Annotated in this window: 52 protein-coding genes (2 of these 52 running past the window's edge); 21 read left to right on the forward strand and 31 right to left on the reverse strand. The window is 70.3% G+C overall.

Annotated features, from left to right (window positions below; all coding sequences use genetic code 11):
• A protein-coding gene (locus BT98_RS0114705) for an acetolactate synthase large subunit (protein ID WP_019460897.1) crosses the window boundary here: on the reverse strand, positions 1–505 show its 5' end (the start). 1037 nt of this gene lie to the left of the window's left edge; only the first 505 of its 1542 coding nucleotides appear in the window; it begins with the start codon at positions 503–505; the stop codon falls past the left edge of the window.
• 214 nt (positions 506–719) lie between these two features.
• Between BT98_RS0114705 and BT98_RS0114710 the strand changes: the two genes are divergently transcribed.
• On the forward strand, positions 720–2330 hold the full coding sequence (locus tag BT98_RS0114710; RefSeq protein ID WP_026033457.1) for an alpha/beta fold hydrolase: 1611 nt from the start codon (positions 720–722) through the stop codon (positions 2328–2330).
• 3 nt (positions 2331–2333) lie between these two features.
• Here BT98_RS0114710 and BT98_RS0114715 read toward each other — a convergent pair whose 3' ends face one another.
• From BT98_RS0114715 to BT98_RS0114735, 5 genes are read right to left on the reverse strand one after another with little or no spacing between them, the layout of a single operon-like run.
• On the reverse strand, positions 2334–2726 hold the full coding sequence (locus tag BT98_RS0114715; RefSeq protein ID WP_019462568.1) for a PPC domain-containing DNA-binding protein: 393 nt from the start codon (positions 2724–2726) through the stop codon (positions 2334–2336).
• The gene (locus tag BT98_RS0114720; protein WP_019462567.1) at positions 2719–3273 is read right to left on the reverse strand and encodes a PPC domain-containing DNA-binding protein; all 555 of its coding nucleotides are present in this window, start codon (positions 3271–3273) and stop codon (positions 2719–2721) included. Before BT98_RS0114720 ends, BT98_RS0114715 begins: the two co-directional genes overlap by 8 nt.
• Positions 3274–3321: 48 nt before the next feature.
• On the reverse strand, positions 3322–4950 hold the full coding sequence (locus BT98_RS0114725; RefSeq protein WP_019462566.1) for an acyl-CoA synthetase: 1629 nt from the start codon (positions 4948–4950) through the stop codon (positions 3322–3324).
• Positions 4947–6116, reverse strand: coding sequence for an acetyl-CoA acetyltransferase (locus BT98_RS0114730; protein WP_019462565.1), 1170 nt, complete (start codon positions 6114–6116; stop codon positions 4947–4949). The genes BT98_RS0114725 and BT98_RS0114730 overlap by 4 nt, the downstream gene beginning before the upstream one ends.
• Positions 6109–6963 (reverse strand): IclR family transcriptional regulator, encoded by an 855-nt coding sequence (locus BT98_RS0114735; protein ID WP_019462564.1) that lies wholly within the window; start codon positions 6961–6963, stop codon positions 6109–6111. The genes BT98_RS0114730 and BT98_RS0114735 overlap by 8 nt, the downstream gene beginning before the upstream one ends.
• A gap of 247 nt (positions 6964–7210) precedes the next feature.
• On the opposite strand from BT98_RS0114735, the gene BT98_RS0114740 reads away from it, so the two are divergent.
• Genes BT98_RS0114740 through BT98_RS0114750 form a run of 3 tightly spaced genes read left to right on the forward strand, consistent with a single transcriptional unit; the run spans position 7211 to position 10859 of the window.
• Positions 7211–8221: a TRAP transporter substrate-binding protein gene (locus BT98_RS0114740; protein ID WP_019462563.1), complete on the forward strand. Its 1011-nt coding sequence runs from the start codon at positions 7211–7213 to the stop codon at positions 8219–8221.
• Positions 8218–10110, forward strand: a complete 1893-nt coding sequence (locus BT98_RS0114745; RefSeq protein WP_019462562.1) for a TRAP transporter large permease — start codon at positions 8218–8220, stop codon at positions 10108–10110. The genes BT98_RS0114740 and BT98_RS0114745 overlap by 4 nt, the downstream gene beginning before the upstream one ends.
• Positions 10111–10112: 2 nt before the next feature.
• Positions 10113–10859, forward strand: coding sequence for an SDR family NAD(P)-dependent oxidoreductase (locus tag BT98_RS0114750; RefSeq protein WP_202801227.1), 747 nt, complete (start codon positions 10113–10115; stop codon positions 10857–10859).
• A gap of 50 nt (positions 10860–10909) precedes the next feature.
• On the opposite strand, the gene BT98_RS0114755 is transcribed toward BT98_RS0114750, so the two are convergent.
• Positions 10910–11803 carry a LysR family transcriptional regulator gene (locus BT98_RS0114755; RefSeq protein WP_019462560.1) on the reverse strand — a complete coding sequence of 298 codons (894 nt, stop codon included), beginning with the start codon at positions 11801–11803 and terminating at the stop codon, positions 10910–10912.
• Positions 11804–11993: 190 nt separating this feature from the next.
• Here BT98_RS0114755 and BT98_RS0114760 point away from each other — a divergent pair, with 190 nt between their 5' ends.
• Together BT98_RS0114760 and BT98_RS0114765 are read left to right on the forward strand one after the other, a co-directional pair.
• Entirely contained in the window at positions 11994–13256 is a 1263-nt protein-coding gene (locus BT98_RS0114760; RefSeq protein ID WP_026033456.1) for an allantoate amidohydrolase, read from the forward strand.
• Complete coding sequence (locus BT98_RS0114765; protein ID WP_019462558.1) at positions 13253–14488, forward strand: ArgE/DapE family deacylase; 1236 nt, start codon at positions 13253–13255, stop codon at positions 14486–14488. Before BT98_RS0114760 ends, BT98_RS0114765 begins: the two co-directional genes overlap by 4 nt.
• A 58-nt stretch (positions 14489–14546) precedes the next feature.
• Here BT98_RS0114765 and ung read toward each other — a convergent pair whose 3' ends face one another.
• Both ung and BT98_RS0114775 read right to left on the reverse strand, forming a co-directional pair.
• A complete protein-coding gene (gene ung / locus BT98_RS0114770) occupies positions 14547–15314 on the reverse strand; it encodes a uracil-DNA glycosylase (RefSeq protein ID WP_019462557.1) in 768 nt (255 codons plus the stop codon).
• A gap of 89 nt (positions 15315–15403) precedes the next feature.
• Positions 15404–16654, reverse strand: coding sequence for an MFS transporter (locus tag BT98_RS0114775; RefSeq protein WP_019462556.1), 1251 nt, complete (start codon positions 16652–16654; stop codon positions 15404–15406).
• A gap of 387 nt (positions 16655–17041) precedes the next feature.
• On the opposite strand from BT98_RS0114775, the gene BT98_RS24540 reads away from it, so the two are divergent.
• Complete coding sequence (locus BT98_RS24540) at positions 17042–17995, forward strand: L,D-transpeptidase (protein ID WP_139341661.1); 954 nt, start codon at positions 17042–17044, stop codon at positions 17993–17995.
• 241 nt (positions 17996–18236) lie between these two features.
• Here BT98_RS24540 and BT98_RS0114785 read toward each other — a convergent pair whose 3' ends face one another.
• Genes BT98_RS0114785 through BT98_RS0114795 form a run of 3 tightly spaced genes read right to left on the reverse strand, consistent with a single transcriptional unit; the run spans position 18237 to position 22089 of the window.
• A complete protein-coding gene (locus BT98_RS0114785) occupies positions 18237–19733 on the reverse strand; it encodes an AMP-binding protein (protein WP_019462554.1) in 1497 nt (498 codons plus the stop codon).
• Positions 19734–19768: 35 nt separating this feature from the next.
• Positions 19769–20602 carry a p-hydroxycinnamoyl CoA hydratase/lyase gene (locus BT98_RS0114790; protein ID WP_019462553.1) on the reverse strand — a complete coding sequence of 278 codons (834 nt, stop codon included), beginning with the start codon at positions 20600–20602 and terminating at the stop codon, positions 19769–19771.
• 26 nt (positions 20603–20628) lie between these two features.
• On the reverse strand, positions 20629–22089 hold the full coding sequence (locus tag BT98_RS0114795; RefSeq protein WP_019462552.1) for an aldehyde dehydrogenase: 1461 nt from the start codon (positions 22087–22089) through the stop codon (positions 20629–20631).
• 91 nt (positions 22090–22180) lie between these two features.
• Between BT98_RS0114795 and BT98_RS0114800 the strand changes: the two genes are divergently transcribed.
• From BT98_RS0114800 to BT98_RS0114815, 4 genes are all read left to right on the forward strand, one after another.
• Positions 22181–22666 carry a MarR family winged helix-turn-helix transcriptional regulator gene (locus BT98_RS0114800; RefSeq protein ID WP_019462551.1) on the forward strand — a complete coding sequence of 162 codons (486 nt, stop codon included), beginning with the start codon at positions 22181–22183 and terminating at the stop codon, positions 22664–22666.
• Positions 22667–22736: 70 nt separating this feature from the next.
• Positions 22737–23963, forward strand: coding sequence for a 3-(3-hydroxy-phenyl)propionate transporter MhpT (gene mhpT / locus BT98_RS0114805; protein ID WP_027297261.1), 1227 nt, complete (start codon positions 22737–22739; stop codon positions 23961–23963).
• Between the two features lie 15 nt (positions 23964–23978).
• Positions 23979–24578 carry a DUF3237 domain-containing protein gene (locus tag BT98_RS24545; protein ID WP_202801226.1) on the forward strand — a complete coding sequence of 200 codons (600 nt, stop codon included), beginning with the start codon at positions 23979–23981 and terminating at the stop codon, positions 24576–24578.
• Positions 24579–24594: 16 nt separating this feature from the next.
• Positions 24595–26250: a tannase/feruloyl esterase family alpha/beta hydrolase gene (locus BT98_RS0114815; RefSeq protein ID WP_019462548.1), complete on the forward strand. Its 1656-nt coding sequence runs from the start codon at positions 24595–24597 to the stop codon at positions 26248–26250.
• 69 nt (positions 26251–26319) lie between these two features.
• Here the strand turns inward: BT98_RS0114815 and BT98_RS0114820 are convergent, their stop codons facing one another.
• The gene (locus tag BT98_RS0114820; protein ID WP_237719401.1) at positions 26320–27537 is read right to left on the reverse strand and encodes a citrate/2-methylcitrate synthase; all 1218 of its coding nucleotides are present in this window, start codon (positions 27535–27537) and stop codon (positions 26320–26322) included.
• Between the two features lie 45 nt (positions 27538–27582).
• Here BT98_RS0114820 and BT98_RS24550 point away from each other — a divergent pair, with 45 nt between their 5' ends.
• From BT98_RS24550 to BT98_RS0114845, 5 genes are all read left to right on the forward strand, one after another.
• Complete coding sequence (locus BT98_RS24550; RefSeq protein ID WP_019462546.1) at positions 27583–28650, forward strand: DUF2332 domain-containing protein; 1068 nt, start codon at positions 27583–27585, stop codon at positions 28648–28650.
• Positions 28651–28772: 122 nt separating this feature from the next.
• Complete coding sequence (locus BT98_RS0114830) at positions 28773–29147, forward strand: DUF2946 family protein (protein WP_019462545.1); 375 nt, start codon at positions 28773–28775, stop codon at positions 29145–29147.
• Between the two features lie 166 nt (positions 29148–29313).
• The gene (locus BT98_RS0114835; protein WP_019462544.1) at positions 29314–29784 is read left to right on the forward strand and encodes a copper chaperone PCu(A)C; all 471 of its coding nucleotides are present in this window, start codon (positions 29314–29316) and stop codon (positions 29782–29784) included.
• A 34-nt stretch (positions 29785–29818) separates the two neighbouring features.
• Entirely contained in the window at positions 29819–30319 is a 501-nt protein-coding gene (locus tag BT98_RS0114840; RefSeq protein ID WP_019462543.1) for a YcnI family copper-binding membrane protein, read from the forward strand.
• Between the two features lie 10 nt (positions 30320–30329).
• Positions 30330–31925 carry a copper resistance CopC/CopD family protein gene (locus BT98_RS0114845; RefSeq protein ID WP_019462542.1) on the forward strand — a complete coding sequence of 532 codons (1596 nt, stop codon included), beginning with the start codon at positions 30330–30332 and terminating at the stop codon, positions 31923–31925.
• Between the two features lie 27 nt (positions 31926–31952).
• Here the strand turns inward: BT98_RS0114845 and BT98_RS0114850 are convergent, their stop codons facing one another.
• Both BT98_RS0114850 and BT98_RS0114855 read right to left on the reverse strand, forming a co-directional pair.
• Positions 31953–32624, reverse strand: coding sequence for a potassium channel family protein (locus BT98_RS0114850; RefSeq protein ID WP_026033451.1), 672 nt, complete (start codon positions 32622–32624; stop codon positions 31953–31955).
• Positions 32617–34035 carry a TrkH family potassium uptake protein gene (locus BT98_RS0114855; RefSeq protein WP_019462540.1) on the reverse strand — a complete coding sequence of 473 codons (1419 nt, stop codon included), beginning with the start codon at positions 34033–34035 and terminating at the stop codon, positions 32617–32619. Before BT98_RS0114855 ends, BT98_RS0114850 begins: the two co-directional genes overlap by 8 nt.
• Before the next feature lie 154 nt (positions 34036–34189).
• Between BT98_RS0114855 and BT98_RS0114860 the strand changes: the two genes are divergently transcribed.
• Together BT98_RS0114860 and BT98_RS0114865 are read left to right on the forward strand one after the other, a co-directional pair.
• The gene (locus BT98_RS0114860) at positions 34190–34429 is read left to right on the forward strand and encodes a hypothetical protein (protein ID WP_019462539.1); all 240 of its coding nucleotides are present in this window, start codon (positions 34190–34192) and stop codon (positions 34427–34429) included.
• Between the two features lie 307 nt (positions 34430–34736).
• A complete protein-coding gene (locus BT98_RS0114865) occupies positions 34737–35249 on the forward strand; it encodes a GrpB family protein (RefSeq protein WP_027297262.1) in 513 nt (170 codons plus the stop codon).
• Positions 35250–35786: 537 nt separating this feature from the next.
• Here the strand turns inward: BT98_RS0114865 and BT98_RS0114870 are convergent.
• The 3 genes from BT98_RS0114870 to coxB are packed head-to-tail and all read right to left on the reverse strand — an operon-like array spanning position 35787 to position 39480.
• Entirely contained in the window at positions 35787–36149 is a 363-nt protein-coding gene (locus tag BT98_RS0114870) for a hypothetical protein (protein WP_019462537.1), read from the reverse strand.
• The gene (gene ctaD / locus BT98_RS0114875) at positions 36146–38707 is read right to left on the reverse strand and encodes a cytochrome c oxidase subunit I (protein WP_019462536.1); all 2562 of its coding nucleotides are present in this window, start codon (positions 38705–38707) and stop codon (positions 36146–36148) included. The genes BT98_RS0114870 and ctaD overlap by 4 nt, the downstream gene beginning before the upstream one ends.
• Entirely contained in the window at positions 38704–39480 is a 777-nt protein-coding gene (gene coxB / locus BT98_RS24555) for a cytochrome c oxidase subunit II (RefSeq protein ID WP_075822169.1), read from the reverse strand. The genes ctaD and coxB overlap by 4 nt, the downstream gene beginning before the upstream one ends.
• Positions 39481–39561: 81 nt before the next feature.
• Between coxB and BT98_RS0114885 the strand changes: the two genes are divergently transcribed.
• A complete protein-coding gene (locus BT98_RS0114885; RefSeq protein WP_019462534.1) occupies positions 39562–40059 on the forward strand; it encodes a DUF2231 domain-containing protein in 498 nt (165 codons plus the stop codon).
• Here BT98_RS0114885 and BT98_RS24560 read toward each other — a convergent pair.
• The 9 genes from BT98_RS24560 to BT98_RS0114930 all read right to left on the reverse strand — a co-directional run bounded on the left by BT98_RS24560 (position 40023) and on the right by BT98_RS0114930 (position 50125).
• A complete protein-coding gene (locus BT98_RS24560) occupies positions 40023–40565 on the reverse strand; it encodes a CopD family protein (protein ID WP_019462533.1) in 543 nt (180 codons plus the stop codon). The genes BT98_RS0114885 and BT98_RS24560 overlap by 37 nt on opposite strands.
• Positions 40562–41308, reverse strand: coding sequence for a cytochrome c oxidase assembly protein (locus BT98_RS0114895; protein WP_019462532.1), 747 nt, complete (start codon positions 41306–41308; stop codon positions 40562–40564). Before BT98_RS0114895 ends, BT98_RS24560 begins: the two co-directional genes overlap by 4 nt.
• 175 nt (positions 41309–41483) lie before the next feature.
• Positions 41484–42623, reverse strand: a complete 1140-nt coding sequence (gene solA, locus BT98_RS0114900) for an N-methyl-L-tryptophan oxidase (RefSeq protein ID WP_019462531.1) — start codon at positions 42621–42623, stop codon at positions 41484–41486.
• A gap of 123 nt (positions 42624–42746) precedes the next feature.
• Positions 42747–43205 (reverse strand): hypothetical protein, encoded by a 459-nt coding sequence (locus BT98_RS28550; RefSeq protein WP_019462530.1) that lies wholly within the window; start codon positions 43203–43205, stop codon positions 42747–42749.
• 21 nt (positions 43206–43226) lie between these two features.
• Entirely contained in the window at positions 43227–45587 is a 2361-nt protein-coding gene (locus BT98_RS0114910; RefSeq protein ID WP_037250994.1) for a glycoside hydrolase family 31 protein, read from the reverse strand.
• Positions 45584–46681, reverse strand: coding sequence for an ABC transporter ATP-binding protein (locus tag BT98_RS0114915; protein ID WP_019462528.1), 1098 nt, complete (start codon positions 46679–46681; stop codon positions 45584–45586). Before BT98_RS0114915 ends, BT98_RS0114910 begins: the two co-directional genes overlap by 4 nt.
• Positions 46682–46699: 18 nt before the next feature.
• Positions 46700–47761 (reverse strand): carbohydrate ABC transporter permease, encoded by a 1062-nt coding sequence (locus tag BT98_RS0114920; RefSeq protein WP_019462527.1) that lies wholly within the window; start codon positions 47759–47761, stop codon positions 46700–46702.
• A 2-nt stretch (positions 47762–47763) separates the two neighbouring features.
• Positions 47764–48819, reverse strand: coding sequence for a carbohydrate ABC transporter permease (locus BT98_RS0114925; protein WP_019462526.1), 1056 nt, complete (start codon positions 48817–48819; stop codon positions 47764–47766).
• Between the two features lie 25 nt (positions 48820–48844).
• Positions 48845–50125: an ABC transporter substrate-binding protein gene (locus tag BT98_RS0114930; protein ID WP_019462525.1), complete on the reverse strand. Its 1281-nt coding sequence runs from the start codon at positions 50123–50125 to the stop codon at positions 48845–48847.
• A 155-nt stretch (positions 50126–50280) separates the two neighbouring features.
• Here BT98_RS0114930 and BT98_RS0114935 point away from each other — a divergent pair, with 155 nt between their 5' ends.
• Positions 50281–51297: a LacI family DNA-binding transcriptional regulator gene (locus tag BT98_RS0114935; protein WP_226945884.1), complete on the forward strand. Its 1017-nt coding sequence runs from the start codon at positions 50281–50283 to the stop codon at positions 51295–51297.
• Between the two features lie 58 nt (positions 51298–51355).
• Here the strand turns inward: BT98_RS0114935 and BT98_RS0114940 are convergent, their stop codons facing one another.
• The 4 genes from BT98_RS0114940 to BT98_RS0114955 are packed head-to-tail and all read right to left on the reverse strand — an operon-like array spanning position 51356 to position 55080.
• Positions 51356–52522: an acyl-CoA dehydrogenase family protein gene (locus BT98_RS0114940; RefSeq protein ID WP_019462523.1), complete on the reverse strand. Its 1167-nt coding sequence runs from the start codon at positions 52520–52522 to the stop codon at positions 51356–51358.
• Entirely contained in the window at positions 52519–53703 is a 1185-nt protein-coding gene (locus tag BT98_RS0114945) for a CaiB/BaiF CoA transferase family protein (protein WP_019462522.1), read from the reverse strand. Before BT98_RS0114945 ends, BT98_RS0114940 begins: the two co-directional genes overlap by 4 nt.
• A 7-nt stretch (positions 53704–53710) precedes the next feature.
• Positions 53711–54676 carry a Bug family tripartite tricarboxylate transporter substrate binding protein gene (locus BT98_RS0114950; RefSeq protein WP_019462521.1) on the reverse strand — a complete coding sequence of 322 codons (966 nt, stop codon included), beginning with the start codon at positions 54674–54676 and terminating at the stop codon, positions 53711–53713.
• Positions 54673–55080 (reverse strand): cupin domain-containing protein, encoded by a 408-nt coding sequence (locus BT98_RS0114955; protein WP_019462520.1) that lies wholly within the window; start codon positions 55078–55080, stop codon positions 54673–54675. Before BT98_RS0114955 ends, BT98_RS0114950 begins: the two co-directional genes overlap by 4 nt.
• 110 nt (positions 55081–55190) lie before the next feature.
• Here BT98_RS0114955 and BT98_RS0114960 point away from each other — a divergent pair, with 110 nt between their 5' ends.
• Positions 55191–55665: the 5' portion of a LysR family transcriptional regulator gene (locus BT98_RS0114960; RefSeq protein WP_019462519.1), read on the forward strand. Its footprint extends 461 nt past the window's final position; only the first 475 of its 936 coding nucleotides appear in the window; its start codon is at positions 55191–55193; its stop codon lies off the right edge, out of view.

A 55665-nucleotide genomic window follows, 5' to 3' on the forward strand; every position in this document is an offset into this window, starting at 1 on the left:
CGCCGCCCTCGTTCCAGGAGGCATCGGAAGGCAGGATCAGCGTGGCGATCTGCCCCGGCGCGGTGCGGGCGGCCTGCACGGCCACCGCGGCGTCCCGCCCGACATCGGCGGCGGCCGTGCTGGTGCGGACCCAGGCGGAAACGGGCCGGGCCCAGCCTTCCGTATCGGCCGTGAGCTGCGCGTCATAGGGGCGGTGATAGGTCGCCTGGTCGCCCACGACATTGACGATGCCGCTGCGGGCGCGGCGGGCGTTGTGCAGGTTGCCGAGTCCGTTCGCGAGGCCGGGACCGCAATGCAGCAGGGTGCAGGCGGGCTTCCGCGCCATGCGCCAGTAGCCGTCGGCCATGCCGGTCACGACATTCTCCTGCAATCCCAGAACGCAGCGCATGCCGGGGATCTGGTCCAGTGCCGCCACGAAATGCATCTCGCTGGTGCCCGGATTGGCGAAGCATGTGTCCACGCCCGACTGGAGCAGCGTATGGACAAGGCTATGGGCACCATTCATGGCGGTTCGTCTCTCCCGTGACGGTTCTGGGCGCGCAGACTGCGCGCGCCCGGCATGGGCCGCAAGGGCCCGGCCCCGGGGCGAGGCCGCGCCGTTCGCCTCCCGGCCGGCTCATCCGATGCGGGCGTGGCGGGCGGGACTTCCCCAGCCCCGCCTCCAGCCGCTAGCTTGCCAAGCCTGGGCCGCGCGTCAGAAAGCGGCTGTCGGGGAGGATATGGTGCGACCGAATCTCGGCATGGCGGGCTTTGCCCTGGCATTAGGTCTCGTCCAGCCCGTCCTGGCGCAGGCGCCACGGCCGGCGAACCCACCGCCGGTCAACCAAGGCACCACGCCGCCCGATTGCAGCATGCACGTGAATTTCGACCGCAATGCCGATCTGCCCGGCTACCGGATCGCCTCGGGCGGGCGCGACCAGTGCCTGCCCTTCATGCCCACGAACCAGCTCGTGCCGCTCGGCTACGGCCCGAACGATTTCTACGCCCGGGAATTCACCGATGCGCGCATCCGGCAGCGTTGGGCGCAATGCCGCGAGAACGCCGCCTGCGCCGGACCGGCGCGCAAGGGCGCCGAGGGCTTCACCAGCTTCGAGCCGCGGCGCACCGGCAGCGTCGATCCCGTGGGCCGCATCGACCAGGATGGCGAGGTGGACCTGCGCGCCATCCGCCGCCCGGTCTTCTTCGCGCGGGAGCCTTTCGCCGAGCCGATCGCCGGTGCCGAGCCGCGCACCCACACGGTCGAGTTCACCGTGCCGCGCGACAGCTACGAAAGGCTGCATCTCGGGCTGCGCGATCCCATCCGGCTGCGCGGCTGGTATCTGGACGGGCAGGGGATCGAGGACGGGACGGGCGCGCGGCGCCGCGCCCTGGTCATCATGAACAACGGCGGCGGCAGCGAACTGACCGCCACCGACGATCCCCGCGCGACCGGCGTGGCCCGGGATGCGGAGGGCCGCTATGTCGTCGATGCCGCGGCGAAGGGGGAGGGCGAGCAACCAGGCATGCGCTACTGGCGCGGCTTCGTCTGGGCACTGAACGAGGCGGGCTTCGACGTGCTGATCACGGACCGTCGCGGCAACGGCATCTCGGGCGGCGTCAACGGCTTCAACACCGCCGAACAGGGCCGCGACATGATGCGTGAGCTGGAACAGATGGAAAGCGGCGAGGGCCTGCGCATCCTGACGCCGCAGGGCGAGGTCCTGTCCGGCCCCGCCGCCGGCGGCAGGCTCATGGCCGGGATGAAGGCGCGGGAGATCCCGGTGGTGCTCGGCGGCTATTCGCGCGGCTCCTATGCCACGGCCTGGGCCATGCACCGCAACTTCGTGGCCGATTGCGACCGCGACCAGCCGGACCAGCCCTGCAAGCCGCCCCTGGGCTGGAGCAATATCCGTGGCGCCATCCTCTACGGCCCCAATTCGGGCGGGCTCGGCTATCGCCTGGCGGGGCACGACATGATCGAGGCAGCGCTGCGGATCGAACGCAACACCACCTACTACCCGGACTCCGAGGTCTTCGCCGGCATCGCCCAATGGCCGGGCCTGCTGATCGCGAAAGGGATCTGGGACTATGTGGAGGGGCTGGAAGGCTCACTCGACGCCTATCGGCGCGCGCGGGAGCCGAAGGAGATCTTCGTCTTCCGCGGCCCGCATCCGTTGAACACCCAGGCTCCGGAGAACATGCGCCTGGTCGGCGAGCGCATGGTCGCCTTCGCGACGGCGGCCGTGCTGGGTCGCCCGGCAGTGCAGGGCGCCACGCCTCCGGCCGATCTCAAGACCCTCGTCGCCTCCAGCCCGCCCTACTGGGAAAGCACCACGCGCCCGGTGGAGTGACAGTCACGGCGCCGGCAGCCATTCCTCCAGCGTCACCTCGAAGGTCATGCAGACCGGGTTCGCCCCCGGCACGAAGGGGCCGCCGAAGACATTCCCTTCCGTGTCGGCCACCACGCCGGTCAGGGCAGCCCGCATGGCGCCGTCCTGGCCGGACCTCACCTCCCCCGCGATGCTGACGACCTCCACGGCCGGTCCCTGGACATGGACGTAGCGCCCGTCGAGCGTGCCGAGGCAGGCATCGTTGAGGCTGCCCAGCGCCCCGCGCACGAAGGCGTTGCGGAAGCCTTCCGCCAGGCACAGCTTCTCGACGCCGAGGACAAGGTCCTCGTTCGGCGCGATCCGCGCATAGGCGACGCGGCCCATCTGGCCGTTCTCGACGGCGATGGCATCAGACATTCCGGGAAATCCTGTGCGGTTGCAGAAGCGGGATGTTGGTTTCCGGGTCATGGGCCTGCCGCAGCTCGAACTCGTCGAGGGAGGTCACCAGGACCGGGATCGGGATGCGGCCGACGATGCAGGCTTCCGTGACCACATGCCCGCCCTTCACCGCGCCCGATGCGGTGCGGATCGCGGCATGACAGTGCACGAGCGGCCTGTCCTGGAGACTGCGGCCCAGCGTGGCGTTGCCGAAGATCATGCAGGCCGCCCCCGCATCGATGGGCGCGCTATAGGCGATCAACGCCTGCCCGGACGGATCGGGCGGCGCCACGCAGTATTGCAGGCTGTCGAAATAGCCTCCCAGGATGGTCGTGGAGGCGCTGCTGATGCCAGCCCCCGCCAGCGGGCGGACCAGTGCCTCGAAAAGGCTCAGCCCCGGCTGCAACACGAGCCGGATATGACGCGCGGCGCGGCCATGCAGGCTCTGGATGCGCACCGGGTTGAAACTGCCCCGGTGGTGCAGGAGCCTGGGCCTGGGGACACTGGCCGTGACGGAATATCCCATGATCGGGTTCCTTCCTGAGTCAGCCTTGCCTTCGGACGAGGTGCGGCATCAGGCCGATACCGGCTGAGCGGGCTGCGCCAGGCAGCCCCGGGCCTGCAGTTCCTCCCGCACGAGCTTCTTGGTGATCTTGCCGTAGGCGGATTTCGGCAGCTCATCCCAGAAGAAGACCCGCTTCGGCAGCTTGTAGCGGGCGATCCTGCCTTCCATCCAGGCGAGCAGTTCCTCCTCGCCCAGCGACATGCCGGGGTTGGTCACCGCCACGGCGACGCCGACCTCGCCCCAGACGCGGTCCGGCATGCCCAGCACCGCGACTTCCGCCAGAGCGGGGTGAGCCAGGAGCTTCTCCTCCACCTCCCGCGGATAGACGTTGGAACCGCCGGAGATGTACATGTCGGATGCCCGGCCGGTGATGTAGAGGAAGCCCTCGCTGTCCTGGTGGCCGAGATCGCCGGTGCGGAACCAGCCGTTGCGGAAGGCCTTCGCATTGGCCGCCGGGTTGTCGTAGTAGCCTGCGAAAACCGCCGGGCCGCAGACACAGACCTCGCCCGTCTCGCCGGGCGGCAGCTCGCGGCCGGTGTCGTCCTGGATGGAAACCTGCATGGCGGTGCGCTCGTAACCGCAGGTGCCGATCCGGACCCCGGGGGCGTCCTCCGCCTCGTGCAGGGCAGGTGGCAGGACGGTGATGTTGCCCGTGACCTCGCCCAGCCCGAAATACTGGACCAGGACTTTGCCGAGCTTGCGCAGGGCGTGCTTCTGGTCCTCCCGGTACATCGGCGCGCCCGCATAGATGACATATCGCAGCGTGGAACGATCGTGGGCATCCACGGCCGGATGCTCGGTCAGCAGCTTCACGATGGTCGGCACGGTGAACATGTTGCTGACATGCCAGCGTTCCACCAGTGACCAGACTTCCTCCGGATCGAGGCGGTCGCCCGCCGGCAGCACGGTCTTCACCGCCCGCGCGACCTGGGCGAGCTGATGGATGCCCGCGCCATGCGACAGGGGCGCGACCACCAGGGAAGCATCGTCCGGGCCCAGCCCCGGCATCAGGTCGCAGAGGTGGTTCGTGGCGACGAAGCCCATCTGGCCATGGGTGAGCACGGCCGCCTTGGGCCGCCCCGTGGTGCCGGAGGTGTAGAAGAACCAGCAGGGGTCGTCATGCTCGACATCGGCGGGCGGGAAGGGCGTGCCGAGATGCCTCTCCGCCAGCGTGTCGTAATCCTCGCCCGCTCCGTCCCCGCCGATGGAGACCACGAAGCGCAGATCCGGCGCCGCCTCACGCACCGCGGCGGCATGGTCCGGGAACTCCGCGCCGCAGAGCAGGGCCGAGGCGCCGCTGGACTCCGCCAGGTAGGCGACCTCGGCGGGGATCTGGCGGAAGTTCGTCGGCACCCAGACGGCGCCGAGGCGGAAGCAGGCGAACATGCTTTCGAAAAGCTGGTTGCAGTTGCGGGACTGCACCAGCACGCGGTCGCCCTTGCGGATTCCGCGTGCCGCCAGTGCATGGGCCACGGCGTCCACGCGCCGGTCCATCTCCGCCCAGCTCCATCGCCGCTCGCCCCAGACGAAGCCGATTTCCCCCGCATGGCGCCGGGCGGCCTGCCGCAGGAAGTGCGACAGGTTCATCACCCGCTTCGTGGCCGGCACGACGCCGCCGACGGGGGCGATGCCGCTCACGACAGGCGCTCCAGGATGGAGACGTAGTTGGCGACGGCGGCGCCCCCCATGTTGAAGACGGCGCCCCGGTCGGCGCGGGGAAGCTGCATGTCGCCCGCCCGCCCGGTCAACTGCATCGCCGCCATCACATGCATCGAGACACCGGTGGCGCCCACCGGGTGCCCCTTGGACTTCAGCCCGCCGGAACGGTTCACCGGCAGCCGTCCGTCCGGCGCGGTGATGCCGTCCAGCGCCACGCGCGCGCCCTGGCCATGCGGCGCCAGCCCCATGGCCTCGTATTCGATCAGCTCGGCGATGGTGAAGCAGTCATGCGTCTCGACGAAGGAGAGGTCGTCCAGCCCCAGCCCCGCATCGGCGAAGGCGCGCTGCCAGGCCTGGGCACCGGCCTCGAAGCGTGTCGGATCGCGGCGCGACAGCGGCAGGTAATCGTTCACCTGCACTGCCGCGCGGAAGCGCACCGCATTCTCCATGGCACAGGCGGTTTCCTCGTCGGCCAGGATCAGCGCCGCCGCGCCGTCGCTGACCAGGGAACAGTCCGTACGCTTCAGCGGCCCGGCGACATAGGGGTTCTTCTCCGAGACCGCGCGGCAGAACTCGAAGCCCAGGTCGCGCCGCATCTGCGCATAGGGATTGTCCACGCCGTTGCGATGGTTCTTGGCGGCGATCGCGGCCAGCGCATCAGTCTGGTCGCCGAAGCGCTGGAAGTAGTTCTCGGCGATGCGGCCGAAGACTCCGGCAAAGCCGCCCGGGATGTCGCCTTCCTCGCGGCGATAGGAGGCACCGAGCAGGTTGTCGCCCACCTGCGGACCCGGCGTGGCGGTCATCTTCTCCACCCCAATCACCAGGGCCAGCCGGCCGCGCCCGGCGGCGATGAAGTCGCGCGCCGCGTAGATCGCCGCGGAACCGGAAGCGCAGGCGTTCTCGCAGCGCGTCGCCGGCTTGAAGCGCAGTTCCGGCACGCTCTGCATCGGCAGCGAGGCCGGGAAATCCTGCCGGCTGAAGCCGTTGTTGAACTGGCCGACAAAGACGGCATCCACCTCGGACGGGGCGATGCCCGCATCCGCGATGGCCGCGCCCGCCACGCGCGCGATCAGGCCTTCGGCATCCGGGTCCTCCAGCTTGCCGAAGGGGGAGTGCGCCCAGCCGACGATGCAGGCTTCAGTCATGGTTCTGTTTCCTCGCGGGATGGGCCGCCGGGCGACGCAGCGTGGCGGCAATGTTGGTGGCGCCGCTGGGGCGGGCGAGCAACTCGCTGACCCGCTTCGCCTCGGCGGCGAGAAGGGCCGCGATCTGCGGCCGCCGGGCATCGCCCAGGCGGCCATCGATGGCGGCGATGGATAGCGCCCCTTCGCAGCGCCCCTGCCGGTCCAGGATCGCCACGCCGGCGCCCCAGCTTCCGGCGGTGAGATGGCCCGGGTTGAAGGCGAAGCCCTCGGCACGCGTGCGGGCCACGGAGGCGCGCAGGATCTCCGGCGTGAAGCTGCGGTAGCGCTCCTCGGCGAATTCCGGGGCGCAGGCGGCGATCATCTCCTCGATCTCGTCGTCGGGCAGGGTGGCGAGGATCGCCAGGCTGCCGGCACCCACACCCAGCGGATGCCGGTCGCCCGCCTGCAGCACATGCGAGCGGATGGGGAAGGGGCCTTCCTCCCGGTGCAGGCAGGCCACGTGCCAGCCGCGCCGCACGGACAGGAAGGCGGTGTCCTCGCTCGCCTGCGCCAGCCGGAAGAGCGAGGGCAGGGCGGCGCGGTGGACGCCGTAGCGGTCCGCTGCCAGGGAGCCGATGACAAAGGCCTCGGGCCCGAGGTGGTAGCGCTCGCTGAGTCGGTCCTGCTCCACCAGCCCCTGGCGCTCCAGCCCGCGCAACAGGCGGTGGACCGTGGGCTTGCTGAGGCGGGAATGCTGGGTGAGATCGATCAGCCGCGCGCCCCGGCCGCCATGCCCGGCCACGAGGCGCAAGAGGCCGATGGCCCGCTCCAGGCTCTGCGTGCCGGACAGTTGCGCACGCTCAGGCATGGTGCAACGCAAAATATTCCAACATGTGGACCTTGGTTTCTCTTGGAAAAACACCGCTTCCCGGCTGAAAAACTATGTCTTATAGAAAAGTTCGTCAAAGCAAATTCGCGCTGTTCCTTTTGAGGTCCACTATACGGAACCAGGGTAACTTTCTTCCGGGACCTCCCGAGGCATGGACACGAAGTTGCCGGACCATGGGGCAGTAAGACCCCCGTCATGACCACGCTGTTATGGGGAAACCTTTCCAATGACATCCATCCCGCGCCGCTCCCTGCTCGCCGGCGCCTCCGCCCTGCCGCTCGTGGCCCTGTGGACACGCCCCTCACGGGCGGCGGAGTTCAGCTACAAGCTCGCGACGAACCTGCCGGCGACGCATCCGCTGAACACGCGCAACGCCGAGGCGGCGGAGAGGATCAAGGCTGCCACCGGCGGGCGGCTGGAGATCCAGCTCTTCCCCAACAGCCAGCTCGGCAACGACACGGACATGCTGAGCCAGGTGCGTTCCGGCGCGCTGGAATTCTTCACGCTATCCGGGCTGATCCTGTCCACGCTGGTGCCGCTCGCCGCCATCAACGGCGTCGGCTTCGCCTTCAAGGACAGCCAGCAGGTCTTCGCCGCCATGGATGGCGACCTGGGCAAGCTCATCCGGGCCGAGATCGCGAAGCGCAACATCATGGCCTTCGAGCATATCTTCGACAACGGCTACCGGCAGATCACCACCAGCACCCGGCCGATCCGCACGCCCGAGGACCTGCGCGGCATGAAGATCCGCGTGCCGGTCAGCCCGCTCTGGACCTCGATGTTCCGCGCCTTCGATTCCGCACCGGCCTCGATCAACTTCAACGAGGTCTATTCGGCCTTGCAGACGAAGATCGTGGAAGGGCAGGAGAACCCGCTCGCCATCGTAGAGGCCGCGAAGCTCTACGAGGTGCAGAAATACTGCTCCCTCACCAACCACATGTGGGACGGCTTCTGGCTCCTCGCCAACCAGCGCGCCTTCTCCCGCCTGCCGAAGGACGTGCAGGAGATCGCGTCGCGCGAATTCGCGCGCGCCGCGAAGGAGCAGCGCGAGGATGTGGCGAAGTTGAATGCCGAGCTGCGCGAGAAGCTCTCCACCGCCGGGCTGCAGTTCAACGACACCGATCCGGCGGCCTTCCGCGACGCGCTGCGCAAGGCCGGCTTCTATGCCGAGTGGAAGGGCAAGTTCGGCGACGCCGCCTGGAAGACCCTGGAGGATGCGGTGGGGGGGCTGGCATGAGTTCCATCGCGGATGCACCCCCGGTCGGCGCTGCTGCACCGCCACTGACCGGGATGGCGGCCGGCCTGTTGCCGCGCGCGGACCGCCTGCTGTGCCATCTGGTGGCCGTGCCCGCTGCGCTGATCGTGCTGGCGGAGATCGGCATCCTCCTGGCCGGGGTGGTGGCCCGCTTCGTCTTCCACCAGCCCATCATCTGGTCGGACGAACTGGCCTCCATCCTGTTCCTCTGGCTGGCCATGCTGGGGGCGGTGATCGCGTTGCAGCGCGGGCAGCACATGCGGCTGACGGCACTGATCTCGAAGCGCTCGCCCTCCACCCAGGCGGCGATGCAGACGCTGGCGATCGGTGCCGGCGCGCTCTTCCTGCTGCTGCTCCTGCCGCATGCCATGGAGTATGCGGAGGAGGAGTGGTTCATCGAGACCCCCGCTTTGGGATGGTCGAACATGGTGCGTGCCGCCGCCCTGCCGGTGGGCGTGGCGCTGATGCTCGTCACCTCGCTGCTGCGCCTGGCGCAGCACCGGCTGCGGGACCTGCTGCTGGTCTGCGCCGTCCTGGCCGTGCTGGCGGCGGCGCTCTGGCTCGCCGCGCCGGTCCTGAAGGCCATGGGCCACGGCAATCTCGTGGTGTTCTTCGTCGTCCTGCTGATGGCCGGCGTGCTGTCCGGCGTGCCGATCGCCTTCTCCTTCGGTCTGGCGACGCTGGCCTATCTCGCCACCACCACCAGCGTGCCGCTGCTGGTGCTGGTCGGGCGGATGGATGAGGGGATGAGCACCCTGATCCTGCTCGCCGTGCCGCTCTTCGTCTTCCTCGGCGCGCTGATCGAGATGACGGGCATGGCGGCGGCCATGGTGAACTTCCTCGCCTCGCTGCTCGGCCATGTCCGGGGTGGGCTGAACTACGTGCTGCTCGCCGCGATGTATCTCGTCTCCGGGATCTCGGGCGCCAAGGCGGCGGACATGGCGGCGGTGGCACCCGTGCTGTTCCCCGAAATGAAGCGGCGCGGCTGCGACGAGGGCGAGATGATCTCCCTGCTCTCGGCCTCCGGGGCGATGAGCGAGACCATCCCGCCCTCGATCGTGCTGATCACCATCGGCTCCGTGACCGGCGTTTCCATCGCGGCGCTGTTCACCGGCGGCCTGCTGCCGGCCTTCGTGCTGGCGCTGGTCCTCGGGCTGATCGCGTGGAAGCGTTCGCGCCACGAGGATATGAGCGGCGTGCGCAAGGCCAGCGCCCGCATGGTCGGCCGTGCGCTGCTGGTGGCCCTGCCGGCCCTGGCGCTGCCCTTCCTGATCCGTGCCGCGGTGGTGGAAGGCGTCGCCACGGCGACCGAAGTCTCCACCATCGGCATCGCTTATGGCGTGCTTGCCGGGCTGCTGCTCTATCGCCGCTTCGACTGGCGGCGCCTCTACCCGATGCTGGTGGATACGGCGGCGCTGTCGGGCTCGATCCTGCTGATCATCGGCACGGCGAGCTGCATGGCCTGGGCGCTGACCCAGTCCGGCTTCTCGCGCGATCTGGCGCATATGATGGGATCGCTGCCCGGTGGCGCCATCGGCTTCATGGCGGTGTCGATCCTGGCCTTCATGATCCTGGGCAGCGTGCTGGAGGGCATTCCCGCCATCGTGCTGTTCGGCCCGCTGCTGTTCCCCATCGCGCGGAGCATGGGCATCCACGACGTGCACTACTCGATGGTGGTGATCCTGGCGATGGGCCTCGGCCTTTTCGCGCCGCCCTTCGGCGTTGGCTACTACGCCGCCTGCGCCATCGGCAAGGTCAGCCCGGATGCGGGCATGCGGAAGATCTGGCCCTACATGGGCGCGCTGCTGCTGGGCACCATCCTCGTCGCCGCCGTGCCCTGGATCTCGATCGGCTTCCTGGGAGGAAAATGAGCATGCGGAACCGTCTCGAAGGCAAGGTCGCCATCGTCACCGGCGGGCTCTCCGGCATCGGCGATGCCATCGCGCGTCGCCTCCTGGAGGAAGGCGCCCGGGTCATCGCCGCGGACCTGTCGGCCAATACGGAACGCCTCTCCGGCCAGGACATCGACCCCGTCCGGACGGATGTCTCCGATCCGGAGCAGGTGCGGGACCTGGTGGCCCAGGTCATGGACCGGCATGGACGCCTGGACTGCCTGGTCAACTCGGCCGGGACCGGCACGGAGCGGGACTTCCTCGACACGCCCGTCGAGCTCTTCGACCGCATCGTCGCGGTCAATCTGCGCGGCACCTTCGTGGTCGGGCAGGCCTGCGCCCGCGCGATGCGCGAGGGGGGCGGCGGGTCCATCGTGAACATCGCCAGCGTCTCGGGCATGACCGGCAACTTCCACCGCTCCGCCTATGGCGCCTCCAAGGGCGGCGTGGTCACGCTGAGCAAGGTGATGGCGGTCGATCTCGCCGCCAGCGGCATCCGCGTCAATGTCCTGGCGCCCGGGCCGGTGGACACGCCGCTGGTGCGGCGGATGCACTCCCCGGAAAGCCGGGCCGGCTGGGCGCAGCGCACGCCGCTGGGCCGCTATGCGCAGCCGGAGGAGATGGCGGGGGCTGCGGCCTTCCTCTGCTCGGAGGATGCCAGCTACATCACGGGGCATGTCCTCGCGGTGGATGGCGGCTTCCTGGGCGCGGGCCTGACCGCCGCCTGAGCACGGGCCAAGGGAAGGGCCCGGTGGGCCTTCCCCCCCCCCGGGCACGGCTATCGGCCCTGCTTCTGCCGGGCCAGGAAATCCCGCGCGAAATCCAGGAAGCGCCCCGTCACGGCGCTGTGGTCGGGCAGGCGGATCATCTGGACATCCGCCACCAGGGGCGCATCGGCCAGCGGGCGATAGAGGACGCCCTGGCGCGACAGCAGGGCCACGCTTTCCGGCACCAGCGCGATGCCGAAGCCCGCGGCCACGAGGCTGGGCAGGGAATGCGCCTCCACCACCTGCTGCGAGATGCGCGGCGTGAAGCCCGCCGCGATGCAGGCATCCCGAAGATAGGCGGCGAAGCGCGAATCCCGCAGCCGCAGGAAGACCAGCCTTTCCTCCCGCAGCTCCGCGAGGCGCAGGCCATCGCGCGCCGCCAGCGGATGATCGTCGCGCAATGCCACGCAGACCCCCTCCGCCCAGGCGCGCTCCGCGACCAACGCATCATCCTCGCGTGGCCAGCGCTGGAAGCTGAGATCGACGCGGCGGGCATGCAGGGCTTCCTGCTGCTCCTGGGGCGGCATCTCGTGCAGGCGCACCTCCACTTCGGGAAAGCGGGCCTCGAATCCCGCCACCAGCGGTGCCAGGGGTCCGAGCAGGACCGAACCCGTCAGCGCGATGTCGAGGCGACCCCGCCGGCCCTGGCCGATGGCGCGGGCCTGCCCGGCCGCTTCCTCTGCCTGGGCGAGGATGGCGCGGGCCTGGAGCAGGAAGGCTTCCCCGGCATCGGTCAGTTCGACCTTGCGGCTGTTCCGGCGCAGCAACCGGGTCTGCAACTCCTGCTCCAGGTCCTGGATCTGCTGGCTGAGCGGGGGCTGCGACAGGCCCAGCCGGGCGGCGGCGGCGGTGAAGCTCAGGGCTTCGGCCACCGCCACGAAGTAGCGCAGGTGTCGCAATTCCATACGGTGGCATCCCAGCCAGCGAGGGCCGTTTCATCGATAGGCAGGACGACTGGATCAAGTCCGATAATATATTGGCCCTATCGTGCCTTTTCGTCCAACCTGCCGCGCCATGAAGGATCGGGCGAGCTTCGCCCGCAGCGACGCGGCCAGGGGGGCCGGGACCGGCATGAGTCAGGACATCGCGCTCAGGATGGCGACCGCGCCGGGCGATAGCCCTGCGCCGGGTTCCAGGCTCATGCGGCGCCTGGACGCGCTGTGCCGCTTCTCGGCCGATGAGGGCAGCCTCACCCGCCTCTACCTCACGCCGGAGCATCGCGCCGCCGCCGAACAGGTGACGGCCTGGATGCGAGAAGCCGGGATGACGGTCTCGCTCGATGCGGCCGCCACCGTGATCGGCCGCTACGAGGGCCAGGAGCCCGGCCTGCCCGCCCTGTTGCTCGGTTCGCACATCGACACGGTGCGCCATGCCGGCCGCTATGACGGCATGCTCGGGGTGCTGGTGGCCATCGAGGCCGTGGCGGCCCTGCACGCCGCCGGACTGCGCCTGCCCTTCGCCGTGGAGGTCCTGGCCTTTGGCGACGAGGAAGGCGTGCGCTTTCCCGTGACGCTGACCGGTTCGCGCGCCGTCGCGGGCGGCTTCGACCCCTCGGCGCTGGAAAGCCGCGATGCGGAAGGGGTGAGCCTGCGCGAGGCGCTGCACCGCTTCGGCGTCGATCCCGCCGCCATCCCCACCCTGGCGCGCCGCCCGGACCAGGTCCTGGCCTATCTGGAGGTCCATATCGAGCAGGGGCCGGTGCTGGAGGCCGAGGGCCTGCCCACCGGCATCGTCACCGCGATCAACGGCGCCACGCGCTTCGTGGCCGAGATCGGCGGCACCGCCGGCCATGCCGGCACCGTGCCGATGCATCTGCGCCGCGACGCGGTGGCGGCCATGGCGGAGATGGTGCTGGCGGTGGAGCGGCTGGCGCTGGAGGAGCCGGATCTCGTCGCGACAGTCGGGCAGGTCTCGGCCAGCCCCGGCGCCGTGAACGTCATCGCCGCCGGCGCCCGCTTCACCATCGACATCCGCAGCCCCCGCGACGCCCTGCGGCATGCGGCATGCGGGCGGTTGCGCGACGAACTGTCCACGATCGCGGCGCGCCGTGGCGTGAGCCTGTCGCTGCGGCCGACCTATGACGAAGCCGCCGCCCCCTGCGACCCGGCACTGATCGAGGCGCTGGAAGGCGCCAGCCTCCGCTGCGGCCTCCGCCCCTTCCGCCTGCCGAGCGGCGCGGGCCATGACGGGCTGGCCATGGCCCGCCTGTGCCCCATCGGCATGATCTTCGTTCGCTGCGAGGGCGGCATCAGCCATCATCCGGCCGAGGCCATCACGGAAGCCGATGCCCTGGCCGCGCTGCGCCTGCTCCTCGAAACCTTGCAGCACCTTCAACCCCGGACTTTCCAGAGAACATGATGTCCCACCAGGATTCGATCCGCGCCTTCCTCGATGGGGAACAGGGCGCCCAGGCGGATTTCCTCGCTGAACTGGTCAGGATGCCCTCCGACAACCCGCCGGGCGACTGCCGACCGCATGCCGAGCGCACCGCGGAACTGCTGCGCGCCCTCGGCTACGAGGTGGAGCTGCACGCCGTGCCGGAGGCGCTGGTGCGGGCCCATGGCATGATCAGCGTCACCAACCTCGTGGTGCGCCGCCGCCTCGGTTCGGGGGAGGGGCCGGTGATCGCCCTCAACGCCCATGGCGACGTCGTGCCGCCCGGCGAAGGCTGGACTCGCGACCCCTATGGCGCCGAGGTGGTGGACGGCTGGATGTATGGCCGCGGCGTCGCCGTGTCGAAATCCGACTTCGCCACCTATGTCTGGGCGCTCCGGGCGCTGGAGGCCTCGGGCGCACCGCTGTCCGGCACGGTGGAACTGCACCTGACCTATGACGAGGAGTCGGGCGGCGAGGTCGGGCCGGGCTTCCTGCTGAGCGAAGGCATCTCGAAGCCCGACCTCGTGCTGAGCGCCGGCTTCTCCTACAACGTGGTCACCGCCCATAACGGCTGCCTGCACCTGGAGGTGGAGGTGAACGGCCGTTCCGCCCATGCCGCCATGCCCTTCACCGGCGTGGATGCGCTGGAGGCCGCCACGGCGATCCTGTCCACCCTTTACGACTGGCGGAAGGGGCTCGCGGCGAAGACCTCCGCCATCACGGGCATCGGCTCGCCGCAGCTCACGGTCGGGCTGATCAAGGGCGGCATTAACACCAATGTCGTGCCCGACCGGGTCACCCTCCGGCTCGACCGCCGCATGATCCCCGAGGAGAACCCGGCCGAGGCGGAGGCGGAACTGCGCCAGGTCATCGCCGATGCCGCGGCGGCCTTCCCGAAGGCCAGGGTCGAGGTGCGCCGCATCCTGCTGGCCGAGCCGCTGAAGCCGCTGCCCGGCGGCGAGCGGCTGGTCGAGGCCCTGTGCCGCCATGCCAGCCAGGTCATGGGCGAGCCGATCACCGCCAAGGGTGTCCCGCTCTACACCGATGCGCGCCTCTATTCAGCCCATGGCATCCCGTCCGCGCTCTATGGCGCCGGGCCGAGGACCATCGAGGACGCCAATGCCCACCGTGCCGACGAGCGGCTGCCGCTCAGCGACCTGCGCAAGGCAACCGAGGTGGTGGCGCTGACCCTGGCGGAACTGCTGGCCGCCTGACGGTGCGGGCGCGGGGCGCCGCCGCACGCCCCGCCGGTCCTGAGCGCGCCCCCCGGCTTCAGGCCGCGCCGTGACTCGCGGGCCCTGGTGCCTGGGCATCACACGGCTCCAGGCGCCAGTCCACGGGCTCCAGCCCCTTCGACGCCAGGAAGTCGTTGACCCTGGAAAAGGGTCGGGAGCCGAAGAAGCCGCGATAGGCGGAAAGCGGCGAGGGGTGTTCCGACTGGTGGAGCAGGTGCCGGGTGCCATCCAGCAAGGGCGCCCGCCGCCGTGCATCGTTGCCCCAGAGGATGAAGGCCGTGGGAATGGGCCGTGCGTTCACGGCGGCCAGGACATGGTCCGTGAAGCGGTGCCAGCCGGAACGGGCATGGCTGCCGGGACGCCCTTCCTCCACAGTCAGGGCGGTGTTGAGCAGCAGCACGCCGGCATCGGCCCAGGCGGTCAGGCAGCCATGCGGCGGGGGCCGTAGGCCGAGATCGCCCTCCAGCTCCTTGTGGATGTTCCGCAGGGACGGGGGCACCCGCACGCCCGGCGGCACGGAGAAGGAGAGGCCCATGGCCTGTCCCGGCCTGTGATAGGGGTCCTGGCCGAGGATGACGGCCTTCACCGCGTCCAGGGGAGTCCGCTTCAGCGCCGCGAAGATGCGCTCTGGCTCCGGAAAGACGGTTTTGCCCGCAGCCGCCTCGGCCTGGAGGAAACCCGCGAGCGCCCGCATGTAGGGCGTGTCGAACTCGGCCCCTATGGTGGCCCGCCAGGATTCCGGCAGCGCCGCGCGGGCCTCCGCCCAGGGGGAATCTTCCCCCGTATCCATCCGGCCTGCGGCCATGCCGTGACCTCTCCCGATTGCGCCTTGGCCCATATCGGCCAAAGTGGCCGGCGAGGCCATCCGCCGCGTCGCATGACCGCCTTCCCGGCTCAGCGCGCCGCCTCCTGCGATACGCTGATGAGTTCCGTGCCCACCGGTGTCGGCGGCTGTACGCGGAATTCCTCCTTCCGCGCCGGGGCGGCCTGCCGCCTCATCCGCCAGACGCCGCAGAAGGCGATCAGCAGCTGTGCCAGCACCGTCATCCACAACAGGCTGCGCGGCCCGAAGGCCGACATCGCCGCCCCGATCGCCAGCGGCCCTATGGCCGCGCCGGCCCCCTGGACGAGCAGCATCCCGCCCGAGGCAGCCACGAATTCCTCCGGCCGGACGGAATCGTTCACATGGGCCAGCACCACGCTGTAGGTCGGCACCACCAGCCCGCCGAAAACGAAGACCAGACCGAAATACACCCAGGCCGAGGCACCGGAGGGCGTGAACAGCGCCATGGTGCCCAGCACGGCGACGGCGACGAGCGCGATGACCACCACCAGCAACCGGCGGTCGATCCGGTCCGACAGCAGGCCAAGCGGCCAGGTCATGGCCGCTGCGCCCAGCGCGCCCGCGGCCATGAAGATCGCGATGCCCTGCTGTCCCATCCCGATGGACTGCGCCAACAGGGGGCCGAGCGAGAAGAAGGAGCCGGCGCTGATACCGCAAAGGAAGGCCGCGACCAGCCCGAAGGGTGCCTGGGCATGAAGCCGGAACAGATCGATCCGCACCGGCTGGGCCGGCAGCGGCGGCGCCTTGGCCTGGGACAGCGTGACGGGCAGGACCGCGACGGTCAGGACGACCGACACCACGGCGAAGAGTGCGTAGCCGCCCGGATCGGCGACCGGCAGCAAGAGCTGGCCGACGACGCCCGCGACCAGCCCGGTCATGCCGTAGATGGAGAGGATCTGGCCGCGCACCTCATTGACGGCGGCGCCGTTCAGCCAGCTTTCCACCACCATGAACAGCCCGGCGAAACAGAAGCCGGTCAGCATGCGGGCGATGACCCAGGCCGTGGGATCGATCCAGAGCAGATGGATCAGCGGCACCATCGAGGCCGTCGAGGCGAGCGCGGCAAAGCTGCGGATCTTTCCGACGCGCAGGATCAGCCGGCTGGCGACGAGCGAGCCGATCATGAGGCCGGCGGAGAAGGCGCCACCGACCAGGCCGATCACTGTGGGCGGGAAGCCTTCCATGCCGCCGCGCACGGCCAGAAGCGTGCCTTGCAGCGTGTTCCCCATTTGCAGCAGGCCAAAGCCCGCGAGCAGGGCAACGACCACCGACAGGGTTGAGGCGAAGGGGACTTTCTGCATGGCGGCATGCTTAACACGAGGCGGCCGGATGACGGCCACCGGCCGCTCCGGTTCCCGGTTTATTTGACATAAGAAATATTATCGAAACTCCGTGTGCAGCCGCCAGGCTCGTCCCGCGCTTCGGCTGGCGACGCCCCCCTCTACCCCGCCCAGCACCGGGTTGTGGCTCCTGCATCACAGCGTGTTCAACTTCCACGCGTCGTGCAATGCGGCACGGGAATCCGCGACTCCGATGCTAGGGTGGAAGCCATTGCAACAGGCCCACCCGGCACCCGGGCGGCCAAGCGAGTGTCGATGGCCACCTCGTCGCGTCACTTCTCCTCTCTCCAACCCGGTTTGGCTTCTCCAACTGCCTCCCTGGGCCTCCCCAGGCCGGGATGGGCGCTGGTGCTCGTTCTGGCGGGCTGCACGCCATCCGTGGCGCAGCCGTCAGGAGGCTTCGCCGCGGCCGCGCCACCGGGCTTTCCGACGGTGGCCCCGCCCGCCGCCTCCCCGCAGTTGCCGCCCGGGACAGGTCCGGCCGTCTTTCCGCTCCCGCTGCCCGACGTGCCGGCACCCTCCGTTCCACCGGAGCCGCCACCCCTTTCCGCCGCGGCTACGGAAGCCGAGATCACCCGGCTCAGGGCGGATTTCGCCCGCGAGGTGCCATCACGGCTGACCACGCCAGCACCGGGCGAAGCCCTGATGCCGCAACGCGCCGCCGCAGTGGTGGCGGCCCGCGGAAAGCTCGTCATCGACCGCCCGCAACTGGCCGTGGTCGTGGACCGGAACCCACGCGTGCAGGTCCTGTGGCTGGTGGTGGCCCGGCCCGATGCCGCCTGGGCCGTGATCGGCCGTTCCCGGATCTCTACCGGGGAGACGAACCACTTCGACCACTACATCACGCCGGTCGGCGTCTTCCTCAACACGGACGCGATCCTGGGCTTCCGCGCGCAGGGCACCTTCAATGAGAACCACATCCGCGGCTATGGCGTGAAGGGTATGCGGGTCTGGGATTTCGGCTGGCAGTCGGCCGAGAAAGGTTGGCGCGCCGATCGGGAGCGGGGCGATATCCGGCTGGAGATGCACGCCACCGATCCGGACCGGCTGGAGCGGAGGCTGGGGCGGCCGGACAGCCAGGGCTGCGTGCGCATCCCGGCGGCGCTGAACCGCTTCTTCGACCGGCGCGGCGTGATCGACCGCGACTATGAGCGGGCGGCGGTGGAGGACATCCGCTTCCGGGCGCTTCTACTGCCCGATCGCAACCCGTCGCCCCTGGCCGGGCGTGCGATGATCGTGATCGACTCCGCACTACCTCTCACCACTTCCCCGGCGAGCGGAAAAGTGGCCGGTCTTCCGTAATGCCAGTACGTAAGCGGCCTGACATGTCTCAGCATTGTCAGGCCGTTTGCGTGCTGGCTGAACAGATGGCCCTGCCACTTCATAGCAGGCTTCGTCCAGCAGCAACCGGATGCTGCCGCTGCAGAAGCGCCCCAGAACCTACTTCTCCATCTGAGGAATTACTGATAAAAGGCTGATACTAAAATAAAAACTTCTCGTATTCCAGGAGCGGCGTTGGTCACATCGGCTTCTGCAGGAAGGTTCAGCCGCCCTCCTGGCGCAGCACATGCTTCTGCAGCTTCCCCGACGCCGTACGCGGCAAGCTCTCCACCACGATGAACTCCTTGGGGATCTTGTAGCGGGCGAGGCGTGACTCACAGTGTGCGATCAGGCTCCGCACCGGGATCTCCCGCCCGGACCGGGGCACGATGAAGGCGCGGCCCACCTCCCCCCAGGTGGCATCCGCCACGCCGATCACCGCGACATCCTGCACGTCCGGATGCTCGCCGAGCGCATTCTCGACCTCGGCCGGATAGACGTTCTCGCCGCCGGAGATGAACATGTCCTTGCGGCGGTCCACCAGGGTGACATAGCCGTCCTCGTCGCGGCGGCCGATATCGCCCGTGCGGAACCAGCCGTCCTCGGTGAAGGCGCGGCGCGTCTCCTCCGGCCGGTTCCAGTAGCCGGGCGTGATGCTCGGGCCGGACAGGAGCAGCTCGCCCGCCTCCCCGGCCGGCACGTCCCGCCCCGCCTCGTCCACAAGGCGGCACCCGATCATCGGGGCGGGCAGGCCGGCCGCGCCGGCCTTCGCGGCGATCAGCTTGGGCTCGATCGGCATGCCCAGCACCGTGCCGGCCTCGGTCATGCCGAAGCCATCGACCATGGGCACACCCTGTTCGAGCCACCAGCGGATATCCGCCGCCGGGTTCGGGGCGCCACCGGTGAAGAGCGCGGTGAGCGAGCGCCAGCGGCCCGGGTCGAAATTCGCCTGCTCGCGCAGGCGCTTCGCCATCTGCGGGACGCAGAAATAGTGCGTGGCCCCCAGGTCCGGGTCGCCCAGACGGTCATTGGTGGCAATGGGGTCGAAGCCGGGCGAGACCAGCATCGACCCGCCCGCCAGCAGCGGCGCGCGGAAGCTGGTGATCAGCCCGATGATGTGGAACATCGGGGAATCGCAGAGAAAGACGCTGCGGTGGCTGACACGCCCCAGCACGCCGAAATTCACCGCCGTGGCCAGGGCATTGGCCTCGGTGATGATGACGCCCTTCGGACGGCCGGAGGTGCCGGAGGTGTAGAGGATGATCGACGGCGCCCCGGCATCCGGCAGGGGCGCCATTGGCGCCGGCGGGCTGTCCTCCGCCCGCGCCACCAGTTCCGCCAGCGGGATGGGGCGGCCATCCGGCAGGGGGATGGCACCCTCGTCGCTGTCATGCACCAGCAGCGACGGCTGGCAGTCGTCGAGGATCGCCTCCACCTCCACCCGCGACAGGCGCCAGTTCAGCGGCACGAAGATCAATCCGCGGCGCATGCAGGCCTGTTGCAGGATCACCAGATCGGCGCTGTTGCGCGCCAGCACCGCCACGCGCTGCCCGGCCTGGAGGCCGAGCTGCGCGGCAAGCACCGTGGCCATGCGCTGGATCGCCACGTGCAGCGCCGCATAGGTCCAGTGCCGGCCCGTGGCGAGGTCGGTGCAGGCGGGGCGCTCCGGCTGCAGGCGCGCGTGCAGCGCCACCGGATCCGGCGAGGTCCGGAGAGGCATGGATCTTTCTCCCTGATTCCTGGACGGCCTGTTGCTCAGGCTTCGCCGCGGTTCTTGTCGTAGGCGCCGAGGCCGGGCTTGTAGCTCTTCTCGTCGATGAACTGCCGGATGCCTTCCTTGCGGCCGGTGTTGTCGTGGGAGTTGGCCGCCTCCTGGGCGCGGACGAGATAGTCCTCCGCGTTCTCGTAGGTCATCTCGGACACACGGCGGACCGCGTCCTTGGTCGCCTTCAGCGCCACCGGGTTCTTCTGCAGCAGCGTCCGCGCCACTTCCGTGACACGCTCGCGAAGCTGCGCCAGCGGCACGCTCTCGTTCACCAGCTTCCATTCGGCGGCCTTGCGCCCGTCGATCAGCTCGCCGGTCAGGGCATGGTACATGGCATCGCGGAAGGACAGCAGGTCCACCACCACCTTGGTGGCGCCGCCGCCCGGCAGGATACCCCAGTTGATCTCCGAAAGCGCGAACTTCGCCTCATCCGCGGCGAAGGCGAGGTCGCAGGCGAAGAGCGGGCCATAGCCGCCGCCGAAGCACCAGCCGTTGACCATGGCGATGGTCGGCTTCTGGTACCAGCGCAGCCGGCGCCACCAGCCATAGGACTCACGCTGCGAGCGCCGGACGGCGCCGAGCCCCTGCGCCTCGGTCTCGCGGAAATACTCCTTCAGGTCCATGCCCGCCGACCAGGCCGTGCCCTCGCCCGTCAGGACCAGAACGCCGACATCGGCGCGGAACTCCAGCTCGTCGAGCACCTCCATCATACGGCGGTTCAGCGCCGGGCTCATGCAGTTGCGCTTCTCCGGACGGTTGAAGCGCACCCAGGCAATGCCGCCTTCGACATCGAAGGCGACCGTGCTGTCGTGACCCTGTTCCATGGCAATCTTCCTCCTTCTCGTGGATGTCAGATCGGGAAATGGCCGGGCTGGGTCTCGACGGTGATCCAGCGCAGCTCCGTGAACTCGGCGATGCCCGCCTTGCCGCCGAAGCGGCCATAGCCGGACGCCCCCGTGCCACCGAACGGCATCTGCGCCTCGTCATGCACGGTGGCGCCGTTGACATGGCAGATGCCGCTGCGGATGCGGCGCGCTACGCGAAGGCCACGCGCCGCATCGCGCGTGAAGACCGCCGCGGAAAGGCCGTACTCGCTGTCATTGGCGAGGCGGATCGCATCCTCCTCGTCCTTCGCGCGCAGGATGGCGACGACCGGTCCGAAGCTCTCCTCGGCATAGAGCTTCATGCCGCTGGTCACGCCGTCCACCACGGTGGCAGGCATCAGCACGCCCTCGGCCTCGCCACCGGTGAGCCGGCGCGCGCCCTGCGCGACCGCATCCTGCACCAGGGCCTGCACATGCTCGACCGTCCGCCGGTCCACCACCGCGCCCAGCGGCGCCCGCCCCTCGCGCGGATCGCCGGCCACCAGCGTCGCCGCCTTGGCGCGGAAACGCTCCAGGAAGGCCTCGGCCACGGTTTCCACGACGATGATCCGCTCGGTGGACATGCAGATCTGGCCCTGGTTGAAGAAGGCGCCGAAGGCCGCGGCCTTCACCGCCTCGTCCAGGTCGGCATCCTCCAGCACCAGCAGCGGCGCCTTGCCGCCCAGTTCGAGCAGCACGGGCTTCAGGTTGCGCGCGGCGCGCTCCGCGATGATCCGCCCGACCTTGGTGGAGCCGGTGAAGTTGATGCGCCGCACGGCGGGATGGTCGATCAGCGCGCCGACCACCTCCCCCGCATCCTCCGGCGCGTTGGTGACGAGGTTGACGGTGCCCGCGGGCAGCCCCGCCTCCTCCAGTGCCCGGATGATCAGCGCATGGGTGCGTGGGCAGGTCTCGGAGGCCTTCAGCACCACCGTGTTGCCACAGGCCAGCGGCGTGGCGACGGCGCGCGTGGCCAGAATGACCGGCGCATTCCAGGGCGCGATGCCCAGCACCACGCCCGCCGGCTCGCGGATGGCCATGGACAGGCAGCCGGGCTTGTCGGAAGGGATCACCTCGCCCGCCACCTGCGTCGTCAGCGCCGCCGCCTCGCGCAGCATCCCGGCGGCGAGCATGACATTGAAGCGCGCCCAGCTTTCCGTCGCGCCGGTCTCCTCCATCATCGCCGCGACGAATTCCCCGGCCTTCGCGGCCACGGCGTCCGCGGCCTTCAGCAGCAGCAGGCGGCGGGCGCCCGGCCCGGTCTCGGCCCAGCCGGGCAGGGCCCGCGCGGCGGCCTCGGCGGCTTCCCGGGCATCCGCCGCCTTCGCGGCGACGGCGCGTGTCGCGACCTCGCCCGTCACCGGGTTGCGCCGCTCGAACCATTGCCCTTCCGCAGCCGGCCGTTCCTCGCCCGCGATCCGCAGGAACACGGCGTCATTGCGCTGCATGTCGACCTCCCCATAGCCAGCAAGTTTCAATAGTTATGTCTCATAACATTTTCGCCTTGACAAGCGCCGATCGGGAACCGCCTCATGGGTCATGGGCGGAATCAGGGTTCGCAGGCGTGGCAAGGCTGCGGCGCGGGAAGGCGCACGGGAGGATGAGAAGCTCGGGGAGCTGGTCGGCTACAATCTGCGCCGCGCCTGGTCGTATGCGCTCAGCGACTTCGTCGTGGAATTCGCGGATAACGGGCTGCGCCCGGTTCCCTATGGCATGCTCGCCACCATCGCGGAGCGGCCGGGCATCACCGCGACGGAGCTCTGCCGTCTCCTCGGCATGAAGCGCGCCAACACGGCGCCGCTGATCAACGAGATGGAGGAACAGGGGCTGGTCGAGCGCGTGGCGTACAAGGAAGACCGGCGCATCCAGCACCTCTTCCTGAGCGCCTCCGCGAAAGCCGCCATGCCCCGGATCCAGGCGCGGATCAGGCAGCACGAGGACCGTTTCCTGCACCGCCTGACGGAAGCGGAACGGGTCACGCTGCTCGACCTGCTGCAACGCATCTGGAAGGACGAGGAAGGCTAAGGCGGTCCCGCTCCGGGACCGCGCAGGACGGGCAGCCGCGCGGCGGCCTGCCCGGATAAGGGAAGGAAACATGAACAAGACGCTATCCGGGTGCTCGGACCGACGGGTTCTCTGGCTGTGCTTTCTCGCCGCGATGATCGAGGGATTCGACATCCAGGCGGCGGGTGTGGCGGCGCCGAAGCTGGCGCCGGCCCTGGGGCTGACACCGGCCCAGATGGGCATGTTCTTCTCGGCCGCCACCTTCGGGCTGATCTTCGGCGCCATCGCCGGCGGCCGCATCGCCGACCGCTTCGGGCGCCGCATGGGGCTGGTGCTCGCCCTACTGGCCTTCGGCGTCTTCTCCATCGCCACCGCCTTCGTGAGCGGCTTCACGGAGCTCGCGGTGCTGCGCTTCCTGACCGGCGTGGGACTCGGCGGCGCCCTGCCCAACCTCGTCGCCATTGCCGCCGAGGCCGCGCCACCGGAGCGGCGAGGCTCCGCTGTGGCGATCATGTATGCGGGAATCCCGCTGGGCGGCGCCGTCGCCAGCCTAGTGCCCCTCTTCGGCCTGCATGGTGGCTGGCAGGAGGTCTTCCTGATCGGCGGCATCCTGCCGCTCGCCATCATTCCCGTCCTGCTCCTCCAGTTGCCCGACCTGCGCGTTCCCGCGGTCATGGAGGCCGATACGGCGCGCACGGCCGGCGCGGTGCGGAAGATCGTCGGCCCGGGCATGCTGGTGTCCACGCTTTCGCTGTGGATCGGTTTCTTCTTCTCGCTGCTGGTGCTCTACCTGCTGCTGAACTGGCTGCCGGCGCTGCTGGTCTCGCGCGGCTTCAGCCCGGCGGAAGCCGGGATCGTGCAGATCGTCTTCAACGTGGCCGGTGCCGGCGGCAGCCTGCTGACCGGCCGTGCGCTGGACAGTCCGCACCGCCGCATGACCGTGGCCACGACCTTTGGCGCGCTGGTCCTCGCGTTGGCGGTGCTGGCGATGCTGCCGGCGAACCTGCCGCTGACGGTGCTGGCCGCCGCCTTCACGGGGGCCGCCGTGATCGCTGTGCAGGCGATCCTCTATGGCTTGGCGCCGCAATGCTATGCCGCGGCGGTGCGGGGCACCGGCGTCGGGCTGGCCGTGGCCGCAGGGCGGCTGGGCTCGGTCGCCGGGCCGCTGCTTGCGGGCGGCCTCGTGGCCTCCGGCCGTTCGCCGGGCGAGGTGCTTATGGGTATCGTACCGATCGCCATCCTGGGCGGCCTGTCCGCCTATGTCCTGGTGGGGCGGCGACCCTCCGCTTCCCCGTTGCAGCCGGCCCGGGCGGCCTGAGTCATGGAGCAGGACATGCAAGACCCCATCCCGGGCCACGAGAATCCCGCCCACGAGACGAAGCGCGCCACAGTCCTCCGTCGGAACCTGTTGCTCACCGCGCTGGCGGGGGGCGGCATGGCTGCCGCTCTGCCCGGCGCGGAGGCCAGAGCGGAGGACTACGTCTCCCTGGCGCCGCAGATCCCCATGGCGCCGCCGCGCACCGAATTCATCTACGAGGCGATCTGCGACCTCTCGCCTACCCTGGCGCTGGGCAACAGCCCGCTGGGCGAGCGGCGGATGGTCCCCATCACCGGCGGCGAGTTCCGGGGGCCCCGGCTGCGCGGCAAGGTCCTGCCCGGCGGGGCGGACCGGCAGCTCGTTCGGCGGGACGGGGTGCGGCAGCTCAACGCCCTGTACGAGTTGCAGACGGAGGACGGCGCCGTCATCACCGTGAACAACCATGTCACGGTGGACAATCCTCCGGGCGGCCCGCGCTACGCCTTCTCCGTGCTGGACATCACCGCGCCGGAAGGCCCCCATGGCTGGCTGAACAAGGGTGTCTATGTCGGCACGCTGGACAGCCTGCGGCCGGCGCGCACTGCCGTGCTGATCCGCGTCTTCAGGCTGGCCTGACGCCGTGCGGAGCGATATGACGCGCGGCCCGCTCACGGCGGGCCTGGCGATCTTCGGCCTGGCGCTGCTGGCGGCGCCCGCAGCCCTGGCCACCGGGCCCAGAGACTGCGCCGGCCTCGCGGCCCTGGCCGGCCCCGGCCTGCGGATCACCCGGGCGGAGGCCCTGCCGGCCGGGCAGCTTCCCGCCGAGAACCCGGGCCGGGCCGCCCTCACCGGGGCCGCGCGGGCCCAGGCGGCCATGCCGGCCCATTGCCTGGTGGAGGGGCTGATCGCGCCGCGCCAGGGCGTGAGCCAGCGGCGCTATGGCATCGGCTTCCAGCTCCGCATGCCGGAAGGCTGGAACGGCCGCTTCCTCTTCCAAGGCGGCGGCGGCATGGACGGGGTCGTCAGCGATGCCATCGGGGCCATTCCGGTCGCGGGCGCGACGGCGACGCCGGCACTGAACCGGGGCTATGCGGTCGTCTCGACGGATTCCGGCCACCAGGGCATGGACAGCAGCGATGCGTCCTTCGGCGTGGACCAGCAGGCACGGATCGACCACGCCTATGCCGCGATCGGCCGTGTGGCGGAGACGGCGCTGGGCCTGATCGACAACTATGAGGGGCGACCGCCCGAGCGCCGCTACTACATGGGCTGCTCGAATGGCGGCCGGACCGCGCTGATGGCGGCACAGCGCTTTCCGACCCTCTTCGACGGGGTGGTGGCGGGCAATCCGGGCTTCCGGCTGAGCCGTGCCGTCATTGCCCAGGCCTGGGACGTGTGGGCCCTGAACCGCGCCGCGCCGCGCGACGAACAGGGACGCCCGGTCCTCGCCTCGGCGCTGACGCCGGAGGAACTGCAACTCGTCTCCCAGGGCGTGCTGAAGCAATGCGATGCGCTGGACGGGTTGGCGGATGGCAGCATCGATGCGATGTCCGCCTGCCGCTTCGATCCTGCCCCCCTGGCCTGCGGCGCGGGGCAGACGCAGTCCTGCCTCTCCCCGGCGAAGCTGGAGGCCCTGCGAAGCATCTTCGGCGGCGCCCGGGACGGTCAGGGCCATCCGCTCTACAGCACGTGGCCCTGGGACACCGGGATCGCCGCACCGGGCTGGAGGGCCTGGAAGCTCGGCACGTCGCAGACCGGTACCCCGAATGCTCGCAACGCCACCCTGGCCGCCGCTTCGCTGGGCCTGTACTTCATGACCCCACCGAAGCCGGACCTGCGGCTGGAAGAGGTGGATTTCGACCGCATCGCGGCGCAGACGGCACAGACCGGCGCGATCAACGACGCCACCAACACGCTACTGTCGAGCTTCGTGGCACGCGGCGGCAAGCTGCTGGTCTTCCACGGCAACAGCGACCCGGTCTTCTCGGCGGATGACCTGCGCGCCTACTGGCGGGTGCTCGGCCAGGACAATGGCGGCGAGGCGGCCCTGGCCCGCTGGGCGCGCCTGTTCATGGTGCCGGGCATGAACCACTGCGGCGGCGGCCCGGCCCTGGACGACTTCGATCCGCTCGCGGCAATCGAGGCCTGGGTCGAGAAGGACAAGGCGCCGGAGGCCCTGCCGGCCAGGGGCCGGGCCTTTCCGGGACGCAGCCGGCCCCTCTGCGCCTATCCCCTGGAGGCGCATTACAAGGGCCAGGGCGATCCGCAAGAGATCGGCAGCTTCGAGTGCCGCCCGCCCTCGCCCTGAGGCGCCGTCATCGGAAAATGCCCGGCGCCGCAAACCGCGGTGCCGGGCCCAGGGATCGCTCCGGACCCGTCAGCCGCCGGCCCGTGGCCCGGCATAGAGGGCGCGCGGGCGGATCAACCGGCCGTCGGCGCGCTGTTCCAACGCATGTGCGATCCAGCCGACCGTCCTGCCGGTGGCGAAGATGCCGAGCCCGCCTCCCGCTGGCAGGGGAAGAGCTTCCTCCATCAGCGCCAGGGCGACGTCGACGGTCGGCCGGAGCCCGGTCAGGGCCTCGGCCGCCCGGATCATCGCCCGCCAGGACTCGGGGACCGGAAAGCCGTCCAGCAGCGCCATGGCCCGTGGGTCCCCCCGCGGGTAGAGGCGGTGGCCGAAGCCCGGGATCTCCTCCCCCCGGGCGAGCCGTGCGCCGAGGGCCCTGACCGGATCGCGCCGCACCTCCGGGTCCGCCGCCAGGGCGCGGACGCGGTCGGTCATGCCGCCATGCCGGGGCCCGGACAGGGCAGCGAGGCCGGCCAGCACGCAGGCGGCCAGGGAAGCGCCGGTGGAGGCGACAACCCGCGCGGCATAGGCGGAGGCGTTCAGCTCGTGGTCGGCGCAGAGCACCAGGGCCCGGCGCAGCAGGTCCCTGCCCCGGCCGTCGAGTCTCCAGGCGGCCCCCAGCCGGTCATGCGCGGCCACGCCATTCCTGCCCTCACCCTCCTTGCCCTCACCCTCCTTGCCCTCCCCGGCCACCGCCTGCGCCACGAGGCCCAGCAGCCGGGCCGCGCCCGCCGCGATCCGGGGCGGGTGCAGCGCCCAGTCGCTGCGGGCCGCCTCTGCGGCCAGCGCGCGCAGGGCCCGTTCGAGCGGCCGTTCCCCCGCCGGGGGAGGTTCCTCCGGCGGGACGGAGAGGGCGACCGGGAAGCCCCAAAGCAGGGCGGCCACCTCCTCCAGCGAAATCTGCCGCGACAGGGCGACCGCGTCCTGGCCGCGATAGCGGAAGCCGCCGCCATCGATCAGCGTCAGCGAGGAGCGCAGCACCGGCTCCCCCCAGTCGGTGGTGGAGGCGGCGATGTCCCGCCGCGCCCGCCCTCGCCCCCGCCGTTCCAGCAGCAGGGCCACGTCCTGCGCGTCATAAAGGCTGCGCCGGGGATCGCCAGGCGCCGCGACGGCGCGGACCAAGCCACGGCTCACATAGCTGTAGAGGGTCTGCCGCGAGACGCCGAGGCGCGCCGTGGCCTCCTGGGCGGTCAGACAAGGGCTGGCGGGTTCGGTGATGTTGATCATCTCGATCAAGATTGACGGCAACCCCTGCCGCGATCCTCCTTGCCGCGTCAAGCGCAGGAGATGCGGATGCCCGCGACGCCGCCGGAACGGGAAAAGATCCTCGCCAGCTTCGCCCGGCAGATCGGCTGGTGCGACAGTCTTGGCTCGCCCTTCACCGCCGGGCTGTTGCGCCTGCTGGCTGCGGATCTCGCCGCGGGCGGCCCCACCGCCGCGCTGGTGGACCACTGGCCCGGCGACCCGGTGGCCGATGCGCTGCCACTGCGGCTGGCGGGCGCGCTGCACGCCCTGGTGCTGAGCGGCGCGGCGCCGGAACTCGCCGCCACCTATCCGCCGCGGGCGGGAGCGGGGCCTGAACGGCTCGGCCCCGTGCTTCCAGGGGTGCTGGCGGCGCATCACGCCTTCATCGGGGGCTTCCTGGCCTCGCCGCCGCAGACCAACGAGGTCGGGCGATCGGGCGTGCTGCTCGGCGGCTTCCTGCGGATCGCGCGGGACACCGGTCTGCCGCTGGCCCTGCTGGAGATCGGCGCCAGCGCCGGCCTCAACACGGTGTGGGACCGCTTCCACTACCGCCTGGGCGGGGCGTCATGGGGCGATCCCGCCAGCCCCGTGCATCTGGCCCCGGCTTGGGAAGGCGGGCTGCCGCCGCTGGATGCGCCGCTGCGCGTGGCGTCGCGCCGGGCCTGCGACCTTTCGCCGATCGACCTGGAGGATTCGGCCCAGCGCCTCCGCCTGCGCGCCTATGTCTGGGCGGACCAGCGCGAGCGCCTGGCCCGGCTGGAAGGCGCCATCGCCGTGGCGCGGGCAGCCGGGCAGCGCGTGGAACGGGCCGATGCGGCTCCCTGGGTCCGGGCGCACCTGGCTGAAGCGGAGACCGGGTGCGCCACCATCCTGTACCATTCCATCATGTGGCAATACATGCCCAGGGAGACGCGCGAGAGCATCGCCGGGACGCTGCGGGAACGCGGTGCGCGCGCCACCCCGGAGGCGCCGCTCGCCTGGCTCCGCTTCGAGCCGCCCACTCCGGAGGCCCGGCCGGAGCTGCGGCTGACCCTCTGGCCGGGCGGCGCGGAGCACCGGCTCGCCACCGCGCAGGCCCATGGCAGCCAGGTGACCTGGCTGGACGGCGGGGCATAACGGACAGGGGAACCGGCGCGGAACAGGGCACGCTCCGGAATGGTGGCCCGAGTGCTGACGTCCGAACACCGGGCCCCCGGCCGTGACAAGGTTTGCGGCGGCTGATACGCATGCGGCCATCCATGCGCCAGGTCCGCCGCCCTTTCCTGAGCCTTGTGGCCGTGCTGCTTCTCCTGCAATGGTCGGCGGCGCTGCCTTCCTGTCTCCGCCCCTTCACGGGTACGGCTGCGGCGCAGCTCGTGGAGCTGTGCAGCCCTTCCGGCCTCCATCGCACCATCCTGGTGGGACCGGACGGCAAGGAGGCTCCGAAGGCAAGCCTGCATCCGGGCTGCCCGATGTGCCAGCATGCGGGGGTCGCGCTCCCGCCCGCCCCTCCGGTCGCCATGATCCGGCCCGCTGGCTTCGTGGTGATCGCGCATGACGTCGCCCTGCCCGGCCTGCCGCCAATCCCGCCACGCGGCCCGCCGCAGCAGCCCCGCGCCCCTCCCATCGCCTGATCCCTGACAGGACCGCCGCCCGGGCTCCCCGCCCGCGCGGCCATTCGTCCTGCGGCCGCGGCAGGGCCGGGTCCCATTCCCGGCCCGCTCCGGCAGTTCCGCCCCCAAGCCCATCCCCCGCCATCCGGCGGGACCGGAATTTCGCCTTTCGCAAGGAAACCGCGTCATGACGCTGCGCCGTCGCCGGCTGTTGCCGGCCCTGTTCCTGTCCCCCCTCCTGGCCGCCCTTCCCGCCCTGGCGCAGCAGCCGGGCGCCATCAGCATCGAGCAGCCCTGGGCCCGGGCGGCGGTGCAGGGGGGCACGGGCGGCGTGTTCCTGACCATCCGCAACACCGGCAACACGCCGGACCGCCTGCTCTCCGCCAGCAGCCCCCTGCCCCGCGCGGCGGAGCTGCACACCACGGTGCGCGACGGCGACGTCATGCGCATGCAGCCCGTCCAGGCCGTCGAGGTGCCGGCGGGCGGCAGCGTCACCCTGCGCCCCGGCGGCCTGCACCTCATGCTGGTGGGCCTCTCGGCGCCGATGCGGGTGGGCGAGGCCGTCCCCGTCACGCTGACCTTCGAGCATGCCGGCGCCATCACCGTGCCGGTGCCGGTGCAGGCGGCGGGCGCCACCGGTCCGCACGGCCATCACTGATCCACTCCCAGGCCCGACACCACGGAAACCACCCATGCTCAACCGCTTTGCCGCCGTCTTCGGCGCTAGCCTCCTCGCCCTTCCGGCCGCCGCGCATGTGACGCTGGACCAGTCCACCATGCCGGCGGACAGCTACCTCCGCGTGGCCATCCGCGTGCCGCATGGCTGCGACGGAGCGGCCACCACCGGCATCCGGCTGCAGATCCCCGAGGGCTTCCGCAACGTGAAGCCGATGCCCCTGGCTGGCTGGACCCTGACCACCGTGGCCGAGGAAGGCACCGCCGCGCCCGGAGGCCATGGCGAGAGCGCACCGGTCCGGGAGGTCGCCTGGCGGGGCGGCAACCTGCCCGACGCCTTCTACCAGGAGTTCGTCCTGCGGGTGCAGACGCCGAAGGAAGCCGGGCAGACCGTCTATTTCCCGGTGGTGCAGGAATGCGAGGGCGGCAAGGTCACCCGCTGGATCGAGCGCCCCTCGAAGCCCGGCGAAACCCTGCGCGCGCCGGCCTTCGCCGTCCGCATCACGCCCAGGGGCTGAGGCGGAAGGCATGCGCCGCCTGCTCCCGCTGCTCCTGTCGTGCGGCCTGTGGCTGGCGTCCCTTTCCGGTGCCTGGGCCCATGCCGCGCTGCTGGGCAGCGAGCCCGCGGACGGCGCCAGCCTCGCGCAGCCGCCGGACCGGCTGGTGCTGCGCTTCGACGAGGCGGTGACGCCGCTCGACCTCCGGCTGGCGGGGCCGGGCGGCGTGACGGTCCTTTCCCACGGCGCGGGAAAGGACAGCGACGCCATCGGGGCGGCACTGCCCCCAAGGCTGCCCCCCGGCACCTACCTCGCCAGCTTCCGGATCATCTCCGCCGACGGGCACCCGGTCAGCGGCGCCATCGCCTTCGGCATCGGCATGGCACCGGAGCGGACCGCCGTCGCCCCGGCCGAGGGGAGGATCTGGATTGGGGCGGCGGAGCTCCTGCGCTTCGCCTTGTACCTGGGCTTCATGCCCGGCGCGGGCGGCGCCCTGTTCCGCGCCTTCGTCGCACCGCCGCCTCCGGCGATGCTGCGCTGGATGCAGGCCGGTGCCTGCGCCGGCATCCTGGCGGCGGTTCTCGGCATCGGGGTGCAGGGCGGCACCATGCTGGCGGCCCCCGGCCTCGGCGCGCTCCTGCAGGGCGAAACCTGGATCGCCGCCCGGGCCTCCACGGTCTTCGCGCGCGATGCCGCCGTGGCGCTCGGCCTCGCCCTGGTGGCGATCGCCCTCGGCGGCCAGGGCAACCGCCTCAGCCGTGCCCTCGGCCTGGCGGGCGCCGTCCTGGCGGCGGGTGGTCTGAGCCTGTCCGGCCATGCCGCCACGGGCGACCTTCCGGCGCGCTTCCTGCTTACCCTCCATGCGCTGACGGCCGCCTTCTGGCTGGGGGCCTTCCTGCCCCTCTGGGCCCTGCTGCGGCACGACGGGACGGCCGCGCTGCCGGTGGTGCGGCGCTTCGCCGCCATCGCCGTCCCGGCCGTCGCCCTGCTGCTGCTGAGCGGCGTGGCCCAGGCGGCGCTGCATCTGCCCGGCCCCTCCGCCCTGCTGGGGACGACCTACGGGACGCTGCTGCTGGCAAAGGCCGGCGGCGCCCTGCTGCTGCTGGCGCTGGCCGGCCTGAACCATCGGCGCCTCACCCCGTCCCTGGCGCTCGGCGATCCCTCGGCCCCCGCATTCCTGCGCCGCAGCATCATGGCCGAGGCGGGGCTGGCGGCGCTGGTCCTGGCCGCGACCGCCGTGCTGAGCATGACCTCCCCGCACCAGGCGGGGGCGCAGGGCCACCACCATGCCGGGCCGCAGGACGGCGTCACCGTCGCGACCGAGGTGGCGGGGCTTTCCGTCACCCTTCAGGCGAGGCCGGCCCGGGCCGGGCGGAACCGGCTCGATCTCTGGCTGGTGCGCCCGGACGGCAGCGCCTTCGCCGCGAAGGAAGTCTGGCTGGAACTGTCGCAGCCCGAAGCGGGCATCGCCGGCATCCGCCGCCCGATGCGGGAGGCTGCGCCGGGGCGGTTCATGCTGGAAGGGCCGGAGCTGGCCTTGCCGGGACGCTGGACCCTGCGCGCCGAGATCCTCCTCAGCGATTTCGACCAGGCCGATGCGGTGATCAGCCTGCCGGTGGCGCCCTGACCCCATCGGGCGGGAACGCCCCCGCCGTCAGGTCCGCGCGGCGAAGGCCTCCACCAGCTTCGTCGGGCCGGAAACGATCAGCAGGTCCCCGGCCTCCACCCGCGTTTCCGGCCGGGCATAGGTGAAATCGGCCCCCTGCCGCTTCACGCCCACAATGGTGATGCCGTGGCGCGAGCGCAGCGCGGATTCCTCCAGGGTCCGGCCCACCGCCTCGGCCGGGGCACGGGTCTTCACGATGGCGAAGCCGTCGTCGAACTCGATGAAGTCGATCATCTTGCCCGTCACCAGATGCGCCACGCGCTCGCCCATCGCCATCTCGGGATAGACGACATGGTGCGCGCCCGTGCGTTCCAGGATGCGCCCGTGGTTGACGGTCAGCGCCTTGGCCCAGATCTGCGGGATGGCCATCTCGCTCAGCGCCAGCACCGTCAGCACGCTGGCCTCCAGGTTGGTGCCGATGCCCACCACGACATGCTGGAACTCCGGCACGCCCAGGCTGCGCAGCGTGTCCGCATCGGTCGTGTCGGCCTGCACCACATGCGTCAGGTCGTCCGCCCAGCGCTGCACCAGCTCGGGGTCCTCGTCGATCCCCAGCACCTCATGGCCCATGCGGATCAGGGATTGCGCCACGGCCCCGCCGAAGCGGCCGAGCCCGATCACCACGACCCCCGCATCGGCCTTCACGGGATTCCTAGCCAACGATGGTGCGCTCCTCCGGATAGCGGTAGGTGGCTCGGGCGCCACGCAGCGCCAGCGCCGTGGCGATGGTCACCGTGCCCACCCGGCCCAGGAACATCAGCCCGGTCAGAACCACAAGCCCGGGCATGGGCAGATCGGCGGAAACGCCCGCGGACAGTCCCACCGTCGCCAGGGCGGAGACCACCTCGAACAGCACCTTCTCCGCCGGCAGGTCCGTCAGCGACAACAGCAGCAGCGTGGCGGCGCAGACCACCCCGATCGCCAGCAACGCGATGGTCAGCGCCTGCCGCAGCAGGGATTCCGGCATCCGCCGGCCGAAGGCGTTGACATCGGGCGATCCCCGGACCTCCGCCCAGACGGCCAGGCCCAGCAGCACGAAGGTCGTCACCCGGATGCCGCCCGCCGTGCTGGCGCTGCCGCCGCCGATCAGCATCAGCGCACTGCTGAGAAGCAGCGTCTCCGGCCGCATCGCCGCGACATCCACCGTGTTGAAGCCGCCCGAACGCGTCATGACCGCGTGGAACAGGGCGCCATGCACGCGCTCCGCCACGGGCAGCCCCGCCAGGGTGGCCGGATTGCCCCATTCATAGGCCAGCACTCCCGCCCAGCCGAGCAGCAGCAGCGCGCCGCTGCCGATCAGGGTGAGCCGCGTGTGCAGGCTCCAGCGTTGCGGCGCCAGCGGTGCGCGGCGCAGGTCATGGACCACCGGCACCCCGATCCCGCCCGCCAGCACCGCCAGCATCACCGGCCCTGTCACCGCGAGGTCCGCGCCGAAGCGCACCAGGCTGTCGCCATAGGTGGACAGGCCCGCGTTCGTATAGGCGGAAACGGCGTGGAAGATCCCGGTCCAGGCCGCCTCCCCCCAGTCCATGCCATAGGCGAGGCGCAGGCGCAGGCAGAGCGCCGCCGCCACCAGCAGCTCGGTCCCCAGGGTCATGGCCAGCACCAGCCGCAGGATCGCGGCCACGTCGCCGGGCGCGATCACCTGCAACTCCGCCTGCGTCATGAGCCGCGAGGACAGCCGGATGCGCCGCCGGACCAGCAGGCCGAGCAGCGTCGCGCCGGTGAGGATGCCGAGCCCGCCGGCCTGCATCAGCAGCAGGATCACCACCTGCCCCGGGAAGGTCCAGTAGGTCGCCATGTCCACGATGGAGAGGCCGGACAGGCTGGTGGCCGAGGTCGCGGTGAACAGCGCGGTGAGAAGCGGCGCCCCCTGCCCATCTGTCCGCGCCGGGGGCAGCATCAGCAGCCCGGTGCCCAGCAGGATCACCACCAGGAAGGCGAGCGGGATCACCCGCGTCGGATGCCGGAGCATGCTCCCGAAGGCGCGCCGCGGCAGCGGTGCCGCGCGGAGCAGCGCCGGCGGCAGGCCGATATGGGAGGCGCCGCCCGTCCCGCCGCGTGGTCGCAACCGTGAACCTCCCTGGGGCATGGCAAATCTCAGCTTGTTGACCAATCCGCCGCAGGGTCAAGCCGGGCACGGCGCCATATCCCCGGCGCCGTGCCTTGACGCAATCGTCGCCGCTCGTCCAGGCTTCCCGCGCCAACGATAAGGAAACGCCCGCATGACCGCCGTTCAGGATGTCGTCGAGTATCCCACCCAGCCGACCGACTACCTGCCGCACGTCATCACGCGCTGCGTCGAGAAGGCGGGGAAACTCGGCAGGCCGGTCCACTTCGCGCTGCACGGCGCGGAGGTCACCGTCCGGCCCGGGCAGACGGCCGACGAGGTGGATGCGGAGGTCCAGCGCCAGTGGCGGGCGGCGAACACCCATCCCATGCCGCAGGCTGCCTCCCCCGGCTGATCCGCCCGTCGCGCGGCCGTCGTCCTGTCGCCCCGCTCCCGTTGCCCTGGCCGCGACGACCCTCCCCGGAAAGCAGTGCCCGCCCGGGCCGGTTCCCGCGGCAGCGCGGCGCCCACATCCGACGGCGCCGCCACGACGGCCCCTCTTCCTGGGGGTGCTTCCGGCCGGATTTCCGGGCGTCCCGGATGTGCGCCAGATCACAGCAGCGCCGCCGCGGACCATGCCAGTTTCGGTGCCGCATTGCTGGGAATGGCGGGGCCCGGTGCTTCACCGGCGCCATGGATCGGGACAAGAGGGGCGAAGCCGTTTGCTGGGTTTGGACGATGGCCGTGTTTTCCTGGTGGGACATGATCCCGCCTGGGCTTCGCTCTATGCCTGCGAGGAGCGGCTCATCCGCTCCGCGATGCAGCGCCTGCTGGTGGACGTCCAGCACTTCGGAAGCACCTCGATCCCGGGCATCCGCGCAAAGCCGATCCTGGATCTGATGGTCGGGGTCCGCTGCCTTTCCATCGTCGACCGGTACAGGTCCCTGCTCGGTGGCATCGGCTACGAATACCAGGCCGACAGGCAGGTTCCGGGCGGAGCGTTCTTCGCCAAGGGGACGCCACGCACGCATCACCTGCATGTCGTGGAATGGAATGGCTGGAAATGGCGCCAGAACCCCGCCTTCCGCGACCGCCTCCGCAACGCACCCTGCCTCGCACGCTCGTACGAGGCGGAGAAGATGGCGCTGGCAAGCCGTTACCCGGGGGATCGCGTCTCCTATACGTCGGCGAAGGCCGATTTCATCAGGCGGAGCATAGACGCCTCCTCGCTTTGAGACGAACGGCAGAACGTACCGGCCTGCGGGCGCGCGAAGCTCCGGCGTCGCGCTCCATGGCTGGCCACGGTTGAGAGGCTCCGCCCCATCCCCCCGAGGCCATGCGTCCCGCCACCGCCCGGGTCGGGGCACGACCTCCACGAACGCTCCCTTGCTTTCCGAACCCGCCCCAGGCTATAGGAATAAAATCAACAGACGTCCCATAACCCGCGACCGCCTCCAGCAGCGCGTTCCGGGTTGATCCCCGACCAGCCCAACATCGCCGACAGCAAACGCCCGATGTCGTGCCTGACTGGATGCCTTTCGCCTCCCCCGCCATGGCGTCACCGCACCCGGAACCTGCGTCTCGGCGGCACTCGCCCACCACGCGGGCGGATAAAGGTCTAAAATCCTAAAATGCTAAAAAACCGGAAACGACGCGCCTGACGAGGGCCCTGGCCCGTGAAGGGGGAGAAGCGGACGGCGCGGGACCATGAAATGCCCGAGGGTCCATGCATCCTGCCATTCGCATGATGTCCTCCGGGCCGCATGGTCCGCTCAGGCGCAGGCCGAAAGGCCCAGCACGGGCAGGCCGGTCCAGAGCGTGGCCGCCAGCGCGGCCCCCGTGGCTGCCAGGGAAGCCAGGCCCAGGAAATGCCAGGGTTCGCCGGGCAACGGCCTGCCGGAGCCGAAGGCAACGGACCGCCAGCACCACTGGAGCAGCACCGTGAGCACGAGCAGATGCGCCGTCAGGATCAGCAGCAGCACGCCCCGCAGCAGGCTGAAGGGGCCGAGCGAAGCCTCTTCCCAGCCCCAGGCGCAGCCCAGCGACACACCGCCGTAGAGCGCGAGAAAGGCGGAACCCCAGACCGCGAAGCCGCCCAGCAGGAGCAGGCCGGAACGGCGCCCGGACTCGCTCACGCGCTGCCTCCCGCTGCTGGCAGGCCCCCCCAGCACAGCGCCAGAGCCGCGAGCAAGGCGATCGCTCCGGTAATGGCGGTGTAGTCGTGCCACAGGCGGCCGATCCGCAGATCCAGGCTACGCCGTGGCGAGAGGTAGCCCGCATGGCCGCGATACAGGCCGAAGCCGGCAAAGAGCAGGCCCAGCGCCGCGTGCAACGCGGCATAGGCCAGCAAGGCAACACCCAGCGCCCCCACGGCATGGGCCGCCGGGTCCGGCACCAGGCAAAGCAGCCACACCAGCGCGGCCAGCGCCACCCCATGGCCCAGCAGGGCCAGCAGCAGCCCGGCGCTCCGCCCTGCCGTCCGGCCACGGACATTGGCGGCGACGGCCCATCGCCCGCCCAGGGCTGCCAAAGCCAGCCCCGGCAGGACGAGGCCGGCCGGCAGCCACCCTCCCGGCGGTCCGCCCACGGAAGGCAGGGGCGGGGGTGGCCAGTTCGGGGCGACCACGTAGAGGAAGGCAGCCCCGAAGAGCAGCGAGGCGAAGAGCGTCGCATCCGCCACCAGGGTGAAGCGCATCGCCCAGAGCGAGGGCGCCGAGGCGCTCTCCACATGCGGGGGCAGCATCAGCCCGTGCCCGGCGGGAATGGGGCCGCTGTCCCGCCGCCCGGCCGGGTCCGGCGTCCAGCACAGCAGCAGGGCCAAGGCCGCCAGCAGCCCCAGCGGTGCCAGCCAGTAGAGGCCGAGCAGCAGCGCCACGAAGACCACGCCGGTGGCCAGGGCGGACCAGAGCGGCAGGAAGCTCGGCTGAGGGAGCACCACGATCTGCTCGGGCTTTCCGGTGGCGATCTCCACCGCCAGCGTCTCCTGGTGGCCGTTCCGGGCGAAAGGAAGATAGCCCTCCCCCGCCGCCAGCCTGCGACCCAGATCCGGATCGTCCCGCAGGGGAGCGCGGCCCGCCACCTCCGGCAGGGAGGCGAAGGCGTAGCTGGCAGCGGGGACGGGCATGGCCCATTCCAGCGTTTCGGCCTCCCAGGGATTGCGGCGGAAGCGCCGCCCGAAGCGGGACTGCAGCACCATGTCCAGCAGGAACAGCGCGAAGCCCATGGTGAGGATGAAGCCGCCAAGGGAGGAGATCAGGTTCAGTCCCTCCCAGCCGATCCCGGCCTCGTAACTGTGGATGCGCCGGGGCATGCCGCGCAGCCCCGTCAGGTGCATCAGGAAGAAGGTCAGGTTGAAGCCGAGGAAGATCAGCCAGAAGGCCGCAACACCCAGGCGCTGCACCGGCATCCGCCCGGTGACATGCGGCAGCCAGTAATAGGCGGCCGCGAGCATGGGAAAGATGAAGCCGCCCACCAGCACGTAGTGCAGATGCGCCACCACGAACTGCGTATCATGCGCCTGCCAGTCGAAGGGCACGACGGCCAGCATCACGCCGGTCAGCCCGCCGCAGGTGAAGACGAAGAAGAAGCCCAGGATGTAGAGCATCGGCAGAGTCAGGCGCGGCCGCCCGCTTGCCAGCGTGCCGGTCCAGGCGAAGATCTGCACCGCCGTCGGCACCGCGACCAGCGTGCTGGCGGCGGAGAAGAAGGCCTGCGCCAGATGCGGGATGCCCACGGTGAACATGTGGTGCACCCAGAGGCCGAAGGAGAGGAAGCCCACCGCCACCACGGCCACCACGATCCAGGTGTAGCCGAGCAGTTCGCGCCGCGCGAAGACCGGCAGCATGGTGGAGATGGCGCCGGCGGCGGGCAGGAAGATGATATAGACCTCGGGATGGCCGAAGAGCCAGAACAGGTGCTGCCAGAGCAGCGGATCGCCGCCGCGCGCGGGGTCGAAGAAGGGCAGGCCGATGGCGCGCTCCGCCTCCAGCAGCAGCGAGCCCAGGATCAGCGGCGGGAAGCCCACCAGCATCATCCCCGCCGTCACCAGCAGGTACCAGGCATAGATCGGCATCTTGTCGAGCGACATGCCGGGCGCGCGCAGCTTCAGGATGGTGACGGTGATCTCCACCGCGGCCGAGACGGCGGAGATCTCGACGAAGGTGATGCCGAGCAGCCAGACATCGGCGTTGATGCCGGGCGTGTAGGGCCTGGAGGAAAGCGGCGTGTAGAGGAACCAGCCGGTATCGGGCGCCACGCCGGCCAACAGGGCCACGATCAGGATCGAGCCGCCAAAGAGGTAGCACCAGTAGCCATAGGCGCCGAGGCGCGGGAAGGCCATGTCGCGCGCGCCGAGGATCTTCGGCAGGAGATAGATCGCCAGCCCCTCGAACATCGGGATGGCGAAGAGGAACATCATCACCGTGCCGTGCATGGTGAAGACCTGATTGTACACATCCGGCCCCAGGAAGGCCGAGCGCGGCGTGGCGAGCTGCGCGCGGATCAACATCGCCAGCAGGCCGCCGATCGTGAAGAAGACGAAGGCGGTGACGATGAAGCGCTTTCCGATCACCGTGTGGTTCACCGCCGAGAGCGCACCCCAGCCCTTCGGTGTGGCCCAGATGCGCTCCAGCTCCTTGTGCAGCCGGATCGGCGACGGGCGGTTGCGTTCCGCTGGATGCTCCCTGGCGGTCACGGTGCGTGCCCTCCCTGGGTCTGCCCGTCCAGCCTCCGCCCCTCCGGCGAACGCCCGACCGGCACGGAGCCTACCGCGCCCCGCTCTCCGTCGTCCCGCTCCTGCGCCCCGCGCGGCGCGGCCGGCAGCGGCAGGCGGCTGGCGAGGCGGGCCAGCACGGCCTCGTATTCCTCCGCCGGATGCGCCTGGACCGCGAAGCGCATCTCCGCATGGAAGGTGCCGCAGAACTCGGCGCAGAGGCCGTCATAGAGGCCCGGCTCCGCCGCCTTCAGGCGCAGGATGTTGGTATGGCCGGGGATGGCGTCCAGCTTGCCGCCCAGCCGCGGCACCCAGAAACTGTGGATCACGTCTCCCCCGATCACATGGACATCCACCGGCCGCCCGGCGGGGATATGCAGCAGGCCGGTGGTTTCCATCCCCTCCGCCTCCGGGTAGGTGAAGCGCCAGATCCATTGCTGCGGGCGCGCCTCCACCCGCAGGATGCCGGGCGTGCCCGGATGCGCCAGCAGCCTTTCCCCGCTCGCCAGGGCGAAGACCAGCAGCGCCGCCAGCACCAGGCCGGGCATCACGAGCCCACCCCAGAACAGCCAGAGCCGCTCGCCGGTGCCCGAGGCGATGCCGGGCCGCAGGAAGGCCAGAAGCAGCAACACCATCACCAACAGGAAGAGGAGCGCAGAGCCGCCCAGCATCACCCACCACAGCCGCGCCACCGAGGCCGCCGCGGGCCCGGCGGGGTCGAGGGTGGAGAAGGGCCCGCCGCATCCCCCGAGCACCGCGAGAAGCGGCAGGGGAAGCGTGCGGCGAAACCCGCCTGCCGCCGCGGACTTCTGCCGTGAGGCAGAAGGAGCAGCGGCATGGCGGAGGGCACCGAGACCAACCCGATCATCGAGAACCTGTCGGAGGAGGATGTTTCCTCCGCCGTGGCGGTGGCCGGCCACCCCCTGCATGCCATGGCGGTGCATTTCCCCATCGCCCTGGTCTTCGCCACGCTGGGCTGCGACCTGCTCTACTGGTGGTCGGCCGATCCGTTCTGGCTGCGCGCCGGCCTCTGGGCCTGCGGCGTCGCCTTCGTCAGCGGCGTGCTCGCGGCGGCGATCGGCACGGCGGAACTCCTGCTGGTGCCCGGCATCCGGGGTCGGGCGGCGAGCTGGATGCACGCGATCGTGGCCATGGCACTGATCGCCATGATCGGCATGAACTGGGGCCTCCGGCTGGTGGATGCGGCGGCGGTCCTGCCGCTCGGCCTGCTGCTGTCCGTGCTCTGCGCGGCCTTCACCGGCGTCGCGGGCTATCATGGCGGCAAGCTGATCCTGGATCATGGGATCGCCCTCATGGTGTCGCCACGCGGCTGAAGGGGCGTCAGCAGCCCGCCCAGGAGGTTCCCCACCAGGTCCCGCAGTCCGCCCGGGCGGTGCAGCACCTCGGGCAGGGCATCGAGGCCAGCCCCCGGCTTGTCCAGCACCAGCCAGAGGATGCCCAGGACCGTCAGCAGGGTCAGCCCCGCCAGCCCGGCATTCGTGCCGCGCCACAACAGGCGCGGATTGTCGAAGAGATGCAGCACCACATAGCCGTTCACGAGGTGCAGCAGGGCCAGCACCCCGACCGCCAGCAGCTTCGCGGCGAACCAGAGTGTGAAGGTCTCGCGCAGGAAGATCAGCGCCGTGCCGGAGCCGATGGCCAGGAAGGCCGCGGGCGAGACCAGGGTGACGAAGAGGAAACGGGTGAAGGCCTGCAACTCGAAGAGCGGCCTCCCCTCCGCCACCTGCGGCCGTCGGGCATAGAGCATCGGCAGGCTCAGCAGGCCGGCGCACCAGATGCTCAGCGTGGCGATGTGCAGGAACTTCAGCCAGAGGATCATGCCGCGCGGCGATCCTCGGTGCCGAGCAGGCCCGCCAGCCGGAACAGCGCCACCGCCAGATAGGGCAGGCTGGCGGGCACCCACATGATCAGGCCGGCGAGCTGCTGGTCCTCCAGCGGCGAAAGGCCGAAGGGCGCGGTGGTCGCCAGGTGCGGCGCGTAGAGCTCCTGCCCAGCGAAGGTCAGCAGCGCCCCGAGCAGCCCCATCTGCATGGTGGTGAAGAGCAGGGCTGCCAGGGCCGGCCCCGCCGGCCGCTCCGGCGAGAGCACCGCATGCCAGAGCATCAGGGCGGGGAACAGCAGCGAAAGCTCCATGAGCCAGTACAGGGCATCGCTGCCGAGGGCCGCCGCATAGGGGGCCGGGGCATGCCAGAACCAGAGCAGCACGGCCTGCGCCCCCGCCAGGGTGGGGAAGAGGGCGCGGCCGCCACCGCCCCGGCCCGGGGGAAGACCCGCGGCCAGCAGCGGCGCGGCCACCGCGACGAGCAGCATGTGGTGCGCCACCCGGGCCGAGAAGAGCGCCGAGCTCAGCGCGCAGAGCGGGGAGACGAAGGCGGCGAGGAGGGCCAGCCAGCCGGCCAGGGCGAAGCGCGCCTGCCGGCCCCGCCCTTCCCGCGCCAGCCACCAGCCATGGGCCAGGGCCGCGAGCGCCAGAACCGAGAGCAGGACCGGATCAAGGTTCCAGCGGCCCCAGAGCTCCTCCGGCAGTGGAGCGCTGCCGCAATAAGGGATCGTCGGGTCCATGGCCGCCTGCCTTCTTCGCGATGCGGAGACCGGCCCCGCATCGCCCTGGATGTTCTGTCCGTGTTCCGGCGGCGCTTCCCGGCCCCGGCGGAACATTCTCCGGGGCTATCGCGCGAGGGGATCGGTTGGCTGCATGGAGGGCGGCGGGTTTTCCGGATTCAGGCCTCCGGGGGGGTCACGCCGCCAGGGGCTTGCGCTTCAGGCGCAGGAAGTCGATGGCATGGCGCGTGCGGCCGTCCCCGGTGGCGAGGTCGGCCAGGATCTCGCCCACCACGGAACAGAACTTGTACCCGTGGCCGGAACAGGGCGAGGCCAGCACCACCTGCTCCTGGCCCGGCAAGTGGTCGAGGATGAAGTGCTCGTCCGGCGTGTTGGTGAAGAGGCAGGAGCGCAGGGCCATGGTCGGGCCGTTGCCCTCGGGGAAATAGCGCCCGGCGAAGTCGCGCAGCAGCGCTTCGTCGCGCGCATCCGGCTCGCGCCGCAGCGCCTCGGGCGCTCCCTGCTCCTCCAGATGGTGATAGCGCCCGAACTTGAAGCCCGGCACCTCGTAGATGGGAAAGCCATAGAAGCGGCCTTCCGGGACGTCGAGGTTGAAGACCGGGAAGCAGGAGCGGTCGAAGAGCTCCGGCCGGCGTGGTTGCAGCCAGGCCAGCACCTGCCGCTCCGGCACGGCCAGCCGCGAGAGTTCCGGCACGAGCTGCCCCATCCAGGGCCCGGCGGCCAGGACCAGCCGCTCCGCCTCGTAGCGCCCCTGTTCCGTCTCCACCACCACGCCGCCCGAGGGCGCCACCCGCCACTCGCGGACCGCCTCGCGGGCGCGGATCTCCGCGCCCAGGGCCTGTGCCGCCCGCACATGCGCGATGATGGCGCGCTCGCTGGCGATCAGCCCGCCCTGGGGCTGGAACACCGCCCGCGTGCCGCCCGGCAGGCGATAGGCGGGGAAGCGCTCCCCGATCTGCGCGGCGTCGAGAACCTCGTGCGGCAGATCATGCTGCAGGGCCGAGGCCAGCGCGCCCTGGAACAGGCCGCCCTCCTCCGGCCCGGCGTCGATGGAGCCGGTGGTGACCAGGAGCTCCTCGCCGCTGGCATCCTCGATCTCCCGCCACAGCTCATAGGCCCGGCGCAGCAGCGGCACATAGGCCGGGTCCTCGTAATAGGGCAGGCGGATGATGCGGCTGATGCCATGGGAGGACCCCATGGCATGGGGGATGTCATAGCGTTCCAGTCCCAGCACCCGCTGGCCGCGCCGGGCGAGCTGCCAGGCGGCGGCGCTGCCCATGCCGCCGATCCCCACCACGATCACGTCGTAACGCATGCCCCGGCCTTCCCTGCTCCCTTCCCGATCCGGGGGGACCGGGCGCGTCACATCATGATGCCCGGGCGCCCGGTGGGTGGCCAGTGGGTGGCCAGTGGCGGCGCCACCGCCGGACCGTGCCGCTCAGGAGACCCGGCGCAGGTGGCGCACCGGCCAGCCTCGGGTCAGCGCCTGGACCGAGGCCGCGATGCTTTCCGCATCCAGCTCATGGTGGCGGTAGAGGTCGCCCACCGTGCCGGTCTGGCCGAGACGCTCCACGCCCAGCGCCCGGATCCGGTGTCCATGGACGGCCCCCAGCCAGGCCAGCGTGGCGGGGTGCCCGTCCAGCACCGTGACCAGCCCGCAATGCGCGGGCAGCCTGCCCAGCAGGGCCTCGGCTGGCCGGCCTCGCGCAGGCGCTGCGCCGCTGTCGATGCATCGGGCCAGCGGCATGTCGACCTTGGCGGTCTCGTGCATCAGCAGGCCGAAGCCCTGCTGCGTGGGCATCTGCGACTGCATCGGCACGGGCAGCGCCACTGGCACGGGAACGGACGCCGCCGTGATCCGCGCCTCCGCACCCGGGCCACCGTGCCGCAGCGGCATTGAATTCCGCCTTGGCGAGCCTCAGAGGCGGAGGATGCCCTCTCCGTCCGATGTGCGGACCGGCGTTCCTGGGCCGACCCTTTGCAGCTTCATCTCCGTAAAGGCGGGGCGGTGACTGCCCTCCGTCCTCAGGCTCAGCACCGTCTCGCCACCTTCCTTGCGGCGGAAGACATGCAGCCGCAGCCCGGACTCGCGCCAAGCCATGGTGTCGCCGTCATCCTCGTAGAGGAGGGCCTCGCCCTCCCCTTCGCCGAAGACGAGGAGGCTGCGCTCACTATCGCTGGCCGGATCGACGCGGTCGAGCTGGCCGGTGACCGGCACCATGGCACCCGCGCGGACGAAGACCGGCAGATGGCCCAGCGGCGCCTCCACCGTGATCTCCTCGCCGCCAGGGAAGGCCTCGCCGGTGCGGAAGTCGTGCCAGCCGCCGGGATGCTGCGGCAGGTAGATGCGGCGCGACACCGCGCCTTCCTCCAGCACCGGGGCGACGAGCAGGTCGCGGCCGAGCAGGAAGACGTCGTCCTGGCCCTTGCAGCGCGGGTCGCCGGGGAAGTCGTAGAAGGTCGGCCGCACCACCGGCTCGTTCTCCGCCGCCGCGCGCCACATCTGCGTGTAGAGATAGGGCATCAGGCGGTAGCGGAGCGCCATGGCCTCCCGCACCTGCGACAGCACCTCCGGATGCATCCAGGGCAGGTTGACAATGCCGTCATTGTTCCAGGAATTCATCACGAAGCGCGGCCAGAGCGAGCAGAACTCGACAAAGCGGCAGAACAGCTCGGGCCCCGGGCTCGGCCCGTGGAAACCGCCCACGTCGTGACCGGTGTTGTACATCCCGGACAAGCTCATGGTGATGCCCTGCGCGAGATTGAAGCGCAGCGTCTTCCAGGCCGTCTCGTTGTCGCCCGTCCAGCTCTGGCCATAGCGCGCGATGCCGGCGCAGCCGCCGCGCGTGACGGCATAGATGCGCTTGTCCGGCGTGCGCGCCTGCTGCGTCTCGTGCGACAGCTTGGTCATCAGCAGGGCCTGGGCCGGCCGCGCCAGGGACTGGCGGTAGGGCCGTCCGTCACCATTGACGAGAGCGTCCTCGTCCCAGATCTCGTATTCGTTGTTGTCGTTCCAGACGGTGGTGACGCCGTAGTCGAGCAGCGCCGTCTCCAGCCCGTTGCGCCACCAGGCGCGGCCCTGGGGATGGGTGAAGTCGAGATGGTAGCCGAGCCCGTCCCAGAACTGCGCCACGGCGGGTTGCCCCGTGTCGCCGTCCTGCACCAGGAAGCCGCCCTCCAGCGTTTCCGCGAGGCGCGGATGGTCGTCCAGCAGGCAGGGCTTGAGGTTGGTGACCGGCTGCATGCCGGCCTCCTTCAGCCGGCGCATGGTCGCGGCCGGATCAGGGAACTTGCTGCGGTTCCAGTTGAAGGCGTAGCGCTTGCCGTTGATCGAGGTATAGCCCGAGCCGAAATGGAAGCTGGAGCAGGCGATGCCTTCCTGTTGGCAGCGGTCGATATAGTCCTTGATCTGCGCGTCCGCATCGTCGGCATCGGCGATGGCCATGGAGGTGGTGGCGAAGCCCAGCGTCCATTTCGGCGGGAAGGCCTGACCGCCCACCATCCAGGAGAAGCGCCGCACCACGTCCGGCACGCCGGGGCCGGCGAGGACGGTATAGTCGAGATCCCCATCCTGCGCCGCATAGGAACGGAACAGGCCGTGATAGTTGTCGATGGTGCAGCCGAGATCGACCTCGGCCACGGCGAGGTTGTCGTAATAGACCCCATGCGCGCCGCGCGGCCCGTCCACGATGAAGAACGGCACCATCTTGTAGAGCGGGTCGCTCAGCTCCGCATCGAAGCCGCAGGGGTCCACCGCATCGATGCGGAAGCGGCGGCCGGTATGGTCCACCGGCCCGGCCTTGTCGCCCAGCCCGTAATGGCTCTCGCCCTCGTGCCGCAGCATGAAGTGCTGCAGGGCGCCGGTGCGGGGGGAGACGGCATAGGCCTGGGTCGGCCGGTCCGCCAGGAAGGGCTCGGACTCGCCGGGGCGGTGCCAGGCGATGCCGAAGGGCTCCAGGGTGACATGGGCGGTCAGCCCGCCCTCGGTGGAAAGGGTCACGCCGCCCTCGCCTTCCCGCACCGTGACGGCTGGGCAGGAGAAGCCGGAAAGATCCTCGCGGGCGCGGCCCTCATAGGGCGGCTCCAGCCCACCGGGAGCGATCGACCAGCCGCGGTCGAGGCGGTAACCCTGGGCGCCCTTCAGGGCGACGCGGCCCATGTCGCGCTCCGGCATGGCGATACGGATCCCGGCGGAAAGCCGCCCCAGCCGCTCGGCGACCTCGAAGACCGCCCAGTGCCCGTCCCGGCCGATATAGCGGCCCTTGGTCAAAGCCTTCATGCGAGATGTCCGGTCCCTTGCATGGCCCGCAGCGCGAGGCCTTCGCTGTTGAAGAGGTGGATGGCGTCGCGGCGGGCGCGCAGCCGCACTGTGTCGCCGCGCGCGAGGCCGAGCTGGCCCTCCTGGCGCACGCAGATCTGCGGCAGGCCGGGCGCGGAGGCGTAGAGATAGGTTTCGGAGCCGAGCTGCTCGAGCAGGTCGACATGCGCCTCCAGGTCGCCGCCCTCGCCGGTGGGCTCCAGATGCTCCGGCCGCACGCCGAAGGTCACCGGCTCGCCCTCCCGCAGCCCGCCCGGCAGGTCGAGGCGGATCTCCCGCCCCTCCACCGCCAGGGCGCCGCCGCTGCCGGCCCGCGCCACGCGCGCCGGCAGGGCGTTCATCTTCGGTGACCCGATGAACCCCGCCACGAAGAGGTTCGCGGGGTTGTTGTAGAGCTCCAGCGGCGTGCCGACCTGCTCGATCAGCCCGCCGCGCAGCACCACGATGCGGTCGGCCAGGGTCATCGCCTCGACCTGGTCGTGCGTCACGTAGATCATCGTGCCGCCGATCTCCGCATGCAGCGCGGCCAGCTCCTTGCGCGTGGCGACGCGCAGCTCGGCATCGAGGTTCGAGAGCGGCTCGTCGAACAGGAAGATCTTCGGGTCCCGCACGATGGCGCGGCCGATGGCCACGCGCTGCCGCTGCCCGCCGGACAGCGCACGGGGCTTGCGATCGAGATAGGGCGCGAGCTGCAGCATCTGCGCCGCACGCTCCACCCGCGCGGTGACCTCGGCCTTCGGCAGGCGCATGTTCTCCAGCGCGAAGCCCATGTTCTGCCGCACGCTCATGTGCGGGTAGAGGGCATAGGACTGGAACACCATGGCCAGGCCGCGGTCGGAGGCCGGCAGGCGCGTGACGTCCTGACCGTCGATCTGCACCTGTCCGTCGGTGACCATCTCCAGCCCCGCGATCAGGCGCAGCAGGGTGGACTTGCCGCAGCCGGAGGGGCCGACGAAGACCATGAACTCGCCGTTGCGGACCTCCAGGTCCACGCCGCGGATCACGGAGGTGTCACCGAAGCTCTTGGTGACGTTGCGGAGCCTGAGCTCAGCCATGGACGGATCTCCCGATGCTCATTTCATTCCCGTCGAACCGATCCCGGTCGTGATGAAGCGCTGGAGGAAGACGAAGACGAGCGCGACCGGCAGCAGCGTCACGACCGTCATGGCGAGGAGGTAGTGCCACTGCGTCTGCAGCTCGCCCTGGAAGGCGTTGAGGCCGATCTGGAGCGTGTAGCTCTCGGTCTTGGTCAGCACGGCCAGCGGCCAGAGGAACTCGTTCCAGCGCCACATGACCGAGAAGATGCCGAGCACCGCCAGGGCCGGCGCCGTCAGCGGCATGACGATGCGCCAGTAGATCTGCCACTCGGAGGCCTTGTCCATGCGTGCGGCCTCCACGAGGTCGCGCGGCAGGGTCAGCATGTACTGGCGCAGCAGGAAGACGCCGGTGGGCGTGGCGGCGCCGGGCAGGATCACCGCCCAGAGCGAGTTCACCAGCCCGAGCTTGGTGATGACCAGATAGACCGGCACCAACACGATGGTGATCGGGATCATCAGCGTGCCGATCACCGCCAGGACGGCGAGGCCCTTGCCGCGGAACTCGTAGAGCGAGAGGGCATAGGCGGCCATGGAGTTGATCAGCAGCGTGATCAGCGTCGCCACCACGGTGACGAAGACCGAGTTGCCGAGGAAGCGCATGAAGTCGAACTGCCGCAGCGGCTCGATGTAGTTCGAGATGGCCAGCGAGAAGGCACGAACCGGCTCGCGCCGGTCCACCGGCACGCGGACGGTCTGGCCCGGATCGGCCGGGTCCACCATCTGCGCCTGCAAGCCGACGCGGCGGATTTGTGCCATCTCCTTCACGCTGCCATCCGGCAGCGTGACCTTGAAGAGCGGCAGCGGGTTGGGCTGGCCGGGCACCGTCACCTCGACCTGCGAGAGCGGCAGCAGGGTGGGCGGGAATTCCAGCAGCCCGGCCGGGGTCTTGAAGGAGGACAGAAGCAGCCAGAGCACCGGCCCGAACATCAGCAGGGTGCCGATGGCCAGGTAGAGGTAGCTGGCGATGTCGGTCCAGTGCAGCGGCTGCCCGGGATTGCGGCGGCGCGCGAGGAAGCGCAGGGCGCGGGTGGCCACCATGGTCAGTTCCTCCGCCGCCCGGCCACGCCAAGCTGGATCAGGGTCAGGATGAAGAGCACGGCGCCCAGCAGCACCGAGGCGGCGGCGGCGAGGCCGAAGTTCTGCACCTGGTTCGCGAAGGCGGTCTCGTAGATGTACTGCACCACCATCATCGTCGCCGTGCCGGGTCCGCCGCCGGTCAGCACGAAGACCTCGTCGAAGGTCTGCACGCCCTTGATCAGCGCGAGCACGATGACCACGATCATGTTCGGCCAGAGCAGCGGCAGGGTGATGCGCCAGAAGATGCGGTGCGTCGGCGTGCGGTCCATCGCCGCCGCCTCGTAGAGATCGGAGGGGATGGCCTGCAGCCCGGCGAGCAGGATCAGCGTGTAGAAGCCCATATGGGCCCAGACGGAGACGAAGATCGCCCAGAACATCGCCCAGCCGGGTTCGTTCAGGAACAGGATGCGGTCGCCGCCCAGCCCCATGATGATGGCGTTCAGCAGGCCGTCGCGCTGGAGGATCCACTTCCAGATCAGCGCCACCACCACGGGGGAAAGCAGCACGGGAAAGAAGAAGACCGCGCGGAAGAAGCCCCGGGCGCGAATCCTGCGGTTCAGCACCAGCGCGGTGACCAGGGAGGCCAGCACCGTCCCCACGACGTTGAACAGCGTGAAGGTGCCGGTGTTGGCAACGCCCCGCCAGAAGTGGTCCTCCCGGCAGGAGCCAGGGTCGATGAAGGAGCCGCAGTCGAGCAGGTAGGCGTATTGCTGCGTTCCGACATAGGGCCGTTCCGAGGGGAACAGCGCGGCGCCGCCGGTCAGCGAGAACCAGAGGTTGATCGCCAGCGGCAGGAAGACGAAGAGCCCGAAGAAGGCGGCATTGGGCAGGAGGAAGACATAGGGCATCCCCCGCTCGCCGATCAGCTTCTGCACGCCCCGCATCGGTGCGTCGATGAGGCGCAGCGGCAGCGCCGCGGCCCATCCCAGGGCGCGCAGGGTGCTTCTTTCCCCCGGGCGCGGCGCAGCCGGGGCGGTTGCCGTGCCCACGGGGGGCACGGCGGTGTCGACGGAGCTCATTCTGGCGATCCCGGTCCGGGGAGGACTACTTCTTGTCGCGCTCGGCGATCTGCTGCGTCACGTCGTCGGTGATGCGGCGATAGGCTTCGTCCAGCCCGATCTCGCCGGCCACGGCCTGGCCGAGGCGGCTGATGGCGGCGTTGAAGATGATGCGCGAGCCGGAATAGCCCTGGAGGCGGTAGGCCGCCGGGGAGATCTGCTGCACCTCCGCCGTGAAGACCTTCAGCGCCGCCCGCGCCGCCTCGGAGCCGGACTTGTACTCCACGCCCTTGGCCGCGATTCCGACATGGCCGGGCACGAAGAGGGCGCGGCTGTAGAACTCGGCCATCACCTCCTCGCTGGCGAGGTATTCCATGACCTTCGCCACCTCCGCGGGATGCTTGCTGGACCTGAAGGCCATCAGCGCGGCGCCGCCCGGCATGGGAGAGCAGTTGGCCGGGCCACAGGGCGTCGGCACGGCCACCCAGTCGAAGGCATCGCCGATGGTCTTGTCGAACTGGGCGATCTGCCAGGAGCCGGACAGGTACATCACGACCTGCGCGTTCTTGAACTCGTCATTGGCGCCGCGATAGGCAGAGCCCGCCACCGAGCCCCAGATCTCCTTGGACATGATGCCCTTGCGGTGCCAGTCCACGACCAGGGAGGCGGCGCGCTTGAAGCCGTCATCCACGACGGCGGGCTTGCCGGCCTCGTCGATGCCGGTGGCGCCCTGCGACACGGCGAGGCTGAAGAAGCGGTGCCCCGAACGGTCCAGCGCCAGGGGGAAGGGCGCGTCCACCTTGGCCGCTACCGCCTTCACCGCTTCCGCCCACTGCTCCCAGGTCGTCCTGGGCCCGGGCATGGCGATGCCCGCCTGCTCGAACAGCGTCTTGTTGACGAAGGGTCCGGTGACGGTGAGCTGGGTCATGAAGCCGGGGATGGAACTCGTGTCGCCGGGCACCCGCATCCAGGGCAGGAAGGGGCCGTAGCCCGCCTCCCAGGCCGCCGCGTCCTTCAGATAGGGGCGGAGGTCCAGCCCGTAGCGTGCCAGCCCGCCCATGTCGGCGACGCGGGCCATGTCCGGTCCCTGCCCCGAGGCGAGCTGGACCGGCAGGTTCTCGCTGATCGCCTTGAACGGCACCTGGTCCAGGACCACGCGGATGTCGGGGTTCTTTCCCTCGAAGCGGCGGAGCAGGTCGTTCATGACCTCGCCCTCGTTGCCATCCGAATACCAGGCCATGCGGAGGGTGGTCTGGGCCATTGCCGGCCCGAAGGCCGTCGTTGCGAGACTCAGCCCGGCCGCGAAAGCGTACGCGAACACCTTCATGAACTTCCTCCCTGGTCCGACCTGCGGGCGCGCTCGGACGGGCGCTTCGTCGGTCGGCCGGTATTTGGCAAACGTTTGCCTACCCTGTCAAAGGGTTTTATGAAAGTCATAAGAGTCCGAGTGGAATGGACCCGGAAGCAGCGGAGGCAGGATGCGTGACTGACAGAGAAGGTGGTCCGCCGCCCGACAACCGGCCGGTTTCCCTGGCGATGGTCGCCGCCACCGCCGGGGTCTCGATCTCGACGGTGTCGCGCATCGTCAATGGCGAGACCCGCCGTGCCTCGGCGGAAACCGTGCAGCGGGTGCGCGAGGCGGTGGAGGCCACCGGCTACCGCCCGAACTCCATCGGCCGGACCCTGCGCAGCGGGGAAAGCCGCCTGGTGGCCATGCTGGTGGCGAATCTCGACAACCCCGCCATGGCGACCATCGCGGCCTCCACGGAGGCGGCGCTGCGGACAGCGGGCTACATCATGATCCTCTGCGACACCCATGACCGCGCGGAGCTCCAGGACGAGTATCTGGCGGCCATGCGGGCCCAGCTCGTGCAGGGCTATATCCTCGTGGTGGCGCGGCCGAGCCCCGGGTTGGCGGAGGTGGTGGCGCGCCGGACGCCCATGGTTTTCGTCGGGCGCCGGAACCCCTGCGGCGAAGGGGCCTTCGTGGGGATCGACAATTTCCAGGCCGGATCGCTTGTGGCCGAGCATCTCTGGAATGCCGGAATCCGCGCGCCGGGGGTCCTGTCGCCGCTGGAAGGGTCCTCCGCCACCCGCGAGCGCGTGGAAGGCTTCCGCGCCCGCTATGCTTCCTTCGGCGTCGATCCGGGGGCGATCCCCGAATGGCGGGCGCCCGGCCTAGCGCATGTGGAGGTCGGCTATCGCGCCGCCCAGGCCATCGGACCGCGTTCCGCCTGGCCAGGAGGACTGCTCTGCGTCAGCGACCAAGTGGCCTATGGTGCCTTCCGTGCGGCCCGCGAGGCGCAGCTCCGCATGCCGCAGGACTGCCGGCTGGTGGGGATCGACGGGAGCTCCCTCAATCCCTGGCTGGCGCCGTGGCTCGAATCCGTCCGCGTTCCCTATGAGCGCTTCGGCCCGGTGATCCTGGCGCAGTTGCAGCGGAGCTGGGCCGGGGAGGAGCCGGCGGAGCAGCTCCTCCCGCATGGGCCGGTGGCATGACCGGGGGCCGCGACAGCCCGGGCGGAGAGACTCCGGCCGGGACGCTGTGCCGCGCGCGTCAGTAGGACTTGGGCAGGCCCAGGACCTTCTCGGCGATGAAGCAGAGGATAAGCTGCGGGCTGACCGGGGCGATGCGCGGGATCATGACCTCCCGCAGATAGCGTTCGACATGGTATTCGCGTGCGTAGCCGAAGCCGCCATGTGTCATCACCGCCTGCTGGCAGGCCTTGAAGCCAGCCTCCGCCGCCAGGTACTTCGCGGCATTCGCCTCGGCGGCGCAGGAAAGGCCCTGATCGTAGCGCCAGGCGGCATTCAGGATCATCATCCGCGCCGCCTGCAGTTCCATCCAGTTGGCCGCCAGCGGGTGCTGGATCGCCTGGTTCTGGCCGATGGGGCGGCCGAAGACCACGCGCTCGCTGGCGTAGCGCGTGGCACGTTCCAGCGCGACGAGGCCCAGCCCGGCAGCCTCGGCGGCGATCAGGATGCGCTCCGGGTTCAGCCCGTGCAGGATGTACTCGAACCCCCTGCCCTCATCCCCGATCCGGTCCTCGACGGGAACTTCCAGGTTGTCGAAGAAGACCTCGTTGGAATCGACCGCCTTGCGGCCCATCTTCTCGATCTCGCGGACCTGGACGCGCGCTCGGTCGAGCGTGGTGTAGAAGAGGCTCAGCCCTTCGGTGCGGCGCCGCACCTGCTCGACCGGCGTGGTGCGGGCGAGGAGCAACACCTTTTCCGCCACCTGTGCCGTGGAGATCCAGATCTTCTGGCCATTCACGACATAGCGGTCGCCCCGCCGCTCCGCCCGGGTACGGAGCTGTGTCGTGTCCAGTCCGGCGTTGGGTTCGGTCACGGCAAAGCAGGCCCGCTCCCGTCCCTCGATCAGCGGCGGCAGCATGCGGCGCTTCTGTGCCTCATTGCCGAAGACCACCACGGGATTCAGGCCGAAGATGTTCATGTGCACCGCCGAGGCCCCGGTCATCCCGGCGCCCGACTGGGCGATCGTCTGCATCATGATGGCCGCTTCGGTGATGCCCAGGCCGCCGCCGCCATATTCCTCCGGCATGCAGATGCCGAGCCAGCCGTCACGGGCCAGCGCCTGGTGGAAATCCGTAGGGAAGCCGCCTTCACGGTCGCGCTGCAGCCAGTACTCGTCGCCGAAGCCGGCACAGATGCGCGCGACGGCCTCCTGCACGGCTTCCTGCTCCGGGCTCAAGGCGAAATTCATGTCTGGTCTCCTTTGCCTGGCGCGGCAGGCTTCGCTTTCCATGCCGCCCGGCGCGCCGCATCCACGCCCTGGGCTTCCGCCGTGGCGGTGCGGAAGGCGGGGGGCGGGCCGGGCGGGTCCGGCGGCGTGGCCGACCAGCGGCCGAAGGGCGCCGTGGTCCGGAGCCGGGAGCCATCGGGCAGCGGCACCTGCCGCCAGAAGCCCGTGGCGCGCAGATGCGGGTCCTCCAGCAGGGACTCGACATCATTCACTGCGGAGACGGGGATGTCAGCCTCGCAAAGGCTGCGCATCCATTCTCCGGTGTCACGGTGGGACAGGGCTTCCGCCACCAGGCCATAGGCATGATCGATATTCGCCTGCCGCGCCACGTGATCGCGCAGGCGCGGATCGTCCGCGAGTTCCTGCTCCCGCCCCAGCAGGGCGAAGAACCTTCGCCAGTGCGCCTCCGTGTAAAGCAGCACGGCGATCCAGCCGTCCCGCGTGCGGTAGGGGCGGCGGTGCGGCGACATGAGCCGGGGATAGTAGGGCCCGCCTTCCGGCGGATCGAAGCTGAGCCCTCCCAGATGGTCGCTGGCGACCAGATCGGTGAAGGTCTCGAACATCGGGACCTCCACCTCCTGCGCCACACCGGTGCGTGCGCGACAGGCAACGGCAGCCACGATGGCGAAGGCGAGATGAGCCCCCACGACCCGGTCGACCAGGGTCATGGGCACATAGGCCGGTGCCCCGCCGGACGCGCGGCCCATCGTCGCCGCCAGGCCGCTGGCGGCCTGGATCAGGTCGTCATAGGCTGGCCGCCCGGAACAGGGGCCGCCCGGCCCGTAGCCATAGGCGCTGGCCACGATCAGCCCGGGATTCACGGGGTCCAGGTCGGCCTTGCGCAGGCCCAGCCGGGCCGCGGCCTCGGGCCGCATGTTGTGCACCAGCACATCCGCCTCCGCGGCGAGTTGGTGCAGGCGCTGCTGGCCCTCGGCTGATTTCAGGTCCAGGACGAGGCCACGCTTGCTGCGGTTCAGGTGGGCGAAGATCGCGCCGCCCTGGCCGGCTCTGCGCATGATGTCGCCTCCCGGCGGCTCCAGCTTCAGCACATCGGCACCGAGGTCCGCGAGCAGGCGGGTGGCATAGGGTCCCATCACGACCGTGCTGGCATCCAGGACGCGGATGCCCGAAAGTGCCGTCATCGCCGGATCACTCCTTCTCGATCCCGGCGGCTTCGATCAGCTGCCGCCATTGGACGAGCTCGGCCTGGACGAACTGCCCCAGTTCATGCGGCGTGCCGGAGAAGGCCTCGAAGCCGATATCGGCGAAGCGCCTGCGGACCTCGGGCCGCTCGATCGCGCCACGGATGGCGGCGTTGAGGGTCGCGGTTGCTTCTGGCGGCATCCGCGCCGGGCCGAAGACACCGTTCCAGGAGGTGATGTCGAAATCGGGCAGCCCGGCCTCCGCCATGGAGGGCGTGTCCGGCATCAGGGTGGAACGGGTGCGGGTGCTCATCGCCAGGACGCGGAGCTTGCCGGCCTGGATGTTGGAAAGCCCGGCTGCGATATCCACGAACATGCAGGTGACGCGCCCGGCCATCACATCGGTCATCGCCGGCGGCGTGCTGCGGTAGGGGACGTGCAGCATCTCGACACCGCCCATGCGGGCCATCGTCGCGCCTGCCACGATCCCGGTGCTGTTGCCGCTGGCGTAGGTCACCTCGCCCGGCTTGCGGCGCGCCATGGCGAGGAGCTCCTGCAGGCTGCGGGCCGGGACCTGTTCCCCCACCACCAGCATGAAGGGCAGGTTCCCGACCCGTGCCACCGGCGTGAAATCCGCGACCGGATCATAGTCGATGCGCTTCATCAGCGACGGGTTGGCGGAATGCGTGGTGTTGGTTGTCACGAAGAGGGTCGTGCCGTCCGGCGCGGCCCGTGCGGCGGCCTGCGCGGCGATGCTGCCATTGGCCCCCGCGCGATTGTCCACCACCACGGGCACCCCGAGCGGCTTGGCCAGCAGATCGGCCAGGATGCGCGCGACGGCATCGGTGCCGCTGCCGCCGGCAAAGGGCACCAGCAGCGTGACCGTATGTGCCGGGCGCCAGGCCTGTGCCCGCGCCCGCGCCAGGGGAAACGCCGCCCCTGCCGCGCCGAGCAGGGTCCGCCGCGCGATCATGCCCGTGCCTCCACGCGACGGGCGACCCTGGCCGGGTCCTCGCCATAAGGCGGCGAATAGATCACCAGCACATGCACCGGGTCCTCGCTGACCACGGTGAAGACATGTTCCTCGCCTGCCGGGAAGAAGCACATCTCGCCGGGGCCGATCTCGCGGCTCAGGCCGGTGATCTCGACGCGCGCCCGGCCGCGCAGGATGTAGCAGGCCTGCTCCATGCCCGGATGCGCATGGGGCTGGGCGCCGCTCCCCTTCTCGATGACCCCGAGAAGCACCTCCATCAATTCCGCGCCGACCGTTTCCGGCGCGATCAGGCGGCGGTTCACGGTGCCGGTGTGGTTGGCGGGGCTGTAGGCACGCACCTCATCGGGCCGCACGAAATAGTTCCGCGGTGGCGTTCCGGACATCTTTCACTCCCTGGGCGCCCCATTCCTGGGGGCGCCTCTGCGCAGGTAGTTCGGAGCCGCAGGGCCGATAAATCAATTGAAAGTTTATGCGCTGGCTATAATGTTTTTCTATGTCCATCACGCTGAAGGGTCTGCGCGCCTTCACCACCGTGTTGCGCTACGGCAGCTTCACCCGCGCCGCGAGCCTTCTGAACATCACGCAGCCAGCCCTGACGGTGCAGATCCGGCAGCTGGAGGACGCAGTGGGCCTGAAGTTGCTCGATCGTATGCCGCATGGTGCCGAACCCACCGCGGCGGGACGGGAGTTCGCCCGGTCGCTGGAACCACTGCTGCAGGAGCTGGAGCACAGCGTCACGAACCTGCAGGACCTTGCTGCACGCCGGCGTGGCGTGGTGCGCGTTGCCGCCCTGCCCTCGGTCGCCGCCGGCCTGCTTCCTGCGGCCATGGCACGGCTGCATGCCACGCATCCCCAACTCAAGATCCGACTGAGGGAGGCGGTAACGCGGCAGGTCTATGAGCGGGTCCGTTCCGATCAGGTGGATATCGGCATTGCCAGCGATCTCGCACCGGGCGAAGCCTTCTCGA

This window comes from Roseomonas mucosa ATCC BAA-692 (genome assembly GCF_000622225.1).
GTDB lineage: Bacteria > Pseudomonadota > Alphaproteobacteria > Acetobacterales > Acetobacteraceae > Roseomonas > Roseomonas mucosa.

What these genes read in the sequence shown, in the direction of transcription:
- BT98_RS0114830 (WP_019462545.1), top strand. Translation starts at nt 28,773, where the DNA reads ATGCGCCAGGTCCGCCGCCCTTTCCTGAGCCTTGTGGCCGTGCTGCTT.
- BT98_RS0114710 (WP_026033457.1), top strand. Translation starts at nt 720, where the DNA reads ATGGTGCGACCGAATCTCGGCATGGCGGGCTTTGCCCTGGCATTAGGT.
- BT98_RS24545 (WP_202801226.1), top strand. Translation starts at nt 23,979, where the DNA reads ATGCAAGACCCCATCCCGGGCCACGAGAATCCCGCCCACGAGACGAAG.
- BT98_RS0114945 (WP_019462522.1), bottom strand. Translation starts at nt 53,703, where the DNA reads ATGACGGCACTTTCGGGCATCCGCGTCCTGGATGCCAGCACGGTCGTG.
- BT98_RS0114925 (WP_019462526.1), bottom strand. Translation starts at nt 48,819, where the DNA reads ATGAGCTCCGTCGACACCGCCGTGCCCCCCGTGGGCACGGCAACCGCC.
- BT98_RS0114920 (WP_019462527.1), bottom strand. Translation starts at nt 47,761, where the DNA reads ATGGTGGCCACCCGCGCCCTGCGCTTCCTCGCGCGCCGCCGCAATCCC.
- BT98_RS24550 (WP_019462546.1), top strand. Translation starts at nt 27,583, where the DNA reads ATGCCCGCGACGCCGCCGGAACGGGAAAAGATCCTCGCCAGCTTCGCC.
- BT98_RS0114860 (WP_019462539.1), top strand. Translation starts at nt 34,190, where the DNA reads ATGACCGCCGTTCAGGATGTCGTCGAGTATCCCACCCAGCCGACCGAC.
- solA (WP_019462531.1), bottom strand. Translation starts at nt 42,623, where the DNA reads ATGCGTTACGACGTGATCGTGGTGGGGATCGGCGGCATGGGCAGCGCC.
- mhpT (WP_027297261.1), top strand. Translation starts at nt 22,737, where the DNA reads ATGAACAAGACGCTATCCGGGTGCTCGGACCGACGGGTTCTCTGGCTG.
- BT98_RS0114740 (WP_019462563.1), top strand. Translation starts at nt 7,211, where the DNA reads ATGACATCCATCCCGCGCCGCTCCCTGCTCGCCGGCGCCTCCGCCCTG.
- BT98_RS0114715 (WP_019462568.1), bottom strand. Translation starts at nt 2,726, where the DNA reads ATGTCTGATGCCATCGCCGTCGAGAACGGCCAGATGGGCCGCGTCGCC.
- BT98_RS0114795 (WP_019462552.1), bottom strand. Translation starts at nt 22,089, where the DNA reads ATGCAGCGCAATGACGCCGTGTTCCTGCGGATCGCGGGCGAGGAACGG.
- ung (WP_019462557.1), bottom strand. Translation starts at nt 15,314, where the DNA reads ATGGCCGCAGGCCGGATGGATACGGGGGAAGATTCCCCCTGGGCGGAG.
- BT98_RS0114845 (WP_019462542.1), top strand. Translation starts at nt 30,330, where the DNA reads ATGCGCCGCCTGCTCCCGCTGCTCCTGTCGTGCGGCCTGTGGCTGGCG.
- BT98_RS0114735 (WP_019462564.1), bottom strand. Translation starts at nt 6,963, where the DNA reads ATGCCTGAGCGTGCGCAACTGTCCGGCACGCAGAGCCTGGAGCGGGCC.
- BT98_RS0114745 (WP_019462562.1), top strand. Translation starts at nt 8,218, where the DNA reads ATGAGTTCCATCGCGGATGCACCCCCGGTCGGCGCTGCTGCACCGCCA.
- BT98_RS0114840 (WP_019462543.1), top strand. Translation starts at nt 29,819, where the DNA reads ATGCTCAACCGCTTTGCCGCCGTCTTCGGCGCTAGCCTCCTCGCCCTT.
- BT98_RS0114755 (WP_019462560.1), bottom strand. Translation starts at nt 11,803, where the DNA reads ATGGAATTGCGACACCTGCGCTACTTCGTGGCGGTGGCCGAAGCCCTG.
- BT98_RS0114800 (WP_019462551.1), top strand. Translation starts at nt 22,181, where the DNA reads ATGGGCGGAATCAGGGTTCGCAGGCGTGGCAAGGCTGCGGCGCGGGAA.
- BT98_RS0114910 (WP_037250994.1), bottom strand. Translation starts at nt 45,587, where the DNA reads ATGAAGGCTTTGACCAAGGGCCGCTATATCGGCCGGGACGGGCACTGG.
- BT98_RS0114950 (WP_019462521.1), bottom strand. Translation starts at nt 54,676, where the DNA reads ATGATCGCGCGGCGGACCCTGCTCGGCGCGGCAGGGGCGGCGTTTCCC.
- BT98_RS0114955 (WP_019462520.1), bottom strand. Translation starts at nt 55,080, where the DNA reads ATGTCCGGAACGCCACCGCGGAACTATTTCGTGCGGCCCGATGAGGTG.
- BT98_RS0114915 (WP_019462528.1), bottom strand. Translation starts at nt 46,681, where the DNA reads ATGGCTGAGCTCAGGCTCCGCAACGTCACCAAGAGCTTCGGTGACACC.
- BT98_RS0114765 (WP_019462558.1), top strand. Translation starts at nt 13,253, where the DNA reads ATGATGTCCCACCAGGATTCGATCCGCGCCTTCCTCGATGGGGAACAG.
- BT98_RS0114720 (WP_019462567.1), bottom strand. Translation starts at nt 3,273, where the DNA reads ATGGGATATTCCGTCACGGCCAGTGTCCCCAGGCCCAGGCTCCTGCAC.
- BT98_RS0114730 (WP_019462565.1), bottom strand. Translation starts at nt 6,116, where the DNA reads ATGACTGAAGCCTGCATCGTCGGCTGGGCGCACTCCCCCTTCGGCAAG.
- BT98_RS0114940 (WP_019462523.1), bottom strand. Translation starts at nt 52,522, where the DNA reads ATGAATTTCGCCTTGAGCCCGGAGCAGGAAGCCGTGCAGGAGGCCGTC.
- BT98_RS0114785 (WP_019462554.1), bottom strand. Translation starts at nt 19,733, where the DNA reads ATGCCTCTCCGGACCTCGCCGGATCCGGTGGCGCTGCACGCGCGCCTG.
- BT98_RS0114835 (WP_019462544.1), top strand. Translation starts at nt 29,314, where the DNA reads ATGACGCTGCGCCGTCGCCGGCTGTTGCCGGCCCTGTTCCTGTCCCCC.
- BT98_RS28550 (WP_019462530.1), bottom strand. Translation starts at nt 43,205, where the DNA reads ATGCCGCTGCGGCACGGTGGCCCGGGTGCGGAGGCGCGGATCACGGCG.
- BT98_RS0114815 (WP_019462548.1), top strand. Translation starts at nt 24,595, where the DNA reads ATGACGCGCGGCCCGCTCACGGCGGGCCTGGCGATCTTCGGCCTGGCG.
- BT98_RS24560 (WP_019462533.1), bottom strand. Translation starts at nt 40,565, where the DNA reads ATGATCCTCTGGCTGAAGTTCCTGCACATCGCCACGCTGAGCATCTGG.
- BT98_RS0114885 (WP_019462534.1), top strand. Translation starts at nt 39,562, where the DNA reads ATGGCGGAGGGCACCGAGACCAACCCGATCATCGAGAACCTGTCGGAG.
- BT98_RS0114750 (WP_202801227.1), top strand. Translation starts at nt 10,113, where the DNA reads ATGCGGAACCGTCTCGAAGGCAAGGTCGCCATCGTCACCGGCGGGCTC.
- BT98_RS0114775 (WP_019462556.1), bottom strand. Translation starts at nt 16,654, where the DNA reads ATGCAGAAAGTCCCCTTCGCCTCAACCCTGTCGGTGGTCGTTGCCCTG.
- BT98_RS0114895 (WP_019462532.1), bottom strand. Translation starts at nt 41,308, where the DNA reads ATGGACCCGACGATCCCTTATTGCGGCAGCGCTCCACTGCCGGAGGAG.
- BT98_RS0114760 (WP_026033456.1), top strand. Translation starts at nt 11,994, where the DNA reads ATGGCGACCGCGCCGGGCGATAGCCCTGCGCCGGGTTCCAGGCTCATG.
- BT98_RS0114930 (WP_019462525.1), bottom strand. Translation starts at nt 50,125, where the DNA reads ATGAAGGTGTTCGCGTACGCTTTCGCGGCCGGGCTGAGTCTCGCAACG.
- BT98_RS0114790 (WP_019462553.1), bottom strand. Translation starts at nt 20,602, where the DNA reads ATGGAACAGGGTCACGACAGCACGGTCGCCTTCGATGTCGAAGGCGGC.